Source organism: Shimia sp. (genome assembly GCF_022448905.1).
Lineage (GTDB): Bacteria > Pseudomonadota > Alphaproteobacteria > Rhodobacterales > Rhodobacteraceae > Shimia.
The window spans coordinates 224,986-277,270 of the sequence record NZ_JAKVCW010000006.1; the positions used below are offsets into that span (position 1 = coordinate 224,986).

Consider the following 52,285-nt stretch of genomic DNA (forward strand, 5'->3'; position numbering starts at 1 on the left):
CTGTTACAACGTCCTTGAAGCTGGCTTCGTAGCGGCTCGCACTATCCACCAGCGGGGCCAGGTTTTCGGTAGTCAATTCCAAAGCTTCCACTTGCGGCAAGACGCGTTCCAGCGTTCCAAGGTGCTCTGTTAGGCGATCCATGGTGGCGGCATGACGGCCGACGTATTTCTCATCCAAACGGAGCAAGAAATCTTTTTCGTTTCGTCGCGCCATCAGAAATTCAATCTTCAGGCTTTCGACTGCGATGGTGGCTTCTTCGATGAGTGCGACACGTTTTTCCATGTCATCACGCATTTTATGAGAGTATAGAGAGATCCCAGCGAGACCGCTCATGACGCTAATGGCCATGACGATGATCGAGATGATCGCGAATGAGACTGTAATCTTGCGTTTCATGGTTTTCCTGCTCCTGGACAGGCGGATTTCGAGTGTGTCATTGAGAATTAGCAAGCAGGGGTTAAAAGAGTGTGGCCTTTAAAAACGGGGGGTTAGCGCAGAAAAAGAGCGATTCTTTTTGCTAACGTTTCGAGGGGATTAAGCGAATATTTCTACCTAAGAGTGTTTCGAAGAAAAAAACCAACCAAGACAGGATGACGACATGTCGACCATCGAATCTCTTTTTGTGACCCGCCTGTACCGGGCGCGCTTGTCCGAATTTGGCACGCCCGTGGATGCGGATGAACTGGAGGCGTCCTGTTTCTCGATTGCCGAGGATGATGAAGCGGGGCAGGAGTGGTGTGAAGCCAATGCCTACCCGGGCTATACGTCCTACGCTTCGCTGACAGATTTGCCTTGGCGCTTTCCGATTTTTGCGGATGTGGTGGCGTCTCTGGACCAGCACGTGGCGACATTTGCCAAGGATCTGGAGTTTGATCTAGATGGTAAGTCCTTGAAACTTGAGGATTTGTGGATCAACATTTTGCCGCAAGGGGGGATGCATGCCTCCCATATCCATCCGCATTCTGTGATCAGCGGGACAACCTATGTTTCCATGCCTGATGGAGCGAGTGCGCTGAAGCTGGAAGACCCGCGCTCTGGGCGGATGATGGCGTCGCCGGTGCGTAAGAAGGGCTCCCGGCGAGATTTGCAGCCGTTTATCTATATGAAACCGGAGGTTGGTGACGTGCTTTTGTGGGAAAGCTGGCTGCGTCATGAGGTGCCGATGAACATGTCCGAAGACGAGCGGGTGAGCGTGAGCTTCAACTATATTTGGGAATAGGTGTTGCGCCGTTAACCGGTCAAAATCCACGTCGGTATTGTGTCGGTATAACGACTGCATCGCGGAGGTGACAGATTTTGCCAACGGGCAAAGGTTACTTAACCGACCGGTGCCCGTTGCTGTCTTTCAATTTTTGGTAGTTTATCCGGCAAACTGCACACCTTCGGCGATTATTCTTGCTGAGCATAGGTGCTTGAGCGCCGAATTCTCTCTTCAAGGTGTCGCATTTCGCGGGTTGGTCGCCTTCGGTTCGCGGAGGCTTTCCTTATGACATGGAAAGGGAGTGACCAATGTCCGAGGAGACCGACTACGAAGTGGGTCAGGATAACGTTCAGTTGTTTGGGTTGGATATTCACAACCCGGTGTTTGTTATTTCTGGGCTCACAATTTTGGCCTTTGTATTTTTCTCGTTGGTGTTTCGAGAGCAGGCAGCCGCGTTTTTTGGTTGGCTGCGTCCGGCGCTGACGAGCAATTTTGACTGGGTCTTTATGATCGCATGCAACCTGTTTGTGGTGTTCTCGCTGTTTCTCGTGATTTCGCCGTACGGAAAAATCCGACTTGGGGGAGAGGACGCGAAGCCTGATTATAGCTACGCCGGATGGATCGCGATGTTGTTTGCCGCAGGCATGGGCATCGGCCTTGTGTTCTGGGGCGTGGCGGAGCCAATCTCGCACTATGGGTCGTCGCTTGGCGGCACTGCTATTGGCGAGAATGGGCTGCGATCTGACTGGGCGCCTTTGGGAGCTGCGGAAGGTGATGTGACTGGTGCGCGCGATTTGGCTATGGCGGCCACGATTTTCCATTGGGGCCTGCACCCATGGGCGATCTACGCAATGGTTGCTCTTGCGCTGGCGTTTTTTAGTTTCAATCGCGGCCTTCCGCTGACCATGCGGAGCGTTTTCTACCCACTGTTGGGGGAGCGCACTTGGGGCCCAGCGGGACACATCATTGATATTCTGGCAGTCTTTGCCACCATCTTTGGCCTTGCGACGTCATTGGGGTTGGGAGCAAGTCAGGCTTTGGCCGGTCTGAACTATCTGTTTGGCGTGCCGGTCAGTGACGGCATGAAAGTTCTGCTGATTGTGCTGATCACCGGCTTTGCTTTGGTGTCCGTTGTGGCTGGACTTGAGAAAGGTGTGAAGCGTCTTTCAGAAGCCAACATGATCCTTGCGGCAGCGCTGCTGATCCTTGTGTTGTTGGTGGGGCCGACCGTGGCGATCATCGCAGCCTTTTTCAATGGCATGGCGGACTATGTTGCCAAGCTGCCAGCGCTGTCGAACTGGGTCGGCCGTGAAGACACCAACTTTATGCAAGGTTGGACGGCATTCTATTGGGCCTGGTGGATCAGCTGGTCGCCTTTTGTGGGCATGTTCATTGCGCGGATTTCGCGTGGGCGCACCATTCGTGAGTTCATAATCTGTGTTTTGATCATTCCAACGGTTGTCGGTGCGCTTTGGATGAGTGTCTTTGGCGGCGCAGCTTTGGAGCAGGTCACTGGCGGTGCGGCACAGGCGCTTCAGGACGCCGCGCTTGAGTTAAAAATGTTCAAGATGTTTGAGGCCTTTCCGATGACTGGATTGTTGTCCTTCATTGGCATCATCCTGGTGGTGGTCTTTTTTGTGACCAGCTCGGACTCCGGCTCTTTGGTGATTGATACGATCACGGCAGGTGGCAAGACCGATGCCCCAACGGCGCAACGTGTGTTCTGGTGTGTACTGGAAGGGGCCATTGCCATTGTGCTCCTACTCGGTGGTGGGCTTGGCGCGTTGCAAGCAGCGGCTATCGCGACGGGCTTCCCATTTGCGATTGTGCTGATGCTGATGTGTGTGTCTGTCATGATTGGATTGGTCCGGGAGCGCAAACGCACTCAGTAGTTCTGAGACTAAAAAGCATTGCAAAAGCCGCCTCTTCCGGGCGGCTTTTGTTTTGCTCATTTGATTTTGTGAAGTGTCCCAAATTCAAATACAGCCTTCCCAAATTCCAATGCTACCGTTCAAGATGGCCCCCATATCCCTTTCATCAAAGGAACACAGAAAACCTCAAATGAAAGGACCCCCCCCATGTTCACCAAATTCGCCTCCGCCGCCGTTGTTGTTGCTCTCACCGCGCCTTTTTCTTTTGCCTACCCTGTGACCTCCGCGCCTGGCCCAACTGAGCCAGTGATGACAGAGAGCTATGAGGTTGCCGGCACCATCGGGATGGACCGTCGTCAGGATCGTCGGGGCGATCGTCAGGACTGCCGCCAAGGTGAAGGAATTGTGGGTGCCGACAAGCGGGATTGCAAACAGGATAACCGCAACGGTTAAAGTCCGCCTCTGTAGATTGCGCATGAGCCTCGACCTCAACAGTCGGGGCTTTTGTTGTTGCTGATTGTTTAAGGACAGGCGGCGCTTCGGCCGCGACTGAACCGGCCGAGGGTGTTTGGGTAAAAGGCTGGGGCGGCGGATGGAGATCTGAATTGTGTCCCAAATTCAAACGGCACCTTCCCAAATTCCAATGCTGCCGCGCAAGATGGCCCCCATATCTCTCTCATCAAAGGAACACAGAAAACCTCAAATGAAAGGAAACACCCCCATGTTCACCAAATTTGCTTCTGCCGCCGTTTTTGTTGCTCTCACCGCGCCTTTGGCTTTTGCCTATCCTGTGGCCTCCGCGCCTAGCCCCACCGAGCCGGTGATGACCGAGAGCTTTGAGGTTGCCGGCACCATCGGGATGGACCGCCGTCAGGATCGCCGCGGCGACCGTCAGGACTGCCGCCAGACCGAAGGGGTCGCCGGTGCCGACAAGCGGGACTGCAAACAGGACAACCGCAACGGCTGATCCCACTACATAGTGTAAACAAGAGCCTCGCCCCATCCGGGTGGGGCTTTTGCCTTTGGGGCTTCCCCAGCAGCCCGCGCACGCTAGAGTGGTTTTATGAAACAGGTGCGCAGTGTGAGATTTGCCTACGTCAGTGAAACGTTGCAGCGCAAGCTGGGCGGACAAGTTGCGGAGCGGCTGCTGCGCAAAGTGGGGCGCTATCCGGGCGCGAAACAGTTGGCAACGGTGAAGCAGGAGGCAGCCTTGATCCGCGCGGCGTGTTTGGAGGTGCACGATCCGACGCTGGGGGCGCAGATCGGGATTGGCTATCGCGATGCACCAACGCTGTCGGCCTATTTGGCCGCCAGTTCAAAGACCCTGCGCGCGGCAGTGGAGCATGCCGCCAAGTTTTACAGGCTGGCAGACCCAACAACGCGGTTTGAATTGCGCCAGATCGCGGACGGCGAGGCATTGGAGGTTGTGTCGTTGGAGGCTGGCTTGCAGACCAACGCGCGGTTTCAGGAGTTTCTGGTGTTTGGTGTGTTGGCGCGGATTCAGGGCATCACGCGACGGGACACGCGGCCGACACGGGTGGTGTTTAAACATGCCGCGCTTGGCGACGCGCGGGCCTATGAGCGGATCGCGGGCTGTCCGGTGCAGTTTGGCGGCGGGTTTAATGGGCTGCGGTTTGCGCAGGGCGTGCCGGATGTGCTGCTGGAGGCGCATGACCCGGATTTGGTGACACATTTAACGCGGCTGGCGGAGGCGCAACTGCGGGATCTGGATGCCGACGAGGGGCGGTTGTGGGACAAGGTGGAGCGCATGCTGGTGCAGGCCTTGCCGGAACGGTTTTTGACAGCGGATGAGGTGGCAGCGCAGCTGGGCATCACGCGGCGCACGTTGACACGGCGGCTTGGCACCGAAGGCGGGAGCTATCGCGACCTGTGTAATGGGCTGCGCTATCGGCTCGCGAAGGCACATCTGCGGGATGGGCGGTCGGTCACGGAGACTACGTTTTTGCTGGCCTACAAAGATCAGGCCAGCTTCTCGACCGCGTTTAAGGGCTGGAGTGGTGAAGCGCCCAGTGCCTTTGTGGCGGGACTGGACGCCTCTCCGACGACTTAGCGCTCGGCGGTGACCAGTTTCACGGCCAGGGCGATGAAGACCACGCCTGCGAGGCGGTTGAGCCAGATCTGCGCGGTGGGCGAGTTTTTCAGCCAATCGCCAAGCCAGCCTGCGGCCAGGGCCACCGAGCCGAACACCAGCAGCGTAGCGATGATCATCAGGAAGCCGAGCTGGTAGAATTGCAGCACCAGCGGGCCATTGGCCGGATCAACAAACTGCGGAAGGAAGGCGAGAAAGAAGATCGTCACCTTGGGGTTGGCGATGTTCATGATCAGGCCGCGGGTGTATTGCTTGGCCGCGGTTTCCGGGGCAGGGGCGTCGCCGTCCAGATTGGACTTCGCGGCGGTGAAGGCTTTGAAAGCCAGATAGGCGAGGTAGGCCGCGCCGATGTATTTTAGGATGGCAAAGGCCACTTGCGAGGTTTGGAAAATCACGGCCACGCCAAGGGCGACGGCGGTGGTGTGAAAGATCAAACCGCTGGCGAGTCCCAGTGTTACGGTGAGACCTGCTACACGACCATGCAGAGCCGATTGGGTCAGCACAAAGATGTTGTCCGGCCCCGGCACCAGGGCCAGCGCAATGGCCGCGCCCATAAACAGGATAGCTACGTCGACAGGTATCATGGTCACTCCTCCCAAAGTGTGCGCTTTGGCAGGCGCCGCGCAAATCTCGGAGTCTTGTAGTGACAACGATGCCGGGAAGGAAGATGCAGACTGCAATGGGCCTTGTGATCGTCTTGACAGCAGGCAGCCGGAGGTTCGCTTTTAGGGAGAATTTTATTGATTGGATTCCTGTATGTTGCTTGTTCTTCTGGGCCTCATGGCCAGCGCTGGTGTCGCCTCTGTTGTCATCGATCACTATGACGACGATGAGGCAAACTCGGCAGAGACGACGACCGAAGTGGATGACGCACAAGCGCAAGCTGGCACTTCGCGCGCTGATATGGAGGTCAGTGGCGGATCTGACGACACCGATGGCTCAGAGGAAATTGGTGAAACATCCGAGCCAGCTACAGAGGAAGTGGCGGAGCAGATCTCTGCGCCGGAAGATGAGGGGCCGGTTGCAACCGAAGTGGACGCGGGCGCAGAGGGTGGGGGCACAGAGACGGCAGCCGACGAAGCGCCGGATCCGGTTGTGGAGGACAGCCCGGCGCAAGCGGAGACGTCAGGCGAGACGGTTGATTTTGAGCGACTTGTGGCTGCTGAAATTGCGGGCGAGGGTCTGGCGCTTGGCGATGGGGATGACTTTGTCGATGCCACGCCGCCAGGTGGGAGGTACTCTGATCTGCATGTCGATATTGACCTTGATTTGGGCGGTGGCGACGACACGGTTGTGGGGCCATTCTTTGGCTCCAACTTGTCTGGTGGTGCGGGGGATGACCTGTTTGAGGTGGAGGAGACCGGCGGCGAGGTTCTCTCAATCGACGGCGGCGCGGGCAACGACACGATTGACGTCCGCACATCCTCCAATGTGATCCTTGAAGGCGGGGCAGGCGATGACGTCATCCACGCGGGTGGAGCTTCTTCAACGGGCGACGGCTATGTGACGCGGGTCGACGGCGGCGCGGGCAATGACACGCTGCATTTCTATGCGGACAACGACGGGGGATTTAATCCGGCGGGTGCGATCAATGGCAGCGCAGGCACCGACCATTTTGTCGTCGACGTCAATGACCAGGTGCGTGGCCTCAATTCGGGCGGCCCTACTGCTGCCCCCTCTGACGGACCCGCAGGCGACGAGCCGGCCCCCGCGCGGTCCAGCGTTGTTGTCTTGGGCGATTTTGACCCCACGATGGAAACTCTGGAGTTACACATCGGGTCGCCCAACGTGGATTATGAGGCGACTTCGGTGCATATCGAGGAAGATGGGGTGGTCGTGACTTATGAGAGCGACATCTATCGGTCCATGGAAAAGCTGATCGTTTGCAATACGGAGGGCTTGACCCCTGAGCAGATTACGCTGGTTGGGGTGGATCCGTCGATCTTGGTGGGCGCGCCTGCGTCGTCGGTGGTCTGCGTTTGATCGAGGCGGCATGTGTTTACTGGACGGGTTGGAGCCGTTCTCGAGCAGCGTCAGATCCGGATGACAGCGCCAGAGTCCTAGCACAGGCGTAAGCCAAAACTGACTGGAACCTTCCAACGGCGGCATCGCCAGAGCTCAGATTGCCTGCGCTTGGGCGGGCTGGATGGCCTTTGTCAGGGCCGATGAAGTGGCAGGTTTGGCGCTCAGAGAAAGCGTGCCGGTTGCGCGGCACGCCTATGTTTTTTGTGGCGGCGAGATTTAGTGAAGCTGTTTGGCAACGCCAGGTGATGGAGCCTCCTCTGGCATCACAACAAGCTGAAGCTTCAGCGCGCCTTCGCGGGCGGCGAGCCAGTGCATCTCGCCTGCGCGCACCATCAGTATGGAGCCTTGCGGGTACACGGTCTCTGCGCTGGCGTCGATCTTGTCGCCGTCGCCCCAATACAACGTGCCGTCGACCACGGTCAGCATGCGCAGACCAGCCTTGGTGGCGTGGGCGGGGACTTCTTTGCCAGCAGGCACCTCGAGCAGCACAGCCAGTGGGGTGCCTTCTGCAGACAATGCCAGCGGTTTCAATGTGGCCACCTCATGCACGGTTTTGCCGGGCACGGCGTCCAGATCAAGTTTCACGGTTTCAGCGGTTGCGACGGCGGGGAGCAGCGTAAGAGCCACTGCGGACATCAGGGTTTTCATCCTGAACACTCCAATAAGTGGGCTGGCGGCCATGCTGGCATATGATTTTGGCCATATCATTTGCGTAATACAAATGTGGGAAAAGTAAATGCCGCGGCACGTTTGCCAACAAGCGCAACCGATGCGGCGAATTGGCTCGTGCGACGTCTCAAGGATGCGAGAACGACAAAGCTAACGGAAGCGGCATTATGAAGAGCACTGCGTTGGGACCCATGGTGTCGTGAGGCAAATGGGCCAAGGCTGTGTCTTGGGATTTGCGTCAAGCGTGGCGGTTGAGAAGGCTTAGGGGAGAAGGCGCAGGGAGAGAAGAGTGCATGGTGACGTGTCACACAAAGCTACTCTGTTTGCTGCGCCGCGTTTTTGCCCAGCAGCGCCATAGCCGCAGGAGAAGGCGACTCCAGTCGGATTGCTGCCAATGTCGTAAAACCATTCAAAATTTTTGCATCATGGTTTAGCGCGAGTTGCAACACTCCACCATCCTCCAACTTCAATACTAGAAAGGCGCCTGCGCGATGGGCGGAGCCGGGGGACTCTTCCAATTCAGTTGGACCTAAAAATGTGCCGTCTAGGGACTGTCGCCAAGCGGGGTAGGCCTCCTTTAAAGCGGTTAAATTGGAGTTGAAGCTAAACAAGAAACAGAAGTCATGCACACTTTCATAGGTCTGAATGGCGAATTCAGAAGAGCGCGTCTCCCATAGTACTGTGTCTTCGCTCGCATTATTGGCTTTAATGAATTGTTGGGTGATGCCGTCGTCGATCCTTAGGACACCGTCGTATTCAGGCGTGGTTTGCGTTTTCAGCAATGGAAGGCAGAACCCATTGAAGTCTTCCAGTGCAAGAGAAGGGTCTGCCTGTAGGCCGTTTGCCAGTAGAGGGGTGGCGAGGCACGCTGATGCGGCCAGTGCCAGAACGGATTTTGGGCGGAAGGTAGCTAAAAACATGCTGGTCGCACGAAAGCGAATTGGTCGGGGCCGTTGAACCTGCACGCTAGGGGAGAGTTGGCCGCTCGTCCAGTTGCGAATGTCCCATCTTTCGCTTGCCATCCCCCCGACTCCCCCGTATAGAGCGCCATCTCATGGATTCCGTGTATGCGGGATTCGTGTGTTTTGTATTTGTCCATCAGACAAAAGGGTCACCCCGCACATACTCGGGCGCCCTCTGATGTATGAGAAAGGAAGAGGCGCATGAACGCCAAAGAACTGCGTGAAAAAACGCCGGATCAGCTGCGTGAAGAGCTGGCCAACCTCAAGAAAGAATCGTTCAACCTGCGTTTCCAGCAAGCCACTGGCCAATTGGAAAACGCGGCTCAGATCCGTGCAGCGCGTCGCAACGCAGCACGCGTGAAGACCATCCTGAACGAAAAAGCCAAGTCGGCTGCAGAGTAATAGGAGCTAGATAGATGCCCAAACGTATCCTGACAGGCACCGTTACTTCGGACGCCAACGCCCAGACCGTAACTGTGTCCGTAGAGCGTCGCTTTACACACCCGGTTCTGAAGAAGACCATTCGTAAGTCCAAAAAATACCGGGCTCACGATGAGAACAACACCTACAAAGTAGGTGACTCTGTTCGCATTATCGAATGCGCACCGCGTTCGAAAACCAAACGCTGGGAAGTTCTGGAAGCCTAAGAGTCTCACTTTGAGACTCCTGGCGACTAGACTTTACAGTTAGTCGAAACCCTGGGGGACACAGCACGCATCGCTGCCCCATAGGTCGGGAGAAACCACATGATCCAGATGCAAACAAATCTGGATGTAGCTGACAACTCCGGCGCACGCCGAGTTCAGTGCATCAAGGTTCTGGGTGGTTCCAAGCGTAAATACGCATCCGTAGGCGACATCATTGTTGTCTCGGTTAAGGAAGCCATTCCACGTGGTCGCGTTAAAAAAGGTGACGTCCGTAAGGCCGTTGTCGTTCGCACCGCAAAAGAAGTCCGTCGTGAAGATGGCACTGCAATCCGTTTTGACCGGAACGCAGCCGTAATCCTGAACAACTCCAACGAGCCAGTAGGCACTCGTATCTTTGGCCCAGTTGTTCGTGAGCTTCGCGCAAAAGGCATGATGAAAATCGTCTCGCTCGCGCCGGAGGTGCTGTAAGATGGCTGCTAAGCTGAAAAAAGGCGACAAAGTCGTCGTTCTGGCCGGTAAGGACAAAGGCAAAGAGGGCACTATCACCTCTGTTGACCCCAAAGCCGGTAAAGCTGTTGTGGAAGGCATCAACATCGCCATCCGTCACACCAAGCAAAGCCAGACCTCTCAGGGCGGTCGCATCCCTCAGGCGATGCCGATCGAACTGTCCAACCTGGCATTCCTGGACAAAAACGGCAAAGCAACCCGCGTTGGCTTCCGCATGGAAGGTGACAAGAAGGTTCGCTTCGCAAAGACCACAGGGGACGTGATTGATGCTTGATAACGCAGACTACACCCCACGTCTGAAGTCGCTCTACAAGGATTCCATCCGCGCCGCTCTGAAAGAAGAGTTCGGCTACAAGAACGACATGCAGATTCCTGCGCTGGAAAAAATCGTGCTGAACATCGGCTGTGGCCGTGCAGCCGTTAAAGACAGCAAGAAAGCCAAGTCGGCACAGGCAGATCTGACCGCAATCGCGGGCCAGAAAGCTCTGACCACCGTGGCAAAGAACTCCATCGCTGGCTTCCGTGTACGTGAAGGCATGCCGATGGGTGCCAAGGTGACCCTGCGCGGCGACCGTATGTACGAATTCCTCGATCGTCTGATCACCGTTGCGATGCCACGCATCCGTGACTTCCGTGGTGTGAAGCCGAGCTTTGACGGCCGTGGCAACTTCGCCACCGGTCTGAAAGAGCACATCGTGTTCCCAGAAATCGACTTTGATAAAGTCGACGAAAACTGGGGCATGGATATCGTCATCGCAACCAACGCTAACACCGACGCCGAAGCGAAGAGCCTGTTGAAGCATTTCAACATGCCGTTCACTTCGTAAGGCTGAGAGGATTACGACATGGCTAAAAAAGCAATGATCGAGCGCGAGAAGAAGCGGGAGCGTCTGGTTGCGAAATACGCAGCAAAGCGCGCCGAGCTCAAAGAGATCGCAAACGATGAGTCCAAGCCAATGGAAGAGCGCTTCAAAGCGCGTCTGAAACTGGCGAAACTGCCGCGCAACAGCTCGGCTACCCGTCTTCACAACCGTTGCCAGCTCACCGGCCGTCCACACGCTTACTACCGTAAGCTGAAGGTCAGCCGTATTGCGCTGCGCGAGCTGGGTTCTGCTGGTCAGATCCCTGGCATGGTTAAGTCCAGCTGGTAAGGAGAGAACGATATGAACGATCCTATCGGTGATATGCTGACCCGTATCCGTAACGGCCAAATGCGTGGCAAGTCCGTGGTATCCACCCCGGCGTCCAAGCTGCGTGGTTGGGTTCTGGATGTGCTGGCCGACGAAGGCTACATCCGCGGTTACGAAGCGTCTGAAGAGAACGGCCACCCGGCGTTCGAAATCAGCCTGAAGTACTACGAAGGCACCCCTGTTATTCGCGAACTGAAGCGGGTCTCCAAGCCTGGCCGTCGCGTATACATGGGCGCAGATGACATCCCAACCGTCCGTCAGGGCCTGGGTGTGTCGATTGTCTCCACCTCTAAAGGTGTGATGTCGGATGCAGCGGCTCGTTCCAACAATGTTGGTGGCGAAGTCATCTGCACGGTCTTCTAAGGAGAGCTAGATGTCTCGTATTGGTAAAAAACCGGTCGAGCTGCCCAGCGGCGTAACTGCCTCTGTCTCCGGCCAGACCATCGAAATCAAAGGCCCGAAGGACACTCAGTCTTTCACCGCTACTGATGACGTGACCCTTGCAGTTGAAGAGAACGCCGTAACGGTGACTCCTCGCGGCAAGTCCAAGCGCGCCCGTCAGCAGTGGGGCATGTCCCGCACTATGGTTGCCAACATGGTGACCGGCGTGACCGCAGGCTTCAAAAAAGAACTCGAGATCAACGGTGTTGGTTATCGTGCGCAGATGCAGGGCAACACCCTGAAGCTGTCGCTCGGTCTCTCTCACGAAGTGAACTTCGAAGTGCCAGCGGGTATCACCGTGACCACACCGAAGAACACTCAGATCATCGTGGAAGGTACTGACAGCCAGCTGGTTGGCCAGGTTGCGGCAAACATCCGCGAATGGCGTAAACCAGAGCCTTATAAAGGCAAGGGCATCAAGTACGTGGACGAATATATCTTCCGTAAGGAAGGTAAGAAGAAGTAAGGACCAGACAGATGGCAAACAGCAAACGGGAACTGTTCCTCAAGCGCCGCCTGCGCGTCCGGAACAAACTTCGCAAGGTCAATGGCGATCGCAAAATGCGCCTGTCCGTGCACCGCAGCAACAAGAACATCAGCGTTCAGCTGATCGACGACCGTGCTGGCGTGACCGTGGCATCCGCATCCACCCTGGAAAAAGATCTGGGCCTGGTTGGCAAAAACAACATCGAAGCAGCAACCAAGGTTGGTGCGGCGATTGCCGAGCGTGCGAACAAAGCTGGCGTGACCGAAGCGTATTTCGACCGCGGTGGCTTCCTCTTCCACGGCAAAGTGAAGGCTCTGGCCGACGCTGCGCGTGAAGGTGGCTTGAAAGTCTAAGACTTGAGGGGGACGTTCGCGTCCCCCCGATGATCCGGGAGGTCGCAGACATGTCTGCGGCTTCACTGGGATCGGAGATAACAGGCGCCAAGCGCCAGTAGATAAAGGAATGCCAAATGGCAGAACGTGAAAACCGCCGGGGCCGTGGTCGTAACCGCGAAGAAGAAACCCCGGAATTCGCCGATCGTCTCGTTGCGATCAACCGTGTTTCCAAGACCACCAAAGGTGGTAAGAACTTTGGCTTCGCAGCTCTGGTTGTTGTTGGTGACCAAAAAGGCCGTGTAGGCTTCGGTAAAGGTAAAGCGAAAGAGGTCCCTGAGGCCATCCGCAAAGCCACCGAGCAAGCCAAGCGTCAGATGATCCGCGTGCCTCTGCGCGAAGGTCGTACCCTGCACCACGACATGGAAGGCCGTCACGGCGCCGGTAAAGTGGTTATGCGCACCGCTCCAGAAGGTACCGGGATCATCGCAGGTGGTCCAATGCGTGCCGTTTTCGAAATGCTCGGCGTCAAAGACGTTGTTTCGAAATCCATCGGTTCCCAGAACCCCTACAACATGATCCGCGCCACCATTGACGGGCTGAAGAAAGAAGCCAGCCCACGTCAGGTTGCGGCTCGCCGTGGCAAGAAAGTTGCTGACATCCTGCGCAAGGATGAAGCACCTGCCGAAGCCGCAGAGTAAGGAGTAACGACCAATGGCAAAAACCATCGTAGTTAAGCAGGTCGGTTCGCCGATCCGTCGTCCTCAAGACCAGCGCGCCACTCTGGTGGGTCTGGGTCTGAACAAGATGAACCGCACCCGTGAGCTGGAAGACACTCCGGCGATTCGTGGGATGATCCGCAAGGTCTCCCACATGGTGGAGATCATCGAAGAGCGCGACTAAGCCTTTTTGATCGAAAAAATTGAAAACGCCCTCGGATTTCCGGGGGCGTTTTTGATTATAGTGCGTCGAGGAGCTTTCGCTTTGCCTCAGTGAATTCTTCTTTATCAAGAAGTCCTCTTTCCAGAAGAGCGCCTAACCGTTCAAGTGTTTCCAGTGGGTCACTTGAGAGTCCGTGAGATGATTTGGAAATTGAACTAACGTTCGGTTCTGGTTTCTCTCTCAACAATTTGTTGGCAAGGTCGGCAACAATTGGAACACTTTGTTTTAAACAGTTGTCAATTGTTACGATCCTGCTTCCAAGATCGATCATGATTTTACCTAAAACCCAACCTTGGGATGCAGAAACCGCCTAGACACGATCAAGGCGGATGCTCTGGGTATCTGTCGAGCCAGTCAGCATGGCGCAATCTAACAGCAAAAACCGCTCGTTTGTTAGCGCAATTACCCAGGTGTTAGCTCCAAAATCAAAGGAATTTGACGTATCGGATTGGCTCATGACGCCTGATGTTATTGCCAACACTACCTCTTGTTCCTCTAGGTAGTCGGACAGAACTCGAAATTCTTTTTTTGTTCCGAAGGTGTCAAATGGCACTGAGTTTACGTCACAGATACCTTTCCAGTTTCCTTTTTGTGTGAGGGCTCTGTATTCTTCTAAATCCAACATCTTTCGAAGCCTCGATAAAATATAGCAATAATTGTATATACTTCTAAGGCGTGAGTTGGTCAAAGGAGATGCGCGTTCTGGTTGGCACTTACCTCAGGTGAAATCGCTTACCTTACTGGATGTAGCGGTCCATTCCTCATTAGCCCCCAAATATATCATTCCAAATTCGAATGATTAACATCGCTTCCATCGATATTCGCAAAGTGCATATCTGGGATGCTTTCTTGTGCCTACCGCGCCGAAAACTTCAGCACTAAATGGACCGCATGAACAGATAATGCGCGTCAAGCCGAAGTGGCGCATCGGCACTTGAAGGATAAACTCATGCAACATGCTCCATCTCTGCACATCGAAGCCGTAGACATCGTAGGCCGTTTCTCCCGTCTGGTTGAGAATTGGCTCCTGACCCGTAAGCGCGACGCGTCTTACGCCAAGACTGTCAAAGAGCTGAACAAGCTGACCAACCGCGAACTGGCTGACATTGGCCTGAACCGCGGTGACATCGAAGATGTGGCGCGCAAAGGCGCTCTGGCCCTGTAAGATACAGGACAGCCAGACACTCCCCAAAAGCCTCGGAGATTGCTCCGGGGCTTTTTTGCGTTTGGCAGGAATTTGCAAAACCTTGTCCTGGATGCATAGGAGATAGTCGCTTGCCAATGTTGAAAGGGTCGCGGCGGGGACCTTTATCTGTGGGGTAACACAGACCCACATATGACTGACACACAACCGCGCTATCCGAAGGTGGATTGGCGCCCCAAGGAGGACTTGTCTGATGGCCTATTTGAACACCCCACACTCGCGCAGCATTGGTATGGGCGCCCGCATCTATGATGCCTGGTCCACCTATCGCGCGGAGCACCGCCAAAACGCCCTGTACCGTGAGACCACGCGGCAGCTGGGCGGGTTGAGTGACCGGCAGCTGGACGACATTGGCGTGTCTCGCCATGACATCGAAAAGCTGGCGCGGGACCAAACGATTTCACGCTAAAGGTTCCCAGCTTTGAATACGGAAAGCCTCGGCAATTGCCGGGGCTTTTTGCTTTCTGAGAGGTAAAGAGCCATGACAAAGATGCATATCGGACAGATCAATCTGGCAATTGTTGGCGCTAACGGTCGGGGCTATGTTGAGGGCACCAGAAGGTAAAACAGAAAATCGCCGAAAAATACGTTTCGGCACAGATAGATAAGGAGCCACCATCATGGCATTTGTTCAAACCGCTCAGACCGCCCGCATCGACCTTTTTGCAACCCTGCGTGCGTCCATTGAAGAGTTCAAAGCAGCCCGTGTGCTGCGTCAGAAATACAAATCCACCGTTCGGGAATTGGCCCGGATGAGTGACCGCGAGTTGGCCGATATTGGCGTCAACCGCTACGACATCAAAGGCATCGCCAAAGCCCACGTGTACGGCTAAGTGACCTAAGACATCGATTGTAACGCCCCTGCCTGATCCGCAGGGGCGTTTTGTCTTTCAGGTGGACTGGGAGAGTGCCGGCATTACTCAGGCATCGGGCTGGGTGCATAAACCGCTTCTCCAGAAGGCAACCCCTTGAGGGAGAAAGTGCCGACTTGACGTGTTCTGGGCACCAAGTTCGCTGCGGCATGTGACATCAAAATTGGGCACTCTGTTTGGGCACATAGGCTTTCAATACGGGCCGCCAGGTTCACAGCTGGGCCCATGACTGTGAAGTCCAGCCGCTTTTCGCTGCCTACATTGCCGTAAAGCACTTCGCCGACGTTCAGGCCTATGCCAAAACGCAAGGTGTCGGTTTGGTGGCTGCTCGCAGCTTGGGCGGCCCGCAGGGCGCGGGCGACCGCGTCTTGTTGGCCTGCCGAAGCGGGAAAGATGGCCAACACCGCGTCCCCCATGAACTTAAGGATCTCACCGCTCTCCGAGGTCACCGTCGCGTCCATGACCTCAAAGAAGGTATTGGCGATGGCGACCGCCTGCTCCGGGTCACGCTCGACGTTGAGCTGGGTCCAGCCGCGCAGATCGCTGATCAGGATGGCGGCATCGATGATGTCGACGTGACCGCGGGTGATTTCACCGGCCAAAACCCGCTGGGCTGTGTGTTTGCCCAGGTAGGCCTCGCTCACGGCGGAAGAGAGTGTGGTGAGGCGTAATACTTCGATAAAGGGCGCAAGTTGCGCGGCGATGGTGTCGAATCCCGCGAGGTCGGGGGGTGTAAATCCGCCAGCGTGGCGGGTTGTGAGGGTCATGACGGCGGTAACGCGGTCCCCAAACAGGACAGGGAGCGCATAATAGTCGCTGCCACCTTGGGCACGCAGCTCGTGCAGGACCTCGTGATGGTCGGGAGCCAACGCGGACAGGTTTTGGCGAAAGGGTTTGCGGGATTGCGAGACGGTGGTCATCGGGCTGCCCGCATAGCCGCCGCGCGTCTCCAGCCCGTGGGTGCTTTCGACGACGGGTTTGGGGCCGGTGTCGTTCTCCCAGGTGGTGCCCACCGCGGCAAGCAACGGGTGCAGAGTGCGCATGGCAAAACGCAGACGCCAGACTGGGGCGTTTGCTTGCGCCAGCTGTGCGCCGAGCTGTTGGGTCAGATCGTCGAGGGTTTTGGCGGCGGCGGCGTTTGTCAGGAGCCAGTCGGTGAGGGTTTGGGGGGACCAAGGCATAGGGGGAGTTTAGTGGGGATTGGGCGGAAGGTAAAAGCGTTGGCCGCCTAGATCAAACGGAGTTTCCGCGAGGATCGAATTGTGGCCTCACGCTTTAGGTTGGGCTTTCTACGCAGTGAACAATTATTGCATGTGGCGCGTGCAGTTGAGACACTCAGTTGAACACTGAGCCGTCTTTAGCCTTTCTGACAGTCTGACGCGCGGGACGGTCGCTCTGCGGTTCCGCCCTAATTCCGCCAAGAATCATCACTACTTTCAAAACCTAGTAGATTGTTAGTGAAAAAGGGTTGGAAATTGCCATTCGTTTTTTATGCCTTGGGCCTAGCGCTCTGGTTCGGCTTTTGGGTGCTGGTTTTCCGTGTGTTGAGCAGAATGCGAACAGCTGCAGCTGTTGGACGCGCGCTCTCGGATTTCAACTTCAGCCCGCGTGAGGTCTACAACGAAAGTCTCAAAGCGATGGAGCGCCACGCAGACGTCTGGCGGAATGCCGTGTTGGGCGAGAGGCCTGGCAAGACCCAGGGTGATGTATCAGACGAACCTCTCGCTGCCCTTTTCTTTTTTGTGAACCGATTGAGCCCTGAAGGGCTGGGCGAATTGAAGCCGGATTGGTTCTTGAGCCAGCGCCTTAAACCGATCCCGTCCGTTGAGCTTCACGCAATCCGGTTTTTTTGCGCGTGTGCCGAACTTTCGGATAAGGAGTTTCAAAAGGTTCGCCGCCGGATGTTGCGCCGACAGCGGGGCGAGGCGGACAAAATCCGGTCAACTTGGCGCGGTCGCATTTCCTCCCGCATGGAAAGGATTGCGCAGACAAAGGCGGATCATGAGGAAGGACGCGATCAGGCCAAACTGTGGCTGCAAGAGCGCGCCAGCCCCGTTCGAGATCAGGATCTGACCAACTGGCTGTGTGCGCAAAGCCCGGACGTGTGGCACGAGTTGAGCATCGGCGTCGAGTGGATGGGCGACGGCGCAGCCGAGCTTGTGCCGTTTGTCGAATGGCTGGTCGCGCAGCCGGAGTTGGACCGAAGTACGGCGCTATTGCTCTTGGCGCAAGCGGTTGGCGAAGGAATCGACGCAGAACCCTACGAGCAACATGACTGCGCACGCAACCAGGCCTGGATGAAGACCTTGCACGAAGGGCTGAAGACTGCATTTTATACTCAGATTCAATTGGCCATCCCGCCTGCAGGGAGACAAATGGTCGAGGCCTTGTTCGAACCTGAACACGCAAGTGGTTGGAAGCTGCCACATGTGGATTTGGATAAGATTCCAACTCGGCCACGCCACTCCGAGTGGGTTTTCATTGACAACCATCCGGTGGAAAGCTTCGAAGCTTGGAAAGACCGCCGCTTCGCTTAAGCTGTGATAGAGTGCTCCGCCCGTGAAATGCATCGTACACGTCTAGCTCAGCGCTCGGCCCGCGCAGCATCTTCCACATTGCAAAGCGCTGCCCAAGGGTCTATACGCCCCCGGTGGCGTTTTGCGCCCCGAGAATCAAAATCAAGAAAAGCCGTGTTTGGCCCGATACGCTTCGTGGGTCAGTTCCGGCAAGGAGAAGCGATATGAAACTGCACGAACTGCGCGACAATCCTGGCGCAACTAAGAAACGCATGCGCGTTGGCCGTGGCCCCGGTTCCGGTAAAGGTAAAATGGGTGGCCGTGGTATCAAAGGTCAGAAATCCCGTTCGGGTGTGGCGATCAACGGCTACGAAGGTGGCCAAATGCCTTTGTACCAGCGCCTGCCAAAGCGCGGCTTCAACAAGCCAAACCGCAAGGCATATGCTGTTGTAAACCTGGGCCTGATCCAGAAGTTCGTCGACGAGAAGAAGCTGGACGCCTCTGCCGCGATCACCGAAGAAGCCCTGGTTGCTTCCGGTCTGGTGCGCCGCGTTAAAGACGGCATCCGCGTTCTGGCAAAAGGCGAAGTTTCCGCCAAGCTGAACATCGAAGTGACCGGCGCCTCCAAAGCAGCTGTTGAAGCTGTCGAAAAAGCGGGCGGCTCTCTGACGGTCAAAACCGCGCCAGCGGCTGAATAAGAGGTTGTGAGCGGGCACAGACCCGCTTACATAATCTTCCAAGTTTTCCTAACGCCGCCAAACCGGGAAACGGTTCTGGCGGCGTTTCCAGTCTAAGAGAGATCCTAAATGGTATCTGCAGCAGAGCAAATGGCGGCCAACACCAGCTGGGCCGCGCTTGGTAAAGCCACCGATCTGCGCAATCGCATCCTGTTCACACTGGCATTGCTGATTGTCTATCGTCTTGGCACATGGATTCCGGTGCCGGGCATCGACGGCGTTGCCCTCCGTGAATTTATGGAAGAGGCGGGCGCAGGCATTGGCGGCATCCTGTCCATGTTCACCGGCGGTGCGCTGGGACGTATGGGGATCTTTGCTCTGGGCATCATGCCGTACATCTCGGCCAGCATTATTGTTCAGCTTCTTGGCTCGATGGTTCCTGCGTTGGAACAGCTCAAGAAAGAAGGCGAGCAAGGCCGCAAAAAGATGAACCAATACACCCGCTACGGCACGGTGGCATTGGCAACGCTGCAGGCCTATGGCCTCGCGGTCAGCCTGGAGGCCGGTGAGCTGGTCACCGATCCGGGTATGTTCTTCCGCTTCAGCTGCCTTGTGACGCTGGTGGGTGGCACCATGTTCCTGATGTGGCTGGGTGAGCAGATCACCGCACGCGGCATCGGCAACGGCATCTCCCTGATCATCTTTGTGGGCATCGTGGCCGAACTGCCAGCCGCTCTGGCACAGTTCTTTGTGTCTGGCCGCACCGGCGCGATCAGCGAAGCGGTGATTGTGGCCGTGATCTTCATGGTCATCGCAACCATCGCCTTTGTGGTCTTCATGGAGCGGGCGCTGCGTAAGATCCACATTCAATACCCACGTCGTCAGGTGGGCATGAAAGTCTATGACGGGGGCTCTTCGCACCTGCCGGTGAAAGTGAACCCAGCGGGCGTGATCCCGGCGATCTTCGCCAGCTCCCTGCTGTTGCTGCCAACCACCATTGCGACCTTCTCCGGTAGCCAAACCGGCCCAATCATGTCGACCCTGCTGGCCTACTTTGGCCCAGGACAGCCGCTGTATCTGCTGTTCTTCGTGTCCATGATTGTGTTCTTTGCCTACTTCTACACCTTCAACGTCAGCTTCAAACCTGACGATGTGGCCGACAACCTGAAAAACCAGAACGGCTTTGTTCCGGGCATCCGTCCGGGCAAGCGCACCGCAGAATACCTTGAGTATGTGGTCAACCGTATCCTGGTTCTGGGTTCTGCATATCTTGCGGCAGTCTGTCTCCTTCCGGAGATCCTGCGTGGACAATTTGCGATCCCGTTCTACTTTGGCGGCACCTCGGTTCTGATTGTGGTTTCCGTGACCATGGACACCATCCAGCAAGTTCAGAACCATCTGCTGGCGCACCAGTACGAAGGGCTTATTGAAAAGTCCCAGCTGTCTGGTAAAGGCCGGAACAAACGCAAACGCAAAGGACCTGCTCGTCGATGAATATTATTCTGCTTGGCCCGCCCGGTGCCGGTAAAGGAACCCAGGCTGGCCGTCTCGTAGAGAAGCGCGACATGATCCAGCTTTCTACGGGCGACATGCTGCGCGCCGCCAAAACCTCCGGTACGGAGATGGGCAAGAAGGTTGCCGAGGTCATGGATCGTGGGGAGCTGGTCACCGATGAGATCGTGATTGGCCTGATCCGCGAGCAGCTGGAAGGCGACAAAAAGGGCGGTTTCATCTTTGATGGATTCCCGCGCACCCTGGCCCAGGCTGATGCGCTGGCTGAGTTGCTGGAAGACTGCGGCGAGAAGCTCGACGCTGTGATCGAGATGCAGGTGAATGATGAGGTTCTGGTCGAGCGCATCATCAACCGCGCCAAAGAGGCGGTCGCCAACGGTGGTGAAGCCCGTGCAGACGACAACGCAGAAAGCCTGAAGGTGCGCTTGATGGCGTACTACAAGCAGACCGCGCCGTTGATTGGCTACTACCACGCCAAAGGCAACCTGACCTCTATTGACGGTCTGGCGTCGATGGATGAGGTTGAGGCCTCTGTGGCAGGCGTTTTGGGGTAAGCCCAGCCTGTGAGAGTTTGAGATCGGAGCGCCCTTGGGCGCTCCGTTTCGTTTTGGGGTTAGGCGGTTTGATTGTTCTGTAGTGTGAACAAAGAACGGGCCGCATGGACGAACCCGAACAGTGCCATTTGTGATATGTAAAAAATCAGAAGAACGGGAGGCCACAGTAAGCTCTCATTGTAGCCGATCTGTTCAATAGCAATGCAAAAATAGCTTATTGGTCCAGTCGCCAATGCTCCAAAGCCAAAGAATGCTAAGAGTAACTTGGCGGAAGTCGTTGTTTCCGGAAAGGCTTGATTGCGAACAAAGGCAGACGTGAATTTTAGGCGTTCTTTGTTACTTTGCACCTGACGTGAACACCATATCCCGAAATAGATGAGCAGGAACGAAATTGAGAGCATCAGATAGAAGCTATTTGTTGTCCAGAGGACAAAAAAAGCGATGATCACAATCGCATTGCCCGAGAGGTTTAGTTTCAATCCGAGATCGCCCCGCATTCCGACTATGTACATTGGTTCCCTCTCTCTTAGTCTCCTCGTGACGCTAGTTCGCGTTAGAGTAGAGCTGAAGGGGGTGCCGCCTAGGGGCTGAAAAGAGTGTCCTGTACGACACGAAACCGGAACCTCTTCAAGTGGCTTGTGGAGGTGTTCCGTTGTGGGAATGCTAAGCCGTCGTGCCGCGTAACAGGCACAGGATCTATGAGAGAAGTGTGCCGTCGCACGTGGTGTCTTGACACCCCACCTAATCCCCCCTAAATCACCCCATCTCTTAACGGAGAATCAATTCTTTGCGCGTGGGTCGCACCCATGTTGCAAGACCACCTGATCAGCTGAGGCCCGATCGCTTGCTAGCGTCGGGCTTACGTTGTGAAAAAAGGTTCCGGAGCTACGGAACCGCAACGAAAAGGAAAGTGACACGTGGCACGTATTGCCGGCGTTAACATCCCGACCCACAAACGGGTCCCGATCGCCCTGACTTATATCACTGGCATTGGTCCAGCATCCGCCAAAGAAATCTGCGAGAGCGTGAAGATCGACGAAACCCGTCGTATCAACGAGCTGTCTGACGCAGAAGTTCTGGCTATCCGTGAGCACATCGATGCGACCTACACCGTTGAAGGTGACCTGCGTCGTGAAGTGCAGATGAACATCAAACGTCTGATGGACCTGGGCTGCTACCGTGGTCTGCGCCATCGTCGTAACCTCCCGGTGCGCGGTCAGCGTACCCACACCAACGCACGTACCCGTAAAGGTCCTGCGAAGCCGATTGCCGGCAAGAAGAAGTAAGGGAGGGTTTGATCAATGGCACGCGATAAGACTCGTACGAAGAAAAAAGAGCGTAAGAACATCGCCTCTGGTGTTGCGCACGTGAACTCTTCGTTCAACAACACCAAGATCCTGATCTCTGACGTTCAGGGCAACGCGATTTCCTGGTCCTCTGCTGGCACCATGGGTTTCAAGGGCTCCCGTAAGTCCACCCCATATGCTGCTCAGATGGCGGCGGAAGATGCAGGCAAGAAAGCACAGGATCACGGCGTGAAAACGCTGGAAGTGGAAGTTCAGGGTCCAGGTTCTGGCCGTGAATCCGCACTGCGCGCTCTGGCTGCTATCGGTTTCAACATCACCTCTATCCGTGATGTAACACCAATCGCACACAACGGCTGCCGCCCACCAAAGCGCCGCCGCGTTTAAGCGACATTTCTACTGGCTGGGGCCGCGTGTTTTGCACGGCCCCAGTTCGTCATTTTGAAACCTCGGGCGTCTGGTTCTTTTGGAACATGGGAACTGGACAAGAATGGAGGGACGCATGATCCACAAGAATTGGGCAGAATTGATCAAGCCTACACAGCTAGAAGTGAAGCCAGGCAACGACCCTGCGCGCCAAGCCACTGTTGTGGCAGAGCCGCTGGAGCGGGGCTTTGGTCTGACCCTGGGCAACGCGCTGCGCCGCGTTCTGATGAGCTCGCTGCAAGGCGCGGCCATCACCAGCGTACAGATCGACAACGTGCTGCACGAGTTCTCCAGCGTTGCTGGTGTGCGTGAAGACGTGACCGACATCATCCTGAACCTGAAGGGCGTGTCCCTGCGCATGGAAGTGGAAGGCCCTAAGCGTCTTTCGATCAATGCGAAAGGTCCGGGTGCCGTGACTGCTGGCGACATCAGCGACAGCGCGGGCATTGAAGTTCTGAACAAAGATCACGTGATCTGCCACCTTGACGATGGCGCCGACCTCTATGTCGAGCTGACCGTCAACACCGGCAAAGGCTACGTGTCTGCGGACAAGAACAAGCCAGAAGATGCACCTATTGGTCTGATCCCAATCGATGCGATCTACTCTCCGGTGAAGCGCGTGTCTTATGACGTGCAGCCAACCCGTGAAGGTCAGGTTCTGGACTATGACAAGCTGACCATGAAAATCGACACCGATGGCTCCATCACGCCGGAAGACGCCGTGGCCTTCGCCGCGCGTATCCTGCAGGATCAACTGTCGATCTTCGTGAACTTCGATGAGCCAGAATCTGCGGGCCGTCAGGAAGAGGACGATGGTCTCGAGTTCAACCCGCTTCTGCTGAAGAAAGTGGACGAGTTGGAACTGTCCGTACGCTCTGCGAACTGCCTGAAGAACGACAACATCGTTTACATCGGCGATCTGATCCAGAAGACCGAAGCAGAGATGCTGCGCACACCGAACTTCGGCCGCAAGTCTCTGAACGAGATCAAAGAAGTGCTGTCCGGCATGGGCCTGCACCTCGGCATGGATGTCGAGGACTGGCCACCAGACAACATCGAAGATCTGGCCAAGAAGTTCGAAGACAACTTCTAAGTCTTGCAAGATTTGAGCGGGTCGCGTAGGTGCCCCGCTCAACCAATGCCCGGACCTGCCGGGGAAAATATGGGCTTCCGCCCCAAGGTGAACCGGTGACACGCATCACTGGTCTGACAAAGCAAAACGCGAATTAGGAGAAATCAAATGCGTCATGCTCGTGGCTATCGCCGCCTGAACCGTACTCACGAACACCGTAAAGCCCTGTTTGCCAACATGGCGGGTTCCTTGATCGAACACGAACAGATCAAAACCACCCTTCCAAAGGCAAAAGAACTGCGTCCGATCGTTGAAAAACTGATCACGCTGGCCAAACGTGGTGACCTGCACGCGCGTCGTCAGGCAGCGGCTCGTCTGAAAGAAGACCAGTACGTTGCAAAACTGTTTGACGTTCTGGGCCCACGCTACGCAGAGCGTAAAGGTGGTTACATCCGCATCATGAAAGCCGGCTTCCGCTATGGTGACATGGCGCCAATGGCGATCATCGAATTTGTGGATCGTGACGTTGATGCAAAAGGCGCGGCCGACAAGGCTCGCGTGGCAGCTGAAGAAGCCGCCGAAGAATAAATCTCCATCTGGATCAACCAGATGCCTGGACCCCTGCCAGAATGGCGGGGGTCTTTTTCGTTCCAGGGTATACCTGAGGCAACCCGTCACATTTTGGATCCAAAAACTCAGCACTACCTCTGTGAGGAAATGCAAAAGGTGCCGCAATGACGACCTCTCCCCAAGCTCCTGTTTTCTTTTGCCATGGCGTGCCCGGTTGCCCGCAGGATGCGGCATTTTTGGCAACGAACGGCCGTGTGGTTGTGGCGCCAAACCTGCTTGCGTGTGAGGGTTCCGCGCCGTTGGAACATTTGGCGTCTACGTTTGGTGCGGCTGTGGCTCAAAATGGCGGGCAGGCGTTCCATGTGGTTGGGTTTTCGATTGGGGCCATGGCGGCGTTACGCTTAGCGGCTGAGCGCCCGAAGCAGGTTGCGCGAGTGACAGTAGTGTCGCCAGCAGCGCCTTTGCAGCTGGGAGAGTTCCTGCCGGACATGGCAGGTGCGCCGGTGTTTAAGTTGGCTATGAAGCGTCCGCGTGTGTTGCGGATGCTGACGGCCGCGCAGGGCTTACTGGCGCGCAATGTGCCCGGAATGTTGATCAAACAGTTGTTTGCCAAATGTGGGGTGCAGGAACGGGCTTTGTTGGCGGACCCGCAGTTTGTGACAGCTTTGACCGAAGGCATGCGCAACAGCTTTGTCACGCACCGGGCAGGGTATCTTGCGTATCTGGCGGCCTATGTTGCCGACTGGTCTGACGTGTTGCGCAATGTTCAAGCGCCGGTCGAGATATGGCACGGGGACAAAGACACCTGGGCGCCGTTGAAGATGGCCGACGCGATCAAGGACCTAGTGCCTTCGTCTTGTGTGCTTCATGTGGTGCCGAATGGGGAGCACTATTCCACGTTGAAAGCGGTGCGGTTGGGCTAGCGTTCCGGAGGGGCTCGCGGCATGGTCGCGTCGAGGCAATAGGAGGGGCATTGATGGGTTTTGACGTGATTGTGGTGGGCGCTGGCCTATGGGGCAGTGCCTGTGCGCGGCATTTGGCCGAGATGGGCGTAAAGGTTGCACTGGTGGGACCCTCAGAGCCGACGGATGCCGCGACGCACAGGGGCGTGTTTGGCAGCCATTATGACCAAGCACGGATCACGCGTAGGATGGACAGTCGCATGGATTGGTCTCGGTTCTCGTCCGCGTCCATGGCGCGGTACGCGGACGTCGAAGCACTGGGCAATCGTTGCTTTTTTCATCGTGCAGGCTCTGTGATTGCGGGGCCAGCACAGGGCGAAGGAAGCGACTACACGCGCGCCACACAGCTGAATGGTGAGAAAGAAGGGATCGATTTTGAGGTTCTTTCCGGTGTCGAATTGAATGCAAAGTTTTCTTTCTTTGGGTTTCCGGCGGATATCCACGCGCTGTTTGAGCCGGATGGTGGTTGGATCGATCCGCGCGCGCATGTGGCTGCGCAGATTGCAGCGGGACAGGCAAATGGCGTGACCCTGTTGCGAACGGAGGTTTCTCAGGTTGATGAGACCTCAGGCGGCGTGACAGTGACCTGTCGCGATGGTAGCAAACTTGAGAGCGACAAAGTTATCGTGGCAGCGGGTGCGTTCTCAAGAGCTGAAGGCCTGTTGCCGGACGTGCCTGAAATTGCAGTTTTTGCACGCACAATTGCCTTGGTGGAAATTGATGCGGAAGAGCAGGCGCGGCTGCGAGACATGCCTTCTACCATCTACATCCTCCCAGATGGTGTGCGCGATATCTATGTATTGCCGCCGGTGGTCTATCCGAATGGCAAAACCTATATCAAGCTGGGCGGCGATCCGGACAACAAAGAGCTAAACTCTCTCTCTGAGATGAAAGACTGGTTCCGCAGCGGCGGGAACGCGGATGTCGGGGCGTATCTATTGGAGCAGCTTTTGGCGGTTATGCCCGGGCTGCGGTATCAATCCTTGTCTCATGGTGCCTGTGCCACCAGTTTCACCCGCAGTCGTCATCCGTTGATCTATGGTCAGACGGACCGGATTTTTGCGTTGACCGGGGGCAATGGGGCCGGGGCGAAATGCGCGGATGAGATTGGGCGACTGGGGGCGCTCAGGGTGTTGGGTCAGGCGTTGGATGGGCAGGGGTACGGCTCGTCGTTTTTACCGTAGCAGTGCGTTTTAGACGTACACTAGATCATAGACGTAGGACTTTGGACCTTTGCGGTTGACCCATATGCCTTCGGGCGGGGCCTCTGGAGATTGTGGCGTGAGCTGATCCCAGGGGCGGCCCATGATTTCGTCACTGTCAAAGTCGGCGGCAACCCAGCCCAGGACGGCGTGATGTACAATCCAATACGGGCCGTCTTCACGCAGAAAGCCTGTTCTACCACGCTCGTCCGTTGCGCGGGTGAATGTGTAGACCAACCCGTCGAGCTGGCGGTGCAACTCGAAGGCGGTGATTGGTGTGGATTGTTGGTCGTAAGACATGGGGTGATGCTTCCGACGTTGGCGCGCTAAGTCAATGGTTTCGGGCGGATGTCTGCCGTCGCAAGCGGTGGAGTGGCTTGCATTATACAGGACCGCTGCGCATATGCGTCGCACTGAACAATTGAGGATGACGCATGATCCGCGCTGTATTGATTTCCCTCACGCTGGGCCTAGCCACCACGGTGTCGGCAGAGACCAAAGTCCCGCAATCGCAGGCCGAGATTTCGATGGGCTTTGCGCCTTTGGTGAAAGAGGCGGCGCCAGCGGTGGTGAACATTTTTGCCAAGCAGATTGTGCAGGCGCGGCAGACGCCGTTCACCGGCGATCCGTTTTTTGATCAGCTGTTTCGGGGGTTTGGCACGCCGCAGCCGCGGGTGGAGAACTCGCTGGGCTCGGGAGTGATCCTGTCGGAGGACGGCATTGTGGTGTCCAACTATCACGTGGTGGGCATGTCGACTGACATTCGTGTGCAACTCAATGATCGCAGTGAGTACACAGCCGAAGTGCTTCTGGCGGATGAAGAGAGCGATTTGGCCATTCTGAAGCTGAAGGATGCCGAAGGTCTGCCGTTTTTACACTTCCGTGACAGCGACAATGTCGATGTGGGCGAGTTGGTCATGGCGATTGGCAACCCGTTTGGCGTGGGGCAAACCGTGACCAGCGGGATTGTCAGCGGCTTGGCGCGGTCGGGCGTGGCGACGGGCAATGCGCGGGGTTACTTCATTCAGACCGATGCGGCGATCAACCCCGGCAACTCCGGTGGGGCGTTGATTGACATCAATGGCGATCTGATTGGCATCAACACCTCGATCCTGACTCGGTCCGGTGGGTCCAACGGGATTGGTTTTGCTATTCCGACCAATCTGGTGGCGCAGTTCGTGGATCAAGCGCGTGCCGGTTTTGAGGGCTTTCAGCGGCCTTGGGCGGGCATGTTTGGTCAGCCGGTGGATGCGGATATGGCGGAAGGTTTAGGGCTTGACCGTGCCGGTGGTATCGTCGTGTCCGCCATGCATGAAGTCAGCCCATTTTTGGCCGCGGGTGTGGAGGCAGGCGACGTGATCGTGGCGCTGGACGGGCAACCGGTGAACACGCCTGCGGAGATGATTTTCCGCATGTCGGTGGCGGGGCTTGGCAGTGAGGTTGCGGTTGAAACCCTGCGCGACGGTGAGTTGATGACGCGCATGGTGACGATGGATGTGGCGCCGGATGTGCCGAGCCGTGACACCATCGAGACCGGGCGCAAGTCGGCGATCCCGGGCATGGTGATGTCCAATATCAACCCTGCGGTGTTGGGGGAGTTTGGACTTCCGCTGAGCCTGGAAGGTGTTGTGGTAGAAAATCCGGGTGAGATCGGCGCGCGGCTGGGCATTGGGCCAGGAGATGTGTTGCGCGTGATCGACGGCTCAGAGATCCTCACCACAAAAGATGCGGACAAGGCTTTGCGGGATGCGCGCAAGCGGCTTACGTTGGAGGTCCAGCGCGGCACCCAGCGGGTGGTGATGCGCTTTAGACTGTAAGGACTTCTGGGCGCACGATGGCCGACCTTTTTGACACCACACCGGCGGACATTCCTGTCGCGGAACCGAAGGACGAAGCGCCGCGTCCTCTGGCGGATCGGCTACGGCCAAAATCTTTGTCCGAGGTGATTGGGCAGGAGCAGGTGCTGGGCGCAGAAGCGCCTTTGGGCGTGATGCTGTCCTCAGGGTCTTTGTCGTCGCTGATCTTCTGGGGGCCGCCCGGTGTGGGCAAGACCACCATAGCGCGGCTGCTGGCGGATGATACTGAGCTGCATTTTGTGCAGATCAGCGCGATTTTCACTGGTGTGCCGGAACTGCGCAAAGTGTTTGAAGCCGCCAAAGTGCGGCGGTCCAATGGCAAAGGCACGTTGTTGTTTGTGGATGAGATCCACCGCTTCAACAAAGCGCAGCAGGATGGGTTTCTGCCGTACATGGAAGACGGCACTATTCTTCTGGTGGGAGCGACAACGGAAAACCCGTCGTTTGAGCTCAACGCTGCGGTGCTGTCGCGCTCGCAAGTGCTCGTGCTGGAGCGGTTGGCTCTGGGTGATCTGGAGCGCTTGGCGCAGCGGGCTGAGAAAGAGCTGGAAAAGCCCTTGCCGCTGGATGGTCCGGCGCGCGAAGCCTTGTTGGAAATGGCGGATGGTGACGGGCGGGCGTTGCTCAATTTGATTGAGCAGGTCATGGCCTGGAAAGTAGACGGCAAGCTCGACACCGATGCGCTCTCCACACGGCTGATGCGGCGGGCAGCGAAATACGACAAATCTGGCGATGAACATTACAACCTGATTTCGGCGTTGCACAAATCGGTGCGCGGGTCTGATCCGGAAGCGGCACTCTATTGGTATGCGCGGATGCTGGAGGGTGGGGAAGACCCGCGGTTTCTGGCACGACGACTGACCCGGATGGCCTGTGAGGATATTGCTTTGGCCGATCCACAGGCACAGAGTGTGTGCCTCAGTGCCTGGGAAACTTATGAACGGCTAGGCAGTCCCGAAGGGGAGTTGGCGCTGGCGCAGGCGGTGATTTATCTGGCGCTCGCGCCGAAGACCAACGCGGGTTATGCGGCCTATAAGGCAGCGCGGGCTTTGGCGAAGAAAACCGGCTCTGAGCCCCCGCCCAAGCATATCCTAAATGCGCCAACCTCGTTGATGGCAGACCAAGGCTATGGCGACGGTTATCAGTATGACCATGATGCCGAGGACGGGTTTTCGGGGCAGAACTACTTCCCGGAAGGTATCAAGCGGCCGGTGATCTACACGCCGGTGGAGCGCGGGTATGAGCGCGAGTTGAAGCGGCGCATGGAGTATTTTGCCAAGCTGCGCACCAAACGGAACGGGTAGGGGGCAACCCCCGTTGTCATATTGGCGATTCCTCCGAGGTATTTGGGGAAGAAGAAAGCGGTTTTCTTGACATTGCGGGGCAAAGCGCAGAGAGACGCGTGATGGTTTTAAACGTGGCATATGTGGCTTTGGGTGGCGCAGTGGGCGCAGCGTTGCGCTATCTGCTGGGCATCGGTGTGGTGCGGCTGATGGGGCAGGGATTCTGGAATGGCTTCCCGCTGGCGATCATCACCGTGAATGTGATTGGCTCTTTTCTGATGGGGGTCTTTGTGGTGTTGGCAGCGCAGCGCGGCCTGACACATCTGTCGCCTTTGGTGATGACCGGGCTGCTGGGCGGTTTCACAACGTTTTCGGCGTTTTCGCTGGAAACTGTGACGCTGATGGAGCGCGGGGCCTTTGGCGCGGCGGCGTTTTATGTGGCTGTTTCGGTGATTGGCGCGGTGGGCGCGTTGATGCTGGGGATGGCCGTGACGAGAGGATTTCTGGCATGAGCCGGGTAAAGACAGTGACCGTTGCAGACGGTGAAGGCGATCAACGGCTGGACCGGTGGTTCAAGCGCAAGTTTCCCCATGTTGGGCAAGGGCAGATCGAGAAGATGTGCCGCAAGGGCGAGATCCGAGTGGATGGCGGCCGGGTGAAGGCCAATACCCGTGTGGAGGAAGGCCAGAGCATTCGCGTGCCGCCCCTGCCGTTGCCGCATGAGGTGGCGCAGCGGGAAAAGACGCGGGCTGTGACCAAGGTTAGCAAAGCTGACGCCAAAATGATGCTGGACAGCGTGATCTACAAAGATGACGAGATCATCGCGATCAATAAGCCGGCGGGCCTGCCCACGCAGGGCGGCAGCAAGCAAACGCGGCATGTGGATGGTCTGTCTGTGGCGTTACAGTTTGACTATGACGAGAAGCCACGTTTGGTGCATCGGTTGGACAAGGACACCTCTGGGGTGTTGTTGCTGGCGCGCACGCGGGCTGCGGCGAAGGCGCTGACCGAAGCGATGCGGCACAAACAAACCCGCAAGATCTACTGGGCTGTGGTGGCCGGTGTGCCGACGCCGTATCTGGGCGAGATCAAATACGGCTTGGTGAAGGCAGGCGGCCATGGGGCGCGCGGTGAAGGCGAGAAGATGATTGCGGTGCATCCGCGCGAGGTCGAGAACACGCCGGGCGCCAAACGTGCCATTACGCAATACGCGACTTTGTATCGTGTGGCCGGGCGGGCCTCCTGGGTGGCGATGGAGCCGATCACCGGCCGGACGCACCAGCTGCGCGCGCATATGGCGGAAATTGGTCATCCGATTATCGGTGACGGCAAGTATGGAGGTTCCGGTCAGGAAAACCTCGGCGATGGCTGGGGCGCAAAGCTGGGTGGGATGATTTCCAACAAGCTGCACCTGCATGCGCGGTCGATGACGTTTGAGCATCCGGTGACCCGCAAACAGGTGACTGTGACAGCAGAGTTACCGGAGCATATGGCGCACACCTGGGAGACCTTTGGCTGGTCCGAAGATCTCGCAGCAGACGATCCATTTGAGAGCCTGCGCTAGCGCTTTGTCGTCTCCCAAGAGATTTGGCGCGTAAGTGAAGTCGTGGCATGCTGAGGCATTCCGCGACTTTTTTTCTTTTGCACGTAATTTTGAGAGGAGAAGCCTATGCCGGCTGTGTCGTTTTCCCATATTGGCATCACCGTGCCCGATCTGGATCGGGCGGTTGAGTTTTATACCAAAGCCTTTGATCTCTACCTGTTGATGCCGCCTGCCGAGGTTTTGCAGGACAACAGTGCGATTGGCGAGATGTGTGATGATGTGTTTGGCGCAGGATGGGGGCGGTTTCGGATTGCGCATCTGTCCACTGGCGATGGGGTGGGCATTGAGCTGTTTGAGTTTCCCAAGACCGACGACAGCAAGCCGCCGTTTGATTATTGGAAACCGGGGATTTTTCACTTTTGCCTGCAAGACAGCGATCTTGAGGAGCGTGTGAAGCGCATTGAGGCGCTGGGCGGGAAACAGCGGATGCAACAGGTGCGCTACTACTATCCGGATCAGAAGCCCTATCGCATGGTCTATTGTGAGGATCCGTTTGGCAATCTGGTGGAACTCTACAGTCATTCCTATGAGCTGACCTATTCCTCGGGCGCCTACTCCGACGATGCTTGACCTCTGAGCGTGTCCGTGGTGAAGCAAGCGCCACAGAACACGCGGAGGCCAAATGCGGCTCAAACTGGTGATTTTTGATGTGGATGGCACGCTGGTGGATAGCCAGGGGCTGATTGTCGAAGCGATGAACCTTGCCTTTGACGGTGAGGGATTGGCGCCGCCAAGCCGCGAAGACACGCTGTCGATTGTGGGGCTTTCGCTGGATATGGCGATGTTCAAGCTACTGCCAGAGGCGGATGCCGCGCTGCGGGTACGTTTGGTGGACGGCTATAAGCAGGGATACATGCATCGGCGCGCAGAGACAGGTGTGGCCCAGTCATCGCCGTTCTTTGCCGGTGCACGCGATGTTTTGGAGCGGCTGCGAGCGCAGGACGATGTGCTGCTGGGCGTGGCCACGGGCAAGTCGCGGCGCGGGCTCGACAAGTTGATTGAAGGTCATGGCTTGCAGGGCATGTTTGTCACCACGCAGGTGGCCGATGACCATCCGTCCAAACCACATCCGTCGATGATCACAACAGCGCTGGCGGAAACCGGTGTGGATGCGCGGGATGCGTTGATGATTGGCGACACAAGTTACGACATGGAGATGGCCGCCGCCGCCGGTGTGGCTGGCATTGGTGTGGGGTGGGGCTATCACGCGCGGGATGCGCTGGGCGCAGCTCATCGTATCGTTGAGGATTTTGCGGCGTTGGAAAATGCGCTGACACAGATTTGGGAGGGTCAGCCATGAGCGAATGGGCCAAGAAACGATTTTGGAAAGAGACAACCTATGAGGCCACAGAAGGCGGTTACAAAGTGTTGTTGGACGGGCGCGGCGTAAAAACCCCGGCCAAGGCGCCGCTGGTTGTGCCCACCGAGGCGATGGCCAAGGCTGTTGTGGAAGAGTGGGATGCGCAGGACGAGAAAATCGATCCGAGTACCATGCCGGTTACCCGCTCGGTGAATGCGGCCATCGACAAGGTTGCGGTGCAGCACGGTGAAGTGGCGGATATGTTGGCGGAGTACGGTGGCAGCGATTTGGTCTGTTATCGCGCCACAACTCCCGAAGAGTTGATCGCCCGTCAGGCGGCGGCCTGGGACCCGCTTCTGGACTGGGCCGCAGAGACTTTTAACGCCCGATTGAAGCCGGTTGCCGGGGTGATGTTTGAAGCGCAGGACGCTGACGCGCTAAGCAAGCTTAGCGAGAAAACACACGGCTTTGACAACTTCGAGTTGGCCGCGTTCCATGATCTGGTGGGCATCTCCGGATCGCTGATCATCGGATTCGCCGCAACCTGTGATTTGCACCCGATCGAAACGCTTTGGGAACTCTCCCGAATCGACGAGCAATGGCAGGAAGATCAGTGGGGACGCGACGAGGACGCCGCAGAAGAAGCGGAGAAGAAAAGGCAAGCGTTTATGCACGCTTACACCTTCTACAAGCTGAGCAAAGACTGAGCGTTTTGCATGTAAAACAAGGTCAAGAGGCTGATAGCGCAAGCATTGATAGTATTGCGTGATGGACCTCTTGACGTTTGGCGATGAATGCGACCAAACTGAACACCGATGTGAGGGGGGTGTAATCTCTGATCATCTACTTTCGGTCTAACAGGACCAAAAACCACCCGGGATAGGGTGGACAACAGGAAGAGGTAAAAATGAAAAAATCCGTAGTTTTCGGTGCACTGACAGTTGCTGGCCTGGCGGCCGGTGCAGCTGCTGCTGGCACGCTTGACGATGTTAAAGCGCGCGGCAAGCTGAACTGTGGTGTGACCACCGGTCTGGTTGGCTTCGCGGCACCTGACGCAAACGGCGAATGGATGGGGTTCGACGTTGGTGTGTGCCGTGCAGTGGCAGCCGCTGTACTGGGCGACCCGAAAGCGGTCGAGTTTGTTCCGACCACCGGTAAGACCCGCTTCACCGCGCTGGCTTCCGGCGAGATCGACATGCTGGCACGTAACACCACATGGACATTCTCCCGTGACGTAGACCTGAAGTTCACCTTTGTTGGCGTGAACTACTATGACGGTCAGGGCTTCATGGTTCCAAAAGAACTGGGTGTGTCCTCCGCGAAAGAACTGGACGGCGCAACCGTTTGTATCCAAACCGGTACCACCACCGAGCTGAACCTGGCGGATTTCTTCCGTTCCAACAACATCAGCTACGAGCCGGTTCCAATCGAAACCAACGCAGAAGCTCAGCAGCAGTATCTGGCAGGCGCATGTGACGTGTACACCACCGACGCATCCGGTCTGGCGGCGACACGTGCGACCTTCGAAGATCCATCTGCGCACGTTCTGCTGCCAGAAATCATCTCCAAAGAGCCTCTGGGCCCACTGGTGCGTCACGGCGACGACAACTGGGGTGACGTGGTTCGCTGGTCCCTGAACGCTCTGATCACTGCAGAAGAGCTGGGTGTGACCTCCGCAAACATCGGTGAGATGGCTGCAGGCACCAACAACCCAGAAATCAACCGTCTGCTCGGCACCGAAGGCAACCTGGGCGAGATGCTCGGCCTGAGCGCTGACTGGGGCAAAAACGCTGTAATGGCGGGCGGCAACTACGGTGAGCTGTTTGAAGGCAACATCGGTGAATCCACTCCGATCGGTCTGGCCCGTGGCCTGAACGCTCAGTGGACCGACGGCGGCCTGATCTACTCCCCGCCCTTCCGCTAAACACATCACGGAAAGGGCGCGGTTCATACCGCGCCCTTTTCGCATTGAAGACCCACAACAATAATCGGCCATGGCGCAACGACGCCCATAATTAACCGGCCGACGAACGGGGAAGATCCTATATGACCACTCTGACCGACCCTCCCAAGGAGTCGTTCCGGCTGTCTATGCTGATCAACGATACGCGCTATCGCTCGTTGACGTTCCAAGCAATTGCAGCCGTCGCTCTGGCGCTGGCGATTTGGTATCTGGGCAACAACCTTATCCAGAACCTTCGGGCCGCCGGCCTCAATATTTCTTACAGTTTTCTCGGCGATCCAGCTGGTTATGACATCAACCAGCGTCTTGTCGAATATGACAGCCAATCCAGCCATGCGCGCGCCGCGCTTGTCGGTGTTCTGAACACTATTCTGGTGGCGTTTCTGGCCTGTGTCACCGCGACCATATTTGGTGTGATCGCCGGTGTTCTGCGCCTGTCCAACAACTGGATCGTGTCCAAGTTGATGGCCGTCTACGTGGAAATCTTCCGCAACATTCCGGTGCTGATCTGGATCATCATCATCTTCACCATCATGACCGCGGTCATGCCTGGACCACGCGAGTTCCGGGGCGACAACGCGACGTCGAGCATGGTGCTGGACCTGTTTGCCTTCACCAACCGGGGTGTCTACATCCCGATGCCGTTCTTTGAGAACGGGCTGTTTGGCAGTGCAACGCTGAACTGGGTTCTGGTGCTGCTGGTTGCGGCTGGGTCGTGGTACGCGGTGCGGACCAACAACGCCCGGGCCGCGAATGTGCAGGCTGAGACCGGTGTGCGTCCTAAGACACTATGGATCAACCTGGCGATCTGGCTGGTGCCGTTTATTGCCTTGATGTTCATCATGGGTCTGAGCTGGGAAGTGCCGGAACTGAAAGGCTTTAACTTCAAAGGCGGCATCAAAGTTGGCGGTCCTCTGATCGCGCTGTGGTTTGCGTTGTCGATCTACACCGGTGCCTTCATTGCGGAAAACGTGCGTGCTGGTATTCAGGCTGTGTCTAAAGGCCAGACCGAGGCGGCCTCTGCACTGGGTTTGCGCCCTCGTCGCGTGATGAACCTCGTGATCCTGCCACAGGCTTTGCGGGTGATCATTCCGCCGTTGATCTCTCAGTATCTGAACATCACTAAGAACTCCTCTCTGGCGATTGCCGTGGGCTATGCGGATATCACCGCGACGCTGGGGGGCATTACGCTCAACCAGACCGGCCGCGCGATTGAATGTGTGCTCCTGCTGATGTTGTTCTATCTCACCGCGTCGTTGCTCATCTCTATGGCGATGAACGTCTACAACGCATCCGTTAAGTTGAAGGAGCGCTGAGATGTCTGATCAAAACAACAACTCCATCGCTTTTGTCGCCACCGAAACCATCCCGGAAAGCCCGCCCCCGGCGCGTGAGACCGGTGTGGTGAAATGGATGCGGGAGAACCTGTTCTCCTCTATTCCGAACAGCATCCTGACAATTGTGGCGCTGCTACTGATCTATTCGGTGCTGAAAAACACGTTGCCGTGGATTTTCAACGGCCTTTGGACCACCTCGTCTCTCGCGGAATGTCGGGAGATTCTGGACGGCACCACAGGCGCCTGTTTCTCGGTGCTGACCGAGCGTTGGAACCAGCTGATCTATGGGTTCAAATACCCGGTGGATGAATACTGGCGTCCAAATGTGGCCTTTGTGCTGATGCTGGTCGCCATTGCGCCGGTCTTGTTCTTTGACCTGCCGCGCAAGCTGTTGATCTTCACTGCGCTCTATCCGTTTGTGGCCTTTTGGCTGATCTGGGGTGGCACCATTCTCGCACCGCTGGTTGCGTTGGTTGGCTTTGTCGCTGCGGGCGCGTTTTTCCAGAAATTCGGTCGCAACAACTTTGCTCTTGGCTTCTTTGGAGCCGTGGTCATTGCGTTGATCATCTGGGCGCTTGGCGGGGCGATGATTCCGGAAGGTGCGTCTGACAGCGCATTGCTGCCGGCTGTGCCGAGCCGCGACCTTGGTGGCTTTATGCTCAACATGATGCTGGGTCTGACCTGTGTGTCGTTGTCGGTGCCGCTGGGGATTGCCTTGGCGTTGGGCCGTCAGTCTGACATGCCGCTGATCAAAGGCATCTGCGTTGTCTTCATCGAATTTGTGCGGGGGGTTCCGCTGATCACGCTGTTGTTTGTGGCGTCGGTCATGCTGTCCTACTTCTTCCCGCCGGATGCGACGGTGGACCTGTTCCTGCGGGTTGTGATCATGATCACGCTGTTCTCGGCGGCCTATATTGCCGAGGTGGTACGGGGTGGTCTCGCCGCGTTGCCAAAAGGGCAGTATGAGGCGGCTGACAGCCTTGGGCTGGACTATCCGCAGGCGATGCGTCTGATCATTCTGCCGCAAGCGTTGAAGATCTCGATTCCGGGTATCGTGAACGTGGCGGTGGGCTTGTTCAAGGACACAACCCTCGTGTCGGTCATCTCGATGTTCGACCTCGTGGGGATGATCCGTGGGCCGATCCTCGCATCTACCGAATGGAACGGCGTTTACTGGGAACTTTTCGGCTTTGCCGCCGCCCTGTTCTTCGTCGTTTGCTACGGCATCTCTCAATATTCCCAGTGGCTTGAGCGCAAGCTGCACAAAGGCCACTAAGAAGGAGTTCACAATATGTCTGAACTTATGTCTGATCGCGAAATCGACCGCTCCAAGATGCATGTGGGCAGCGAAGTCGCTATTCAAATCTCCAACATGAACAAGTGGTACGGGTCTTTCCACGTGCTGCGCGACATCAACCTGACCGTCAATGAAGGTGAGCGGATCGTGATTGCGGGGCCATCCGGCTCCGGTAAATCGACCCTGATCCGCTGTATCAACCGTCTGGAAGAGCACCAGTCGGGCGACATCATCGTGGATGGTACCGAGCTGTCCAACGACCTCAAGAACATCGACAAGATCCGGTCCGAGGTTGGCATGTGCTTCCAGCACTTCAACCTGTTCCCGCATCTGACGATCCTTGAGAACTGTACGCTGGCGCCGATCTGGGTGCGCAAAACACCCAAGAAAGAAGCCGAAGAGATCGCGATGCACTTCCTTGAGAAGGTGAAGATCCCGGATCAGGCTCTGAAGTATCCAGGTCAGTTGTCCGGTGGTCAGCAGCAGCGTGTGGCGATTGCCCGTTCGCTGTGCATGAAGCCGCGCATCATGCTGTTTGACGAACCAACCTCGGCGCTTGACCCGGAGATGATCAAAGAGGTGCTCGACACCATGATCGAACTGGCGGAAGAGGGCATGACCATGCTCTGCGTGACCCACGAGATGGGCTTTGCCCGTCAGGTGGCGAACCGTGTGATCTTCATGGACCAGGGCCAGATCGTGGAGCAGAACGAACCGGAAGAGTTCTTCAACAACCCGAAGAGCGAACGGACCCAGTTGTTCCTGAGCCAGATTCTGGGTCACTGATCCCGAACACAGATCAAAAAGAAGGCCGGGCATTTGCCCGGCCTTTTGCGTTTAGCTATGGCTTTCAAACACTTCTGTACGGCCATCTGGATGGATCAGCAGGGTGTCATAAGGCTCGACCTCGCCGCCCACTTCCATGCCGGGAGAGCCCATGGGCATACTCGGCACAGTGATGCCACGTGCACTGGGGCGCTCGGCGAGAAGACGGCGAATGTCGGATGCCGGTACGTGGCCCTCAACAAGATAGCCGTCGATCAAGCCTGTGTGGCAAGAGGAGGTCTCATCCGTCAGGCCCAGGCGGGCTTTGATGTCCCAGAGCTGTTCATCCGGGATTGCGTGGCTCTCGACAATGAACCCTTCCGCGCGCAGGTGGTCTTCCCAAGCACCACAGCAGCCGCAAGTAGGGGATTTTACAACCTTGATGGTAGGGGTGTCGGCCATGGCGGGAAGACTGGCGAGAGGCAGGCTGGCGGCGGCCAGCAGAAAGGCGCGGCGGTGCATGAGGGGCTCCTTGTTTGGCGTTGTTGGACAGATAGGCACCAGCAAACGGTGGCGCAATGCGCTGGATCAAGTGGCGTCTTCTTGCGCAGCGATGACCTCGCGGGGGATTGCGAAGTCTATCACTGTGCCTTGCGAGAATTTCACGTCGGACCAGCTGTGGAGATCAAAGTGAAACACGGTGGTGGCGCAGGTGGGATAGTCCGAGAAGCGCGGGTCGCTGGCCTGATTTTGGGCCAGCATTTCAGCGAAGTAGGCGATGCCCGGGTTGTGCCCCAGCATCAGGATGGTGTTGGCCTCTGCGGTTTGCAGAACATGCAGCATGACGTCCGCACCGGCGTGATAGAGGGCATCCTCGTAGCGGGTTGTGGCCGCAGTGATGCCTAGTCGGGCATAGGTCTCGCGGGTGCGTTCTGCGGTGGAGCAGAGCAGCTCCTCAGGCAAATAGTCGTTGTCTTTGAGCCACTTGCCCATCGCGGCGGCGGAGGTGCGGCCGCGTGCGTTGAGAGGGCGGGCGTGATCCGGTTGCATGAAGTCGTCCCAGCTTGATTTGGCGTGGCGCATCAGGATCAGGGTACGGCTCATGGATGAAAGGACCTCATATGTAAGGCGGATTGCGCGTCGGTGCGCTCGGCTTTGCCTGAGTGTGGACAGGCGCGGCGGGCAATGCAACCGCGGGACATGCAGTCGGAGCCTTCTTGGGTGTCCAAGAAGGCGTGGCAAGCAGCGACCTTGTAGCCGGTTTCTGCGCTGAGCGCGTCCACCGGACAGGTCGTGGTGCAGGGGGCCTTACAGGTGAGGCAGGGAGAGGGCATATCCTGCTGAGGTAAAGGGATTTCTGTCGGCAAGATCAGCGCCCCACGTAGGGAGATCATCAGGCCCACTTCGGGGTGCACCATCATGCCGACGGGGCTTTGGAAGAACGGTCCGCTGTCCAAGGCCCAACGAATGAACGGCGGATAGGGCGGGCCGTCGGAGGGGAATTGGCATGTTCCGCCAAACTCGTGGGCGAGATTGCCAACCACCCGTTTGGACCACCGGTCGACTGGATGCTTTTCACCGTCCAGATATTCTGGCGACGCGCTAAATGCGGCCCAAAAAGCCGGGCCGGTGCCAAAGAGCACAATGGTTTTGCCGTCCTCATGCAGCGCCCCCATGGTGAGCAGGCCCGCGTTTGCGGCGGCAGCTTGGATGGCGTCCAGCGTCATTTTGCACGGAAGGGGAGGCGCAGGCTCCAGGAAAGTTTGGTGGGGCGGGTATCTTGCCACTCTAATCCGATGGTCATCTCATTATGTCCTGCACGGGGTTGCGCGATATAGGTTCCCAGCGCGCGGTCCCAGATCGACAGGGCAAAGCCATAGTTGCTGTCGTGCTCGTCCCGAAGCACCGAATGATGCACACGATGCATGTCGGGTGTGACCAAAACAAGCCGGATCAAACGGTCGAGTTTGGCGGGCAGGTGGATGTTGGCGTGGTTGAACAACGCGGTGCCGTTGAGCAGGATTTCAAACACCAGCACGGCCAGCGCGGCAGGACCAAGCAGATAGATCAGGCTGATTTTGAGCCCCATCGACAGCGCAATTTCCACCGGATGGAAGCGAATGGCGGTGGTGACATCAAAGTCTGGATCCGCGTGGTGCACCCGATGCAGGCGCCACAGGAGCGGGACTTTGTGGGTGATAAGGTGTTGCAACCAAATGGCAAAATCCAGGATCAGGATTGCCAAAATGAACTCAATTGCGACGGGGAGGTGCAAGATGTTGAACAGACCCCAGCCGTTGGATTGGGCATCAGAGGCCGCGCCGACGGCGAGCAAGGGCAAAGCGATGGCCAGGGCGCGAAGGGTTAAGGTGTTGAGGGCAGACAGCCCCCAGTTGGTCATCCAGCGGCGGGATTTGGACCAGTTCAACGGTCGACGTGGGGCCAACGTTTCGATCCCAGCGAGTAGGATGAAGAGGCCAAAGAAAACGCTCAGGCGGATCAGAAGCTCGTGTTGCATTAAGAGGCATCCATAGTGGTGGCCTCTCAATATATTTATTTTTCAGAATGTGAAAAGGGGCGGTGTTAGTCGGCTCGGATCATCGAGCCTGCACCATGTTCGGTGAAGAGCTCCAGCAGGCAAGCATTGGGGGCGCGGCCGTCCAGAATGACCACAGCGCGCACGCCTTTTTCGATGGCGGCAAGGGCTGTTTCGGTCTTGGGGATCATGCCACCAGCAATCACGCCTTCTTCAGTAAGGTCGCGGATTTGTTGCGCTTTTAGCTCTGTCAGAACTTCGCCTTCGCCGTTCTTCACACCGGCTACATCAGTCAGCAGCAGAAGGCGGTCCGCTTCCAAGGCTCCGGCAATGGCGCCGGCGGCAGTGTCGCCGTTGATGTTGTAGGTTTCGCCGTTGCGGCCCGCGCCCAAAGGCGCGATCACCGGAATGGTGTCATTGGCAAAGAGTTCGTGCAGAATCGCTGGGTTCATGTCGGCCGGGGTGCCGACAAAGCCGAGGTCTGGGTTGGTTTGGTCACAGACAATCAGGTTGGCGTCTTTGCCAGACAGACCAACCGCTTTGCCGCCCTGACGGTTGATCGCAGAGACGATGCGTTTGTTGACCACACCGGACAAAACCATCTCCACCACTTCGACAGTTGCGGCGTCGGTGACGCGTTTGCCGTTCACAAAATCGGATTTGATTTCAAGACGTTCCAGCATCGCGTTGATCATCGGACCACCGCCGTGCACGATCACCGGGTTGATGCCCACCTGGCGCATCAGAACCACGTCGCGAGCAAAATCATCCATGGCTTCGTCGCTGCCCATGGCGTGTCCGCCAAGCTTAATAACCACGGTCGCACCGGTGTAGCGCTGCAGGTAGGGCAGGGCTTGGGACAGGGTGCGGGCGGTGGCGATCCAATCGCGGTTCATATCTTGTGTCTTCATGTTGGCTGGCCTCTTTGTCAGAGCGTGTTAACCGCTCTTGTCAGGAGTGCCAAGACGCACCGGAGGGTTGATGTGCCGATTTGGTAAAAAAGGGGCAAATTAACCCGATTTGGCACATCAGTATTGCGTCGGTATCACGACTGTTTTGCGGAGGTGGGGCTGTTTGTTAACAACAGCGTCTTAACGCGCATGCACGGAGGGTGCGGCGGAGGGGACAAAATGCGGTGTCAGCTCTTTGATCACCAGATCGGTGACCCCGTTCTCAAACAGGTCCTGAAAGTCATGCAAGGCGTCACTGTTCAAGAAGAGTTGCCAGTCGCGACGACTTTCCCAGCGGTGGAACAGAATGAATTGTCCCGGATCACCGGTGCCGGTGTGGACGTCAAAACGCAGGCAGTTTTGCTCGTTCAGCACCCGTTGGGCGAGGCGCAGCAATCCCTTGCGCACGCGGGTGCGGTTGGGCGAGTCGAGATAAAAGGACGCCATAATTGTAACGGTCATCTGAAAGCCTTTGCCGATTCTTTGCAGACAGCGGTAATGCGCCAAGCCTGCGTCGGAAAAGTTTACTTAACAGTGAAAGAAAATGGCGCCTTCGCCTTAAAGGTGAGGTAATTTTAGAGATGTCGGTTATTGAGTGTTTAACTTGCCAACGCGAAGCAGGTGGAGCGCCGTGGGCGCAAGGGGGCCTGTTTGGCCACGGTGAGGTCTGACAGCAGGCCGTACACCTCGGTTTGAAACGCAAAATGCGCCTCGGAGTTGAGGTAGGCTTGCCAGGCCGCGGCATTGTCCCACTTTTGTTGGATGTGGAATTCGGACGGGGAATCCGCAAGGGTTGTGGCGGCATAGCTGATACAGCCCGGCATATTGCAGGCGCGGGCGGCCAGCGTTTTTAAGGCGCTGGCCACGTGATCTGCGTCACGCTCATCCGTTGAGAAGGAGACCACCACTGTCTCTCTCATTGATCCACTCCATACCGATTTCAAACGGTTTCACCCCGAAACACATTCGACTGGATGGATATATGAGCAGGGGGTAAACGGTAAAGGCACAGAGTGTCTTAGATTTTAGACAATCTGTTTGCAGCCGTGCGAACATGTAACGCCTTCAGAGGGTTACTTACGCGGGGTATGCAATTTGCGCAGGGCCCATTTCAGATCCCCTTGCAGGGTTTTGAAGGCGCGACTGTCGGTTTCGTCTTTGCGGCCGATCAGAACATAGTCCCAGCCAGCTTGGCCGTGGGTTGGGAGAATCGCGCGGGCGACTTCGCGCATCCGGCGTTTGGCGCGGTTGCGGGCAACGGCGTTGCCCACTTTCTTGGAGCAGGTGAATCCGACGCGGATGACGGAAGGATCGATGTCTTCGTCGTCGCGGCGTTTGCGGGCCTGGATCATCATCGCCTTAGTGCCTTGCTTGCGGGCACGGGCGGCGGCGAGGAAGTCGCTGCGTTTTTTAAGGACGGGCAGGGCAGGCTGCGCACAAACGGAAACCGCCGGAGACGTTGTCCCGTTGGAGGCTGTGCCTTCCTGTGGGGTCTCCTGCGGTGTCATTTTTCTAAACGGCCTGTTCAGGCAGTCGTGCGCTTATGCGCTCAGCGACTTACGACCGCGTGCGCGGCGTGCGTTCAGGATCTTGCGGCCAGCTTTGGTGGCCATGCGCGCACGGAAGCCGTGGCGGCGTTTACGAACCAGGTTCGAAGGTTGGTAGGTGCGTTTCATCGCTCCGTCTCCGTCATGTTGTTTCAGTGGGCCCCGGCGCGAGATTCGCGGTGCCTATCTATTCGAAGACCGGTCTTTAGACGGGCCTGCCGGATAAGTCAAACGTCAGATGGGGGATTTTTGGCAAAAAGGCAAGGTCCGGAGAGGAAACTGTGCGAATGAAACGCCTCTTCCTTCAATGGGCTGTTTTCTGCGTGGTTTGGTGTCTTTCAAAAGGGGCGTCTGAAACAATCGGCGGCTTTGAGACGGACTTCCAAGTGGCAATATTACAAGTCATTTGTCGCATTGTTACGGTTAACCAAGAATTCCTCACGAAACGTGGCGTCGTGATCAAGCGCCCGTGAGGTCTCTGTTGTTTTACCAATACGTCAGCCATGTTGGGGTAAGACCAAGAAAACGGATCAAAGATGTCTGATGTGACGGATACTTCGCAAGAAACCAAATCCAAATTGGCGCGTATGCTGCCGCTGGCAGCGCTTGTCGCCGGGGCTGTATTGGGTGCTTATGTTTTGGGGGACTACCTGAGTTTTGAAGCCTTGCGCGATAATCGCGAGATGCTGATTGGCTACCGTGATGCGCATTACGCGCTTGCTGTTGTGGTGTTCATGGCGATTTATGTGGTGATCGCGGGGTTCTCTTTGCCGGGGGCCACCATCGCGACGCTGACCGGCGGCTTTCTGTTTGGCACCTTTCCTGGGGTGTTGTTCAACGTAGGCGCGGCGACGATTGGCGCCACGGTGGTATTTCTGGCCGCGCGATGGGGGCTTGGCGACCGGTTGGCAGCGAAGATGGATGCCAGCGAGGGAAAGGTGAAAGCGATCAAGGACGGAATTGATGAGAACCAGTGGTCGATGCTGTTCATCATCCGTCTGGTGCCTTTGGTGCCTTTCTTTGTGGCTAACCTGATCCCAGCCCTCGTGGGCGTGCCGCTGTGGCGTTATGTGGTGTCCACTTTCATTGGCATTATTCCCGGTGGGCTGGTGTACACGTCAGTGGGTGCCGGATTGGGCGAGGTGTTTGCCCGTGGCGAGACGCCGGATCTGGGCATTATTTTTGAGCCACATGTGTTGTTGCCGATCCTTGGCCTGGCGGCGCTGGCGTTCCTGCCGGTTGTGCTCAAACTCATTCGCGGCAAAGAGGCGCTGTAAATCATGGAACAGATCAAGACGGATGTGCTGGTCATCGGGGCTGGCTCTGGTGGGTTGTCTGTGGCGGCTGGGGCAAGCCAGATGGGGGCCAGCGTGGTGCTGCTGGAAGGCCACAAGATGGGCGGCGATTGCCTGAACTTTGGCTGCGTTCCCAGCAAGGCCCTGCTGGCGAGCGCCAAAATGGCGCATCAGCAAACCAAGGGCGGCGCCTTTGGTGTGCCTGATCAGGTGCCGCAGGTGGATTATGCGGCGGCCAAGGCGCATGTGGCGGATGTGATTGCCCAAATTGAACCGATGGACAGCGTGGAGCGGTTTGAAGGCTTTGGCGTGCGAGTGATCCAGGAATACGGGCATTTCATCAGCCCGTCGGTGGTGCAGGCCGGGGATCATCAGATCACGGCACGGCGCGTGGTGATTGCCACCGGGTCCAGCCCGCTGGTGCCGCCGATCCCCGGGTTGGATCAGGTAGACTATCTGACCAATGAAACCCTGTTTGAGATGACGGAGACGTCGGAGCATCTGTTGATCATTGGCGGCGGGCCAATTGGTATGGAGATGGCGCAGGCGCATGTGCGGTTGGGCGTCAAGGTCACTGTAATAGAGGGCGCCAAGGCGCTCGGACGGGATGATCCGGAGATGGCGGCAATTGTGCTGGAGCGGCTGCGTGGCGAAGGTGTGGAGATTGCCGAGGACGCGATGGCGAAGGCGGTGACCCAGAAAGATGGCGTGATCACGGTTGAGGCGCAGGATGGGCGCAGCTTTAGCGGCTCCCATCTGTTGGTGGCCGTGGGGCGCAAAGCCAATATGGCGCGGCTCAATCTGGAGGCCGCAGGGATCGAGACCCACAAGACCGGGATTTCGGTGGATGCCTCGCTGAAGACCTCCAACAAGAAGGTCTATGCCATTGGCGATGTCGCGGGTGGCGCGCAGTTCACCCATGTGGCGGGCTATCAGGCCGGGGTGATCATCCGGTCCATGCTGTTTGGGCTGCCGGCCAAGGCGCGCACAGATCACATTCCTTATGCGACTTACACCGACCCAGAGCTGGCGCAGGTTGGGCTGACCGAGGCGGAGGCGCGGGCGCAGTATGGCGACAAGCTGACCGTGACGCGGTTTGAGAGCCACCACAACGACCGGCTTATTGCCGAGCGCAATGCCTATGGACTGATCAAGGCGATGGTGGTGAAAGGCCGCCCGATGGGAGTGTCGATTGTCGGGCCGCAGGCGGGGGAGTTGGTGAATCTGTGGTCGCTGGTGATTGCCAATAAACTGAAGATGAGCGCGGTGGCGGGGATGGTGTCGCCCTATCCTACGGTGGGCGAAATCAACAAGCGGGTTGCAGGGGCCTATTTCTCGCCGCAACTGTTTGATAATCCTAAGGTGAAACGGGTGGTTGGCTTGGTGCAACGCTGGCTGCCGTAACCAGAACGGTCGCGAAACATGCTCAACACGCTTTCAGGTCGGTTCCTGATCCTGACGGTCATCTTTGTGATGCTGGCGGAAATCCTGATCTTTGTGCCGTCGATTGCGCGCTATCGGGAAGACTATCTGTTGCTGCGGTTGGAGCGGGCGCAGATTGCCTCGCTTGCGCTTCTGGCGGATGACATGATTGATGTGGAGCTGGAGCAGGAGCTCTTGAAAAACGCGGGCGTGTATAACGTGGTGCTGCGGCGCGATGAGATGCGGCAGTTGATCTTGAGCTCTCCCATCCCGGAGCCGATCAGCGCGACCTATGACATGCGCAGCGCCACGGCGGGCGTGTTGATCAAAGACGCGATGATGCAGCTGTTTGAGACCCGCAACCGTGTGGTGCGGGTGATTGGCGCGCCGGTGCAGGACGCCGGGCTGTTGATCGAGGTGACGATGGACACCGCAGAGCTGCGCATGTCGATGATTGACTACGGTGTGCGCATTCTGGCGCTGTCTGCGGTGATCTCGGTGGTCACGGCATTTTTGCTGTTTCTGGCGGTGCGGGCCATTTTAGTTCGCCCGATCAAAGGCGTGGTCGGCTATATGCAGACCTATGCCGCGGCCCCGGAGGATGCGCGCAGTCTGATTAAGCCGCAAGCCGGTGTGACGGAATTGCGGGAGGCGGAAGAGGCCTTGCTGGCGTTGCAGACAGAGTTGACAGCTTCGCTCAAACAGCGGGAACGGTTGGCACAACTGGGCGGCGCGGTGGCTAAGGTGAGCCATGATCTGCGCAATATCCTGACCTCGGCGCAGCTGTTCACCGATCGCATTGAAAGCAGTGAAGACCCGCTTGTGCGGCGGTTGGCGCCCAAACTGGTGAACTCGATCACCCGCGCGGTGCATCTGTGTGAAAGTACTTTGGCGTTTGGCAAAGCTGAGGAGCCTGCGCCGGCGCTGACGCGGTTTGCGTTGAGTGAGACCGTGGGTGATGTGATCGCCTCTGAACGGCTGGCGGTGGAAGACTACGACCTGAGCTTTGGCGAGGATATTCCGGCGGGCATGATGGTTCGGGCCGATCCGGAGCAGATGTTCCGGGTGGTGAGCAATCTGGTGCGCAATGCGCGGCAGGCGATTGTGGCGAGCGGGCAGCCGGGTGAGATCGCAGTGAGTGCCACGGAAAATGACGACTCATGGCTGATCACGGTGAAAGACACCGGGCCGGGGTTGCCGCCCAAAGCACAGGAACACCTCTATCAACCGTTCCAAGGCGGGATTCGCAAAGGCGGGTCCGGTTTGGGGCTGGCAATTTCCTCAGAATTGGTGCGCGGACACGGCGGAATGCTCACGCTTTCAGAGACCGGCGCGGGCGGAACAACCTTTGAAATATGCCTTCCGAAAGGGGAAGTGGCGATAAAATGATTTTTCTTCGTTTTAGCCCTTGCGCCCCCTGAGAGTTCACTTTAAACCGCCCCTCACACCGCGCTCTGGTAGCTCAGCTGGATAGAGTACTTGACTACGAATCAAGGGGTCGGGGGTTCGAATCCTCCCCAGAGCGCCACTATACTCCCCACAGAATAGTGACATATCCAGCTTCCATACATTGACGTTTTACGCCCTGTTTTGCAGGCGGATTTGCGCGTGGTTTGCCTTTGTGTTGATGTCTAGGGCAGGTCCACTTCGGGAATCATCTGCTTCAAACGCTCGCCTGCAAAATCCAGGAAGGCGCGGACTTTGGGGGCGACCAGTTTGCTTGGCGGGTAGACCAAATGCACTGCCCAAGGCGGTGGCAGGAAAGGTTGCAGAAGCGGCACCAACTCGCCGCGCTTAAGTTGTTCATCAACCGTATAAGACAATGCCATAGTGATGCCTTCTCCGTCGATGGCGGCGGCAAGAGCTGTGGGGGCATCGTTGACCTCAAAGCGCGGGGTGAGCTGCACATGTCCACGGGTGCCACCGGAGTTATAGTGCCAGTCGTGGCTGGGCAATATTCCGGTGAACCCAATCATCGTATGCCGTTTCAGATCGGGAGGCACTTTGGGGGTGCCATGTCGGGCGAGATACGCCGGGCTGGCGACAAACAGGCGGCGCACGTGGCCAAGGCGCTTTGCCATCAAGTTTGAGTCCGGCAGGTTGCCGATGCGGATGGCCACATCAATGCCTTCCTCCACAAGATTGGTGACCCGATCCACGGCGATCAGAGACACGGACATGCGCGGGTGCGCCTCCAGAAAGGCGCGCACGACAGGGCCTGCTATCAGGCGGCTGAAGGTCATAGAGCAGGATACGGTGAGATGGCCCTGGGCGATGCCCATCTGGCCCACAGCCTGCTTTTCCGCGTCATCAATTTCGGAGAGCAGGCGGCGGGTGGCCTCCAGAAAGCTGCTGCCCGCATCGGTTAGAGAGAGTTGCCGGGTGGAGCGGTTCAACAGTTGCACGCCCAGCCGCGCCTCCAGTGCGTTCATGGTGCGGGTCACGGCGGGCGGGGACATACGCAACTTGTTGGCGGCCTGCACAAAGCTGCCGGTGTCATTGATGGCCGCGAAGACCTCCATCTGTAGGATGCGATCCATTTGTTCCACTTTCTGAAATAGTGACTTTCAAGATCGGCATATTATTCCGAAATAGCAAGGACGCTATCTGTCCTCTTGTCAAAAGCGACACCGCCACACCCTGGCGCAGCGTTCATAACGAGGGATACAGATATGAAACGGAATGATCTTAAACAGAGTTTGCTCACCGGCTTGGTCACGCTTGGCCTCGGGGCGCAGCTGACGTCTTTGCCAACACTGGCGCAGGCCGGGCAGTTGCCGCAAGCTGAGGCTGCGGTCACCTACAACACGGTCACCATCGAGGGACAGGAGATTTTCTACCGCGAGGCTGGTCAGGCAGACGCACCGGTTGTGCTGTTGTTGCATGGGTTCCCTACCTCGTCTCAGCAGTACCGCAACCTGATCCCGGAGTTGGCGGAAGACTATCGGGTGATTGCGCCGGACTATCCGGGATTTGGCGCCAGTGCGATGCCGGGTCGGGCAGCGTTTGACTACAGCTTTGCCACCTATGCCTCGCTGATGGATGGGTTCACCGATGCCTTGGCCTTGGACAGCTACAGTCTCTACGTGATGGATTACGGCGCGCCGGTGGGTTACCGGCTGGCGTTGAAGGAGCCAGAGGCGGTTGAGGCGCTGATCATTCAGAACGGCAATGCCTATGACGAGGGCTTGCAGGAGTTCTGGGACGTGTTCCGCACCTATTGGGCGGACGGCGGAGCCGAGGCCCGCGAACCGTTGCGGGACTTTCTGAATGTGACGGCCACGGAATGGCAATATACCCATGGGGTGCCTGAGAGCCATGCGCATCGCCTGAGCCCGGATGCCTGGATGCTGGATCAGGCCTATCTGGACCGGCCGGGCAATCAGGAGATCCAGCTGGATCTGTTTTACGACTACCGCACCAACGTTGATCTTTATCCGGAGTTCCAAGCCTATTTCCGTGCGCATCAGCCGCCGACGCTGATTGTCTGGGGAGAGAATGACTACATCTTCCCGGCGGAAGGGGCTGCGCCCTATTTGCGTGACCTGCCGGAGGCCGAGTTGCACATGATTGATGCGGGGCATTTCATTCTGGAATCGCACGGGCCGGAAGTGGCGGGGCTGATCCGCGCGTTTCTGGATCGAGAAATCAAAGACTAACCCAACGCGGCGCGAGGGGAGCCTCTCGCGTCGTACTTCTCTTCCGCTCGCAAAGGGACTGATACAATGACACCCCGCCCCCATTTCCGCCGTTTACCGGCAAACCGGAGAAAGTCCCGCTGGCCTACAGGCCGGAGGATCATCCCGGCCTGTTCGACCTGGCCCTGTAATCTGTCACTGTCAGAGAAAGGTCCAAGATATGGGACATAAGTTTGCAGAGATTGCCTTTACCGACGCGGTGAAGCGGCACCAGGAGGACGCCGGGACGCGTGCATCCTATGCGCGGATGGAAGCGCGGGAGGATTACAACAATCGGTTGGGCCCGCATGAGGCGCAGTTTATTGCGGCGCGGGACAGTTTTTATATGGCGACGGTCAGCGAGACTGGCTGGCCGTATATGCAGCATCGCGGCGGGCCGGTGGGGTTCCTAAAGGTGCTGGATGAGCGACGGCTGGCGTTTGCCGATTACCGAGGAAATCGACAGTACGTGAGCCTTGGCAATCTCAGTCAAAACGAGCGCGTGTCCCTGTTTTTTATGGACTACCCCAATCGGACGCGGCTGAAGCTGTTGGGGCGGGTACGGGTTATTGCACCGGAGGAGGAGGCGTTGTTGGCGCGGCTGTCACCGGATGCGGGGTATCGCGCCCGGGTGGAGCGTGGGTTTGAGATCACGTTGGTTGGGTTCGACTGGAACTGTCCGCAACACATAACACCACGTTATTCCCAAGCCGAAGTGGAAGGCGAGTTTCTGCGGCTTCAGAACCGGATTCGCGAACTGGAAGACCAATTGGCGGGATCTTAAAGTTTGCGATGGGGGTCGGTGGCGAAAGTCACCGGCCTTTTTTATCCGCGTTTCACCTCTTTGGCGGAGGCCACATAGGGTTGCAGGCTTTCGATAAAGGCGTCGATAAAATCCAGTACAACAGGCGAGGTGGGGCCGGAGGCGGGTTGCAGGATTGAGAGGCGGTGGAAGAGCTGGGGCTTGAACGGGCGGATCACGATGCCGGTGGCGCGGTAGGCTTCTGAGTCCAGTGCGCTGACCACAGAGGCGCCCATGCCCTGGGCTACCATGGTGCAGGCGGTGGTGAACTGGCGCACTTCGATCAGGCTATTGAGTTCCACGCCGTCTTCTGAGAAGGCGCGGGAGAGGTGCTGGTAAAACCGGCTGTCGCGGCGGGTGTGAATCAAGCGCTCTTGGGCGAGGTCGCGCGGGGTGATGTGATCCTGATCCGCCAGCGGGTGGCCAGCGGGGAGGATGCAGGCGGATTTGATGTGCAGATCCTGGCTGCGGGTGGCGGGGTGACCGAGGAAACCGTCGGTGATGCCGCAGTCATATTGCTCACCGATGATCCATTCGAGAATGCGCTCTGGGCGGTCCGGTTCCAGGGTCACGGTGACGTTTGGGCGCTCTTTGAGGAAGTTGACCAAAACGCCGGGCAAGTGGCTGGTGGCGAAGCCGGGCAGGCAGGCGATGCGGACGTGTCCGCCGGTGCGCTCAATCAGGTCGCGGCGCAGATCGTCGAGGTGATCCAGCCCGTCCAGAATACGCTGCACCTCAGCCAGAAGGTAGCGCGAGTCACTGGTGGGTTCGAGCACACCGCGGTGGCGCGTGAAGAGTTCAATGCCGGCAGATTGGGAGAAATCTGAGAGCAAACGGCTTACTGCTGGTTGTGAAACACCCATGCGTTTGGCGGCTTTTGTCATATTGCCGGTTTCGGCCACGGCGCGGAAAGCTTCGAGCTGTCTTAGTTGGAATTTCAATGGCTTATCTCATGTTTGCCGCGATGCGGCATGTTTACTGTTTGGTTAAACTATAACATAGCGTTATGCAATTTGTTATAAATTCTTCACTTGCATTATGGCTTTAACTTTTCAATGATCCCGCCAGCACAGCAGATGGAGGAATTTCCTGTGACTCAATTTAAGACAGTTTTGTTTGGTGCTTTGGCCGCTGGCATGACCGCTGGCATGGCTTCCGCACAAACCGAGATCAACTGGTGGCACGCCATGGGCGGCACCAACGGCGAGCGCGTGGACAAGATTGCGGCGGATTTCAACGCCAGCCAGTCCGAGTACAAAATCGTACCGTCCTACAAAGGCAACTACACCGAAACCATGACCGCTGCTGTGGCGGCGTTCCGCGCCAAAGAGCACCCGCATCTGGTGCAGGTGTTTGAAGTGGGCACCGCAACCATGATGGCCGCCAAAGGCGCGATTTATCCGGTTGAGAAGATGATGGCGGACGCCGGTGAGCCTTTTGACAAAGGCGACTACCTGCCAGCGGTGATTTCCTACTACCAGACCCCAGAGGGCGAACTGCTGTCCATGCCGTTCAACAGCTCCACCCCGGTTCTGTGGTACAACGCGGACGCGCTGAAGGCGGCTGGTGTTGACGCGCCAAAGACCTGGGATGATGTGAAATCCGTTTCCCAAGCGCTGGTCGACAACGGTATGGACTGCGGCATCAGCTTTGGTTGGCAGTCCTGGGTGATGCTGGAGAACTATTCCTCCTGGCACGACAAAGAAATGGGCACCAAAGAGAACGGTTTTGCCGGTTTCGACACCGAGTTCACCTTCAACAAAAACGACAAGCTGGCCGCGCGTCTGGACGACGTGGCAGCGATGTCTGAAGGCAACCTGTTCAAATATGGCGGTCGTCGCGGTGACTCCCTGCCGATGTTCACCAACGGTGAGTGCGGCATGTGGATGAACTCTTCCGCATACTATGGCTCCATCAAATCTCAGGCTGAGTTTGAATTTGGTCAGACCATGCTGCCGCTGGACACCGCAGCTGCGGATGCGCCACAGAACTCCATCATTGGTGGCGCAACCCTGTGGGCGCTGGCCGGTCATGAATCTGAGGAATACAAAGGTCTGGCGAAGTTCATGACTTACCTGTCTTCCCCAGAAGTGCAGGCGTGGTGGCACCAGGAAACTGGCTACGTGCCAATCACCACTGCGGCTTGGGAACTGTCCAAGGACCAGGGTTTCTATGACAGCAACCCAGGCACCGACACAGCGATCAAACAGCTGAGCCTGAACACCCCAACCGCCAACTCCCGCGGCATCCGCTTTGGTAACTTCGTGCAGGTGCGCGACGTGATCAACGAAGAGATGGAAGCGCTGTGGGCTGGTGACAAATCCGCTCAGGAAGCATTGGACGCCGCCGCTGAGCGTGGCAACGCCCTGCTGCGCAAGTTTGAGCGTTCCGCCAAA

The 52,285-nt window shown here is 57.2% G+C and carries 67 protein-coding genes and 1 tRNA gene (2 of these 68 running past the window's edge); 48 read left to right on the forward strand and 20 right to left on the reverse strand.

All coding sequences use genetic code 11. The features are described from left to right. Positions 1-397, reverse strand: the 5' portion of a protein-coding gene (locus MK208_RS09340) for a HAMP domain-containing methyl-accepting chemotaxis protein (protein WP_294116138.1). The gene continues 1,769 nt to the left of window position 1, outside the view; only the first 397 of its 2,166 coding nucleotides appear in the window; its start codon is at positions 395-397; its stop codon lies beyond the left edge, outside the window. A gap of 202 nt (positions 398-599) precedes the next feature. On the opposite strand from MK208_RS09340, the gene MK208_RS09345 reads away from it, so the two are divergent. From MK208_RS09345 to MK208_RS09365, 5 genes are all read left to right on the forward strand, one after another. After that, entirely contained in the window at positions 600-1,220 is a 621-nt protein-coding gene (locus tag MK208_RS09345) for a 2OG-Fe(II) oxygenase family protein (protein WP_294116140.1), read from the forward strand. A gap of 290 nt (positions 1,221-1,510) precedes the next feature. After that, positions 1,511-3,094, forward strand: a complete 1,584-nt coding sequence (locus MK208_RS09350; protein ID WP_294116141.1) for a BCCT family transporter — start codon at positions 1,511-1,513, stop codon at positions 3,092-3,094. A 186-nt stretch (positions 3,095-3,280) separates the two neighbouring features. Then, positions 3,281-3,526, forward strand: coding sequence for a hypothetical protein (locus MK208_RS09355; protein WP_294116142.1), 246 nt, complete (start codon positions 3,281-3,283; stop codon positions 3,524-3,526). Positions 3,527-3,794: 268 nt separating this feature from the next. Continuing rightward, complete coding sequence (locus tag MK208_RS09360; RefSeq protein ID WP_294116143.1) at positions 3,795-4,040, forward strand: hypothetical protein; 246 nt, start codon at positions 3,795-3,797, stop codon at positions 4,038-4,040. Between the two features lie 96 nt (positions 4,041-4,136). Further along, positions 4,137-5,144, forward strand: coding sequence for an AraC family transcriptional regulator (locus MK208_RS09365; RefSeq protein ID WP_294116144.1), 1,008 nt, complete (start codon positions 4,137-4,139; stop codon positions 5,142-5,144). Here the strand turns inward: MK208_RS09365 and MK208_RS09370 are convergent. Beyond that, positions 5,141-5,767, reverse strand: a complete 627-nt coding sequence (locus MK208_RS09370; protein ID WP_294116146.1) for a LysE family translocator — start codon at positions 5,765-5,767, stop codon at positions 5,141-5,143. The two genes, MK208_RS09365 and MK208_RS09370, sit on opposite strands and share 4 nt — an antisense overlap. Before the next feature lie 172 nt (positions 5,768-5,939). Between MK208_RS09370 and MK208_RS09375 the strand changes: the two genes are divergently transcribed. Next, complete coding sequence (locus tag MK208_RS09375; protein ID WP_294116147.1) at positions 5,940-7,166, forward strand: hypothetical protein; 1,227 nt, start codon at positions 5,940-5,942, stop codon at positions 7,164-7,166. Positions 7,167-7,424: 258 nt separating this feature from the next. Here the strand turns inward: MK208_RS09375 and MK208_RS09380 are convergent, their stop codons facing one another. Together MK208_RS09380 and MK208_RS09385 are read right to left on the reverse strand one after the other, a co-directional pair. Then, entirely contained in the window at positions 7,425-7,856 is a 432-nt protein-coding gene (locus tag MK208_RS09380) for a hypothetical protein (protein WP_294116148.1), read from the reverse strand. A 335-nt stretch (positions 7,857-8,191) separates the two neighbouring features. After that, complete coding sequence (locus tag MK208_RS09385; RefSeq protein ID WP_294116150.1) at positions 8,192-8,797, reverse strand: hypothetical protein; 606 nt, start codon at positions 8,795-8,797, stop codon at positions 8,192-8,194. 243 nt (positions 8,798-9,040) lie between these two features. Between MK208_RS09385 and rpmC the strand changes: the two genes are divergently transcribed. The 11 genes from rpmC to rpmD all read left to right on the forward strand — a co-directional run bounded on the left by rpmC (position 9,041) and on the right by rpmD (position 13,346). Beyond that, positions 9,041-9,241, forward strand: coding sequence for a 50S ribosomal protein L29 (gene rpmC, locus MK208_RS09390; protein WP_294116152.1), 201 nt, complete (start codon positions 9,041-9,043; stop codon positions 9,239-9,241). 14 nt (positions 9,242-9,255) lie between these two features. After that, positions 9,256-9,486: a 30S ribosomal protein S17 gene (rpsQ, locus tag MK208_RS09395; RefSeq protein WP_294116154.1), complete on the forward strand. Its 231-nt coding sequence runs from the start codon at positions 9,256-9,258 to the stop codon at positions 9,484-9,486. 99 nt (positions 9,487-9,585) lie between these two features. After that, the gene (rplN, locus tag MK208_RS09400; RefSeq protein WP_294116156.1) at positions 9,586-9,954 is read left to right on the forward strand and encodes a 50S ribosomal protein L14; all 369 of its coding nucleotides are present in this window, start codon (positions 9,586-9,588) and stop codon (positions 9,952-9,954) included. Position 9,955: 1 nt separating this feature from the next. Next, complete coding sequence (rplX, locus tag MK208_RS09405) at positions 9,956-10,267, forward strand: 50S ribosomal protein L24 (protein WP_294116157.1); 312 nt, start codon at positions 9,956-9,958, stop codon at positions 10,265-10,267. Continuing rightward, positions 10,260-10,820 carry a 50S ribosomal protein L5 gene (gene rplE / locus MK208_RS09410; protein WP_294116158.1) on the forward strand — a complete coding sequence of 187 codons (561 nt, stop codon included), beginning with the start codon at positions 10,260-10,262 and terminating at the stop codon, positions 10,818-10,820. Before rplX ends, rplE begins: the two co-directional genes overlap by 8 nt. An 18-nt stretch (positions 10,821-10,838) precedes the next feature. After that, a complete protein-coding gene (rpsN, locus tag MK208_RS09415; RefSeq protein ID WP_010437098.1) occupies positions 10,839-11,144 on the forward strand; it encodes a 30S ribosomal protein S14 in 306 nt (101 codons plus the stop codon). Between the two features lie 12 nt (positions 11,145-11,156). Next, entirely contained in the window at positions 11,157-11,546 is a 390-nt protein-coding gene (rpsH, locus tag MK208_RS09420; RefSeq protein ID WP_294116163.1) for a 30S ribosomal protein S8, read from the forward strand. Positions 11,547-11,556: 10 nt separating this feature from the next. After that, positions 11,557-12,090, forward strand: a complete 534-nt coding sequence (gene rplF, locus MK208_RS09425) for a 50S ribosomal protein L6 (RefSeq protein ID WP_294116165.1) — start codon at positions 11,557-11,559, stop codon at positions 12,088-12,090. Positions 12,091-12,101: 11 nt separating this feature from the next. Continuing rightward, positions 12,102-12,464 carry a 50S ribosomal protein L18 gene (rplR, locus tag MK208_RS09430; protein ID WP_294116169.1) on the forward strand — a complete coding sequence of 121 codons (363 nt, stop codon included), beginning with the start codon at positions 12,102-12,104 and terminating at the stop codon, positions 12,462-12,464. A 116-nt stretch (positions 12,465-12,580) separates the two neighbouring features. Beyond that, a complete protein-coding gene (gene rpsE, locus MK208_RS09435; protein ID WP_093325872.1) occupies positions 12,581-13,144 on the forward strand; it encodes a 30S ribosomal protein S5 in 564 nt (187 codons plus the stop codon). A gap of 13 nt (positions 13,145-13,157) precedes the next feature. Next, complete coding sequence (rpmD, locus tag MK208_RS09440) at positions 13,158-13,346, forward strand: 50S ribosomal protein L30 (RefSeq protein ID WP_058238294.1); 189 nt, start codon at positions 13,158-13,160, stop codon at positions 13,344-13,346. A gap of 55 nt (positions 13,347-13,401) precedes the next feature. On the opposite strand, the gene MK208_RS09445 is transcribed toward rpmD, so the two are convergent. Next, entirely contained in the window at positions 13,402-13,656 is a 255-nt protein-coding gene (locus MK208_RS09445) for an SHOCT domain-containing protein (protein WP_294116176.1), read from the reverse strand. A gap of 39 nt (positions 13,657-13,695) precedes the next feature. Then, positions 13,696-14,010 (reverse strand): PH domain-containing protein, encoded by a 315-nt coding sequence (locus MK208_RS09450; protein WP_294116177.1) that lies wholly within the window; start codon positions 14,008-14,010, stop codon positions 13,696-13,698. Positions 14,011-14,334: 324 nt separating this feature from the next. Here MK208_RS09450 and MK208_RS09455 point away from each other — a divergent pair, with 324 nt between their 5' ends. The 3 genes from MK208_RS09455 to MK208_RS09465 all read left to right on the forward strand — a co-directional run bounded on the left by MK208_RS09455 (position 14,335) and on the right by MK208_RS09465 (position 15,422). Beyond that, positions 14,335-14,550, forward strand: coding sequence for a DUF1127 domain-containing protein (locus MK208_RS09455; protein WP_294116178.1), 216 nt, complete (start codon positions 14,335-14,337; stop codon positions 14,548-14,550). Positions 14,551-14,782: 232 nt separating this feature from the next. Continuing rightward, on the forward strand, positions 14,783-14,998 hold the full coding sequence (locus MK208_RS09460; protein WP_294116179.1) for a DUF1127 domain-containing protein: 216 nt from the start codon (positions 14,783-14,785) through the stop codon (positions 14,996-14,998). A 211-nt stretch (positions 14,999-15,209) separates the two neighbouring features. After that, complete coding sequence (locus MK208_RS09465; protein ID WP_294116180.1) at positions 15,210-15,422, forward strand: DUF1127 domain-containing protein; 213 nt, start codon at positions 15,210-15,212, stop codon at positions 15,420-15,422. Between the two features lie 83 nt (positions 15,423-15,505). Here MK208_RS09465 and MK208_RS09470 read toward each other — a convergent pair whose 3' ends face one another. Further along, positions 15,506-16,642 carry an adenylate/guanylate cyclase domain-containing protein gene (locus MK208_RS09470; RefSeq protein WP_294116182.1) on the reverse strand — a complete coding sequence of 379 codons (1,137 nt, stop codon included), beginning with the start codon at positions 16,640-16,642 and terminating at the stop codon, positions 15,506-15,508. A gap of 372 nt (positions 16,643-17,014) precedes the next feature. Here MK208_RS09470 and MK208_RS09475 point away from each other — a divergent pair, with 372 nt between their 5' ends. The 4 genes from MK208_RS09475 (at position 17,015) to MK208_RS09490 (ending at position 20,720) form a co-directional block, all read left to right on the forward strand. Continuing rightward, positions 17,015-17,998 carry a hypothetical protein gene (locus tag MK208_RS09475; RefSeq protein WP_294116183.1) on the forward strand — a complete coding sequence of 328 codons (984 nt, stop codon included), beginning with the start codon at positions 17,015-17,017 and terminating at the stop codon, positions 17,996-17,998. 203 nt (positions 17,999-18,201) lie between these two features. Then, positions 18,202-18,675, forward strand: a complete 474-nt coding sequence (rplO, locus tag MK208_RS09480; RefSeq protein ID WP_294116184.1) for a 50S ribosomal protein L15 — start codon at positions 18,202-18,204, stop codon at positions 18,673-18,675. Positions 18,676-18,783: 108 nt separating this feature from the next. Beyond that, entirely contained in the window at positions 18,784-20,148 is a 1,365-nt protein-coding gene (secY, locus tag MK208_RS09485) for a preprotein translocase subunit SecY (RefSeq protein WP_294116186.1), read from the forward strand. Further along, positions 20,145-20,720: an adenylate kinase gene (locus MK208_RS09490; protein ID WP_294116188.1), complete on the forward strand. Its 576-nt coding sequence runs from the start codon at positions 20,145-20,147 to the stop codon at positions 20,718-20,720. The genes secY and MK208_RS09490 overlap by 4 nt, the downstream gene beginning before the upstream one ends. Before the next feature lie 59 nt (positions 20,721-20,779). Here the strand turns inward: MK208_RS09490 and MK208_RS09495 are convergent, their stop codons facing one another. Continuing rightward, positions 20,780-21,217: a hypothetical protein gene (locus MK208_RS09495; RefSeq protein WP_294116189.1), complete on the reverse strand. Its 438-nt coding sequence runs from the start codon at positions 21,215-21,217 to the stop codon at positions 20,780-20,782. Between the two features lie 420 nt (positions 21,218-21,637). Between MK208_RS09495 and rpsM the strand changes: the two genes are divergently transcribed. From rpsM to MK208_RS09525, 6 genes are all read left to right on the forward strand, one after another. Then, entirely contained in the window at positions 21,638-22,006 is a 369-nt protein-coding gene (rpsM, locus tag MK208_RS09500) for a 30S ribosomal protein S13 (protein WP_294116191.1), read from the forward strand. Between the two features lie 15 nt (positions 22,007-22,021). Next, on the forward strand, positions 22,022-22,411 hold the full coding sequence (gene rpsK / locus MK208_RS09505) for a 30S ribosomal protein S11 (RefSeq protein WP_093325885.1): 390 nt from the start codon (positions 22,022-22,024) through the stop codon (positions 22,409-22,411). Positions 22,412-22,526: 115 nt separating this feature from the next. Further along, positions 22,527-23,543 (forward strand): DNA-directed RNA polymerase subunit alpha, encoded by a 1,017-nt coding sequence (locus MK208_RS09510; RefSeq protein ID WP_294116193.1) that lies wholly within the window; start codon positions 22,527-22,529, stop codon positions 23,541-23,543. Between the two features lie 147 nt (positions 23,544-23,690). Continuing rightward, positions 23,691-24,110, forward strand: a complete 420-nt coding sequence (rplQ, locus tag MK208_RS09515) for a 50S ribosomal protein L17 (protein WP_209064880.1) — start codon at positions 23,691-23,693, stop codon at positions 24,108-24,110. Positions 24,111-24,256: 146 nt separating this feature from the next. Then, complete coding sequence (locus tag MK208_RS09520) at positions 24,257-25,015, forward strand: alpha/beta hydrolase (RefSeq protein ID WP_294116194.1); 759 nt, start codon at positions 24,257-24,259, stop codon at positions 25,013-25,015. Between the two features lie 53 nt (positions 25,016-25,068). After that, the gene (locus MK208_RS09525; RefSeq protein ID WP_294116196.1) at positions 25,069-26,238 is read left to right on the forward strand and encodes an FAD-dependent oxidoreductase; all 1,170 of its coding nucleotides are present in this window, start codon (positions 25,069-25,071) and stop codon (positions 26,236-26,238) included. Between the two features lie 9 nt (positions 26,239-26,247). Here MK208_RS09525 and MK208_RS09530 read toward each other — a convergent pair whose 3' ends face one another. Next, a complete protein-coding gene (locus MK208_RS09530; protein WP_294116198.1) occupies positions 26,248-26,556 on the reverse strand; it encodes a hypothetical protein in 309 nt (102 codons plus the stop codon). A 134-nt stretch (positions 26,557-26,690) separates the two neighbouring features. Here MK208_RS09530 and MK208_RS09535 point away from each other — a divergent pair, with 134 nt between their 5' ends. The 11 genes from MK208_RS09535 (at position 26,691) to MK208_RS09585 (ending at position 37,681) form a co-directional block, all read left to right on the forward strand. Then, entirely contained in the window at positions 26,691-28,073 is a 1,383-nt protein-coding gene (locus MK208_RS09535) for a trypsin-like peptidase domain-containing protein (protein WP_294116199.1), read from the forward strand. 17 nt (positions 28,074-28,090) lie between these two features. Next, the gene (locus MK208_RS09540) at positions 28,091-29,416 is read left to right on the forward strand and encodes a replication-associated recombination protein A (RefSeq protein WP_294116200.1); all 1,326 of its coding nucleotides are present in this window, start codon (positions 28,091-28,093) and stop codon (positions 29,414-29,416) included. Between the two features lie 101 nt (positions 29,417-29,517). Continuing rightward, complete coding sequence (gene crcB, locus MK208_RS09545) at positions 29,518-29,907, forward strand: fluoride efflux transporter CrcB (protein WP_294116202.1); 390 nt, start codon at positions 29,518-29,520, stop codon at positions 29,905-29,907. Further along, positions 29,904-30,959 (forward strand): RluA family pseudouridine synthase, encoded by a 1,056-nt coding sequence (locus MK208_RS09550; RefSeq protein WP_294116203.1) that lies wholly within the window; start codon positions 29,904-29,906, stop codon positions 30,957-30,959. The genes crcB and MK208_RS09550 overlap by 4 nt, the downstream gene beginning before the upstream one ends. 105 nt (positions 30,960-31,064) lie before the next feature. After that, positions 31,065-31,568, forward strand: coding sequence for a lactoylglutathione lyase family protein (locus MK208_RS09555; RefSeq protein ID WP_294116204.1), 504 nt, complete (start codon positions 31,065-31,067; stop codon positions 31,566-31,568). Between the two features lie 52 nt (positions 31,569-31,620). Then, positions 31,621-32,298: an HAD-IA family hydrolase gene (locus MK208_RS09560; RefSeq protein WP_294116205.1), complete on the forward strand. Its 678-nt coding sequence runs from the start codon at positions 31,621-31,623 to the stop codon at positions 32,296-32,298. Next, a complete protein-coding gene (locus MK208_RS09565; RefSeq protein WP_294116207.1) occupies positions 32,295-33,005 on the forward strand; it encodes an ATP12 family protein in 711 nt (236 codons plus the stop codon). The genes MK208_RS09560 and MK208_RS09565 overlap by 4 nt, the downstream gene beginning before the upstream one ends. Before the next feature lie 200 nt (positions 33,006-33,205). Next, entirely contained in the window at positions 33,206-34,222 is a 1,017-nt protein-coding gene (locus tag MK208_RS09570) for an amino acid ABC transporter substrate-binding protein (RefSeq protein ID WP_294116209.1), read from the forward strand. 122 nt (positions 34,223-34,344) lie between these two features. Further along, the gene (locus MK208_RS09575; RefSeq protein ID WP_294116211.1) at positions 34,345-35,577 is read left to right on the forward strand and encodes an ABC transporter permease subunit; all 1,233 of its coding nucleotides are present in this window, start codon (positions 34,345-34,347) and stop codon (positions 35,575-35,577) included. A 1-nt stretch (position 35,578) separates the two neighbouring features. Then, on the forward strand, positions 35,579-36,874 hold the full coding sequence (locus MK208_RS09580) for an amino acid ABC transporter permease (RefSeq protein WP_294116213.1): 1,296 nt from the start codon (positions 35,579-35,581) through the stop codon (positions 36,872-36,874). 15 nt (positions 36,875-36,889) lie between these two features. After that, positions 36,890-37,681 (forward strand): amino acid ABC transporter ATP-binding protein, encoded by a 792-nt coding sequence (locus MK208_RS09585; protein ID WP_294116215.1) that lies wholly within the window; start codon positions 36,890-36,892, stop codon positions 37,679-37,681. A 51-nt stretch (positions 37,682-37,732) separates the two neighbouring features. Here MK208_RS09585 and MK208_RS09590 read toward each other — a convergent pair whose 3' ends face one another. The 9 genes from MK208_RS09590 to rpmH form a co-directional block, all read right to left on the reverse strand. Beyond that, positions 37,733-38,182 (reverse strand): DUF411 domain-containing protein, encoded by a 450-nt coding sequence (locus MK208_RS09590; protein WP_294116216.1) that lies wholly within the window; start codon positions 38,180-38,182, stop codon positions 37,733-37,735. Positions 38,183-38,248: 66 nt separating this feature from the next. After that, complete coding sequence (locus MK208_RS09595) at positions 38,249-38,764, reverse strand: histidine phosphatase family protein (protein WP_294116217.1); 516 nt, start codon at positions 38,762-38,764, stop codon at positions 38,249-38,251. After that, positions 38,761-39,387, reverse strand: coding sequence for a ferredoxin (locus MK208_RS09600; protein WP_294116218.1), 627 nt, complete (start codon positions 39,385-39,387; stop codon positions 38,761-38,763). The genes MK208_RS09595 and MK208_RS09600 overlap by 4 nt, the downstream gene beginning before the upstream one ends. Next, entirely contained in the window at positions 39,384-40,178 is a 795-nt protein-coding gene (locus MK208_RS09605) for a sterol desaturase family protein (protein ID WP_294116219.1), read from the reverse strand. The genes MK208_RS09600 and MK208_RS09605 overlap by 4 nt, the downstream gene beginning before the upstream one ends. Positions 40,179-40,243: 65 nt before the next feature. Next, on the reverse strand, positions 40,244-41,107 hold the full coding sequence (gene argB / locus MK208_RS09610; RefSeq protein ID WP_294116220.1) for an acetylglutamate kinase: 864 nt from the start codon (positions 41,105-41,107) through the stop codon (positions 40,244-40,246). A 180-nt stretch (positions 41,108-41,287) separates the two neighbouring features. Beyond that, positions 41,288-41,608 carry an antibiotic biosynthesis monooxygenase family protein gene (locus MK208_RS09615; RefSeq protein ID WP_294116221.1) on the reverse strand — a complete coding sequence of 107 codons (321 nt, stop codon included), beginning with the start codon at positions 41,606-41,608 and terminating at the stop codon, positions 41,288-41,290. Positions 41,609-41,745: 137 nt separating this feature from the next. Continuing rightward, a complete protein-coding gene (locus MK208_RS09620; RefSeq protein WP_294116222.1) occupies positions 41,746-42,066 on the reverse strand; it encodes an antibiotic biosynthesis monooxygenase family protein in 321 nt (106 codons plus the stop codon). Between the two features lie 153 nt (positions 42,067-42,219). Further along, on the reverse strand, positions 42,220-42,654 hold the full coding sequence (gene rnpA / locus MK208_RS09625) for a ribonuclease P protein component (protein WP_294116224.1): 435 nt from the start codon (positions 42,652-42,654) through the stop codon (positions 42,220-42,222). 33 nt (positions 42,655-42,687) lie between these two features. Further along, the gene (gene rpmH, locus MK208_RS09630) at positions 42,688-42,822 is read right to left on the reverse strand and encodes a 50S ribosomal protein L34 (protein ID WP_005980833.1); all 135 of its coding nucleotides are present in this window, start codon (positions 42,820-42,822) and stop codon (positions 42,688-42,690) included. A gap of 458 nt (positions 42,823-43,280) precedes the next feature. On the opposite strand from rpmH, the gene MK208_RS09635 reads away from it, so the two are divergent. The 4 genes from MK208_RS09635 to MK208_RS09650 all read left to right on the forward strand — a co-directional run bounded on the left by MK208_RS09635 (position 43,281) and on the right by MK208_RS09650 (position 46,938). Then, positions 43,281-43,970 (forward strand): TVP38/TMEM64 family protein, encoded by a 690-nt coding sequence (locus MK208_RS09635; RefSeq protein WP_294116264.1) that lies wholly within the window; start codon positions 43,281-43,283, stop codon positions 43,968-43,970. A gap of 3 nt (positions 43,971-43,973) precedes the next feature. Further along, a complete protein-coding gene (locus tag MK208_RS09640; protein WP_294116226.1) occupies positions 43,974-45,392 on the forward strand; it encodes an FAD-dependent oxidoreductase in 1,419 nt (472 codons plus the stop codon). Positions 45,393-45,410: 18 nt separating this feature from the next. Continuing rightward, complete coding sequence (locus tag MK208_RS09645; RefSeq protein WP_294116228.1) at positions 45,411-46,799, forward strand: HAMP domain-containing sensor histidine kinase; 1,389 nt, start codon at positions 45,411-45,413, stop codon at positions 46,797-46,799. A gap of 62 nt (positions 46,800-46,861) precedes the next feature. Beyond that, positions 46,862-46,938, forward strand: a tRNA-Arg gene (locus tag MK208_RS09650). A 103-nt stretch (positions 46,939-47,041) separates the two neighbouring features. On the opposite strand, the gene MK208_RS09655 is transcribed toward MK208_RS09650, so the two are convergent. Continuing rightward, on the reverse strand, positions 47,042-47,950 hold the full coding sequence (locus MK208_RS09655; RefSeq protein WP_294116229.1) for a LysR family transcriptional regulator: 909 nt from the start codon (positions 47,948-47,950) through the stop codon (positions 47,042-47,044). Positions 47,951-48,082: 132 nt separating this feature from the next. Between MK208_RS09655 and MK208_RS09660 the strand changes: the two genes are divergently transcribed. Together MK208_RS09660 and MK208_RS09665 are read left to right on the forward strand one after the other, a co-directional pair. After that, positions 48,083-49,069 carry an alpha/beta hydrolase gene (locus MK208_RS09660; RefSeq protein WP_294116230.1) on the forward strand — a complete coding sequence of 329 codons (987 nt, stop codon included), beginning with the start codon at positions 48,083-48,085 and terminating at the stop codon, positions 49,067-49,069. A gap of 199 nt (positions 49,070-49,268) precedes the next feature. Continuing rightward, a complete protein-coding gene (locus MK208_RS09665) occupies positions 49,269-49,871 on the forward strand; it encodes a pyridoxamine 5'-phosphate oxidase family protein (RefSeq protein ID WP_294116231.1) in 603 nt (200 codons plus the stop codon). 41 nt (positions 49,872-49,912) lie between these two features. On the opposite strand, the gene MK208_RS09670 is transcribed toward MK208_RS09665, so the two are convergent. After that, a complete protein-coding gene (locus MK208_RS09670; RefSeq protein WP_294116232.1) occupies positions 49,913-50,830 on the reverse strand; it encodes a LysR substrate-binding domain-containing protein in 918 nt (305 codons plus the stop codon). Between the two features lie 150 nt (positions 50,831-50,980). Between MK208_RS09670 and ugpB the strand changes: the two genes are divergently transcribed. Next, positions 50,981-52,285, forward strand: partial view of a sn-glycerol-3-phosphate ABC transporter substrate-binding protein UgpB gene (gene ugpB, locus MK208_RS09675; RefSeq protein WP_294116233.1) — the 5' portion only. Its footprint extends 3 nt past the window's final position; 1,305 of the gene's 1,308 nt are visible here — the first part of the coding sequence; the start codon lies at positions 50,981-50,983; its stop codon lies beyond the right edge, outside the window.

What these genes read in the sequence shown, in the direction of transcription:
- MK208_RS09660 (WP_294116230.1), top strand. Translation starts at nt 48,083, where the DNA reads ATGAAACGGAATGATCTTAAACAGAGTTTGCTCACCGGCTTGGTCACG.
- MK208_RS09640 (WP_294116226.1), top strand. Translation starts at nt 43,974, where the DNA reads ATGGAACAGATCAAGACGGATGTGCTGGTCATCGGGGCTGGCTCTGGT.
- MK208_RS09530 (WP_294116198.1), bottom strand. Translation starts at nt 26,556, where the DNA reads ATGTCTTACGACCAACAATCCACACCAATCACCGCCTTCGAGTTGCAC.
- rpsH (WP_294116163.1), top strand. Translation starts at nt 11,157, where the DNA reads ATGAACGATCCTATCGGTGATATGCTGACCCGTATCCGTAACGGCCAA.
- MK208_RS09465 (WP_294116180.1), top strand. Translation starts at nt 15,210, where the DNA reads ATGGCATTTGTTCAAACCGCTCAGACCGCCCGCATCGACCTTTTTGCA.
- MK208_RS09370 (WP_294116146.1), bottom strand. Translation starts at nt 5,767, where the DNA reads ATGATACCTGTCGACGTAGCTATCCTGTTTATGGGCGCGGCCATTGCG.
- MK208_RS09655 (WP_294116229.1), bottom strand. Translation starts at nt 47,950, where the DNA reads ATGGATCGCATCCTACAGATGGAGGTCTTCGCGGCCATCAATGACACC.
- MK208_RS09595 (WP_294116217.1), bottom strand. Translation starts at nt 38,764, where the DNA reads ATGAGCCGTACCCTGATCCTGATGCGCCACGCCAAATCAAGCTGGGAC.
- argB (WP_294116220.1), bottom strand. Translation starts at nt 41,107, where the DNA reads ATGAAGACACAAGATATGAACCGCGATTGGATCGCCACCGCCCGCACC.
- rnpA (WP_294116224.1), bottom strand. Translation starts at nt 42,654, where the DNA reads ATGACACCGCAGGAGACCCCACAGGAAGGCACAGCCTCCAACGGGACA.
- MK208_RS09520 (WP_294116194.1), top strand. Translation starts at nt 24,257, where the DNA reads ATGACGACCTCTCCCCAAGCTCCTGTTTTCTTTTGCCATGGCGTGCCC.
- MK208_RS09605 (WP_294116219.1), bottom strand. Translation starts at nt 40,178, where the DNA reads ATGCAACACGAGCTTCTGATCCGCCTGAGCGTTTTCTTTGGCCTCTTC.
- MK208_RS09525 (WP_294116196.1), top strand. Translation starts at nt 25,069, where the DNA reads ATGGGTTTTGACGTGATTGTGGTGGGCGCTGGCCTATGGGGCAGTGCC.
- rplQ (WP_209064880.1), top strand. Translation starts at nt 23,691, where the DNA reads ATGCGTCATGCTCGTGGCTATCGCCGCCTGAACCGTACTCACGAACAC.
- rpmH (WP_005980833.1), bottom strand. Translation starts at nt 42,822, where the DNA reads ATGAAACGCACCTACCAACCTTCGAACCTGGTTCGTAAACGCCGCCAC.
- MK208_RS09575 (WP_294116211.1), top strand. Translation starts at nt 34,345, where the DNA reads ATGACCACTCTGACCGACCCTCCCAAGGAGTCGTTCCGGCTGTCTATG.
- MK208_RS09540 (WP_294116200.1), top strand. Translation starts at nt 28,091, where the DNA reads ATGGCCGACCTTTTTGACACCACACCGGCGGACATTCCTGTCGCGGAA.
- MK208_RS09375 (WP_294116147.1), top strand. Translation starts at nt 5,940, where the DNA reads ATGTTGCTTGTTCTTCTGGGCCTCATGGCCAGCGCTGGTGTCGCCTCT.
- MK208_RS09385 (WP_294116150.1), bottom strand. Translation starts at nt 8,797, where the DNA reads ATGTTTTTAGCTACCTTCCGCCCAAAATCCGTTCTGGCACTGGCCGCA.
- MK208_RS09475 (WP_294116183.1), top strand. Translation starts at nt 17,015, where the DNA reads ATGCGAACAGCTGCAGCTGTTGGACGCGCGCTCTCGGATTTCAACTTC.
- rplF (WP_294116165.1), top strand. Translation starts at nt 11,557, where the DNA reads ATGTCTCGTATTGGTAAAAAACCGGTCGAGCTGCCCAGCGGCGTAACT.
- MK208_RS09535 (WP_294116199.1), top strand. Translation starts at nt 26,691, where the DNA reads ATGATCCGCGCTGTATTGATTTCCCTCACGCTGGGCCTAGCCACCACG.
- MK208_RS09450 (WP_294116177.1), bottom strand. Translation starts at nt 14,010, where the DNA reads ATGTTGGATTTAGAAGAATACAGAGCCCTCACACAAAAAGGAAACTGG.
- MK208_RS09360 (WP_294116143.1), top strand. Translation starts at nt 3,795, where the DNA reads ATGTTCACCAAATTTGCTTCTGCCGCCGTTTTTGTTGCTCTCACCGCG.
- MK208_RS09365 (WP_294116144.1), top strand. Translation starts at nt 4,137, where the DNA reads ATGAAACAGGTGCGCAGTGTGAGATTTGCCTACGTCAGTGAAACGTTG.
- MK208_RS09460 (WP_294116179.1), top strand. Translation starts at nt 14,783, where the DNA reads ATGGCCTATTTGAACACCCCACACTCGCGCAGCATTGGTATGGGCGCC.
- MK208_RS09445 (WP_294116176.1), bottom strand. Translation starts at nt 13,656, where the DNA reads ATGATCGATCTTGGAAGCAGGATCGTAACAATTGACAACTGTTTAAAA.
- MK208_RS09580 (WP_294116213.1), top strand. Translation starts at nt 35,579, where the DNA reads ATGTCTGATCAAAACAACAACTCCATCGCTTTTGTCGCCACCGAAACC.
- MK208_RS09380 (WP_294116148.1), bottom strand. Translation starts at nt 7,856, where the DNA reads ATGAAAACCCTGATGTCCGCAGTGGCTCTTACGCTGCTCCCCGCCGTC.
- rplO (WP_294116184.1), top strand. Translation starts at nt 18,202, where the DNA reads ATGAAACTGCACGAACTGCGCGACAATCCTGGCGCAACTAAGAAACGC.
- rplE (WP_294116158.1), top strand. Translation starts at nt 10,260, where the DNA reads ATGCTTGATAACGCAGACTACACCCCACGTCTGAAGTCGCTCTACAAG.
- rplR (WP_294116169.1), top strand. Translation starts at nt 12,102, where the DNA reads ATGGCAAACAGCAAACGGGAACTGTTCCTCAAGCGCCGCCTGCGCGTC.
- MK208_RS09645 (WP_294116228.1), top strand. Translation starts at nt 45,411, where the DNA reads ATGCTCAACACGCTTTCAGGTCGGTTCCTGATCCTGACGGTCATCTTT.
- MK208_RS09355 (WP_294116142.1), top strand. Translation starts at nt 3,281, where the DNA reads ATGTTCACCAAATTCGCCTCCGCCGCCGTTGTTGTTGCTCTCACCGCG.
- crcB (WP_294116202.1), top strand. Translation starts at nt 29,518, where the DNA reads ATGGTTTTAAACGTGGCATATGTGGCTTTGGGTGGCGCAGTGGGCGCA.
- MK208_RS09665 (WP_294116231.1), top strand. Translation starts at nt 49,269, where the DNA reads ATGGGACATAAGTTTGCAGAGATTGCCTTTACCGACGCGGTGAAGCGG.
- MK208_RS09615 (WP_294116221.1), bottom strand. Translation starts at nt 41,608, where the DNA reads ATGACCGTTACAATTATGGCGTCCTTTTATCTCGACTCGCCCAACCGC.
- MK208_RS09565 (WP_294116207.1), top strand. Translation starts at nt 32,295, where the DNA reads ATGAGCGAATGGGCCAAGAAACGATTTTGGAAAGAGACAACCTATGAG.
- rpmD (WP_058238294.1), top strand. Translation starts at nt 13,158, where the DNA reads ATGGCAAAAACCATCGTAGTTAAGCAGGTCGGTTCGCCGATCCGTCGT.
- MK208_RS09560 (WP_294116205.1), top strand. Translation starts at nt 31,621, where the DNA reads ATGCGGCTCAAACTGGTGATTTTTGATGTGGATGGCACGCTGGTGGAT.
- rpsE (WP_093325872.1), top strand. Translation starts at nt 12,581, where the DNA reads ATGGCAGAACGTGAAAACCGCCGGGGCCGTGGTCGTAACCGCGAAGAA.
- MK208_RS09590 (WP_294116216.1), bottom strand. Translation starts at nt 38,182, where the DNA reads ATGCACCGCCGCGCCTTTCTGCTGGCCGCCGCCAGCCTGCCTCTCGCC.
- rplN (WP_294116156.1), top strand. Translation starts at nt 9,586, where the DNA reads ATGATCCAGATGCAAACAAATCTGGATGTAGCTGACAACTCCGGCGCA.
- MK208_RS09495 (WP_294116189.1), bottom strand. Translation starts at nt 21,217, where the DNA reads ATGCGGGGCGATCTCGGATTGAAACTAAACCTCTCGGGCAATGCGATT.
- MK208_RS09585 (WP_294116215.1), top strand. Translation starts at nt 36,890, where the DNA reads ATGTCTGAACTTATGTCTGATCGCGAAATCGACCGCTCCAAGATGCAT.
- MK208_RS09510 (WP_294116193.1), top strand. Translation starts at nt 22,527, where the DNA reads ATGATCCACAAGAATTGGGCAGAATTGATCAAGCCTACACAGCTAGAA.
- rpsK (WP_093325885.1), top strand. Translation starts at nt 22,022, where the DNA reads ATGGCACGCGATAAGACTCGTACGAAGAAAAAAGAGCGTAAGAACATC.
- MK208_RS09455 (WP_294116178.1), top strand. Translation starts at nt 14,335, where the DNA reads ATGCAACATGCTCCATCTCTGCACATCGAAGCCGTAGACATCGTAGGC.
- rplX (WP_294116157.1), top strand. Translation starts at nt 9,956, where the DNA reads ATGGCTGCTAAGCTGAAAAAAGGCGACAAAGTCGTCGTTCTGGCCGGT.
- MK208_RS09555 (WP_294116204.1), top strand. Translation starts at nt 31,065, where the DNA reads ATGCCGGCTGTGTCGTTTTCCCATATTGGCATCACCGTGCCCGATCTG.
- rpsN (WP_010437098.1), top strand. Translation starts at nt 10,839, where the DNA reads ATGGCTAAAAAAGCAATGATCGAGCGCGAGAAGAAGCGGGAGCGTCTG.
- MK208_RS09570 (WP_294116209.1), top strand. Translation starts at nt 33,206, where the DNA reads ATGAAAAAATCCGTAGTTTTCGGTGCACTGACAGTTGCTGGCCTGGCG.
- MK208_RS09490 (WP_294116188.1), top strand. Translation starts at nt 20,145, where the DNA reads ATGAATATTATTCTGCTTGGCCCGCCCGGTGCCGGTAAAGGAACCCAG.
- MK208_RS09600 (WP_294116218.1), bottom strand. Translation starts at nt 39,387, where the DNA reads ATGACGCTGGACGCCATCCAAGCTGCCGCCGCAAACGCGGGCCTGCTC.
- secY (WP_294116186.1), top strand. Translation starts at nt 18,784, where the DNA reads ATGGTATCTGCAGCAGAGCAAATGGCGGCCAACACCAGCTGGGCCGCG.
- rpmC (WP_294116152.1), top strand. Translation starts at nt 9,041, where the DNA reads ATGAACGCCAAAGAACTGCGTGAAAAAACGCCGGATCAGCTGCGTGAA.
- MK208_RS09550 (WP_294116203.1), top strand. Translation starts at nt 29,904, where the DNA reads ATGAGCCGGGTAAAGACAGTGACCGTTGCAGACGGTGAAGGCGATCAA.
- MK208_RS09345 (WP_294116140.1), top strand. Translation starts at nt 600, where the DNA reads ATGTCGACCATCGAATCTCTTTTTGTGACCCGCCTGTACCGGGCGCGC.
- MK208_RS09350 (WP_294116141.1), top strand. Translation starts at nt 1,511, where the DNA reads ATGTCCGAGGAGACCGACTACGAAGTGGGTCAGGATAACGTTCAGTTG.
- MK208_RS09620 (WP_294116222.1), bottom strand. Translation starts at nt 42,066, where the DNA reads ATGAGAGAGACAGTGGTGGTCTCCTTCTCAACGGATGAGCGTGACGCA.
- rpsQ (WP_294116154.1), top strand. Translation starts at nt 9,256, where the DNA reads ATGCCCAAACGTATCCTGACAGGCACCGTTACTTCGGACGCCAACGCC.
- MK208_RS09470 (WP_294116182.1), bottom strand. Translation starts at nt 16,642, where the DNA reads ATGCCTTGGTCCCCCCAAACCCTCACCGACTGGCTCCTGACAAACGCC.
- MK208_RS09635 (WP_294116264.1), top strand. Translation starts at nt 43,281, where the DNA reads ATGCTGCCGCTGGCAGCGCTTGTCGCCGGGGCTGTATTGGGTGCTTAT.